Below are 56,670 nucleotides of genomic sequence, written 5' to 3'. Positions count from 1 at the left end.
AGCCTTATCTGACTTCAGAGCCTTTACAGGAAGTTATGAAGCTTTTAAGAAAGGATGTGCCTTTCTATGATCAGGATCGTTATTTCTCTCCAGATATTGAAAAGGCCGGGCAATTAATTACCAGTAGTCGTTTAAATGCATTTGTTTCTGATGGGTTGTTACCCAGTTTATAAAAAATAAAAACTTATAATGGGGAGAAAGGAAAGAGTCTGTTAAAGGCTCTTTCCTTATTTGAAAGCTATTAAATCAGCTTTCTTTTGCGATGGTTATGTCAGGTCGGGGGGATGATTTTTTATTCAGTGTGATTGAATTACTGTTCTTCTTTTTTAACAGTAATCGCCTGACCTTCATTGCCAGCATAAACAACAACGATCTCTGCAGGCTCGTCGGATTTGTTTTCTCCGTAATGCCACTCATCAACCATTTCGACCAGAGCATCGCCGGCTTTCATTTCCAGCTTTTTACCGTCGGATAGACGGACCACAGTTAACTCACCTTTAACCAGGTACCCAGCATTAATAACCGGGTGCTTGTGGATAGGCAGTCTGGAGTTGGGTGCGATAGCGATACGCAGTACGCGGACTTCAGGGTTTTCCAGGTTGACACCTTCCAGTGGGGTGCCGTCCCAACTGGTTGTGCTGTGTGCAAGAACCTCAGTAGAAGACTGTCCAGCAGAGAAAGCAAAAGGACTGCCAAGAGCCAGTAATAAAGCAGCACTTCTAAAAGCTGTTTTCATTATGATTTCACTCAGAGGGTGTTATTAACTTATTCATCAAAAGTGAATAGGCGTTGGCCTGATCAGGTGGGAAGGATGCTAGCAGTGAAGTGGAGGGAAATCTATAAGTAAATAATATACCTGACTTAAAAAATTATGAATCTCTTTGGCGGGATAACTTTAAGAATTAATAAATTTATTAATTAGAAATTCGTAGACATGAGCTATTTGATTTGCTTTTTTTGCTCTTTTTATTTAACGGGGCAGTGAATACATTAACTTTTTAAATCGTAAAAGCGGTTAATAACCTTTTAAAAAATATGGCTTTAATAAACCGGACGATGTATGATCGCCCGGCGATTTCAGGAGAGTGCCGCAAGCAGAGTTTCAGCTTTGCTGACTTCGAATGTTTTGGGTGGCTCAACATTCAGCAGGGTGATTTCACCATGATCAATAATCATGGCGTAGCGACTGGATCTCAGTCCGCCAAAATGCCCTGTTTCCATTTCCAGACCCAGAGCCTTGGTCAAAGCGCCATCACCATCAGCAATCATGGTAATGTCGTCAGCACCTTGATCCTTGTTCCAGGCCTGCATGACAAAAGCGTCATTGACCGAAAGGCAGGCAATGGTATCGATTCCACTGGCCTTAAAGTCTTTGGCCAGAGCAATATAGCCTGGTAAGTGGCTATTGGAGCATGTGGGTGTAAAGGCTCCGGGTACAGCAAAAAGCACTGCTTTTTTGTCGGCAAAAAATGCATCTGCAGCTAAGGTGGTCTTTTCGTTATTACTGACCACTGTAATGTCGACAGAGGGTAATCTGTCGCCTTGCTTAATCATCTTGCTCTCCTGAGTTCAAGGCATATATTCGTGAGTCACCCTGCAACAGGGGTCATGCACGCCAAAACTCAGGTAACTATACCCTATATTTTAAAATCATCGACTCTGGCTAAAAACCAACCTCAAGTGTTTGTCACTTACTTGACTCGCAGAGATCGTTGCCCATCGATTATCAATACCACCTGATCCTTTGATCATGTACCAACATGGCTTCTGATCAAGCTATCAGTTAGTGAGCTCGCTGACTTCTTCCAGTAGCTCTTTCAACTGCTCCATCTTATCCTGGCTCAATCCGTCGGTCAGACGGCTGTAGCTTTCTTCCACCATGGGAGCCATTTCATCCAGCAGCTTTTTAGCTTTGGGCGTCGCTTTTACCAGAATGCGGCGGTGGTCTTCTGATGATTTGCGTCGGCTGACATAGTCCTGTTGTTCCAGTCTTTGAATAATACCGGTCAGGCTTGGGCTAAGAATACAGCAGGCGTCTGCCAGCTGTTTGGTTTCCATTTCGTCGGCGTCGTTCAATACCCGCATCACTCTCCATTGCTGTTCAGTAATGGAGTGCTCCTGGAGCATGGGACGGAAGAAGCTCATGGCAGCCTCTCTGGCCTTCAATAACTTCAGAGGAAGAGAGTCTTCGTACTTGCGCATCGTGTTTAGTTTACAGCTAATAACTATGAATGGCGGATTGTGTGCATCTTGTTCTGGATAATCAAGACAATGATGCAATTAATCAGATGGTATTTATTCGTACTGGACAAAAAATCTTAAGTCGGTCGTTGTACCCCTAAAGGGGTATATTGAGGTAAAACGTGCTTTCCAGTGGGGTAGGGTTTGGATTACGCCAGTTGGATAAATACTGATTAGCACTTTCAGCACTGAGGCTTCGTCTATTATGTTTGTACAAAAAATAGACAGCAAAAGTGAGCCTTGTGGGAGCAAAAGAAGTAAAGAGTCATCCAAAAGCCCAATCATGCAGTCAGTTGCAGTCCTATCGACAGTCACATCAGGATGATGCTACTCAGGCCGATCTGATGTCTGAGCCTCTGATTCTGGTGGATCGCCAGGACAAAGTACTTGGTAGTGCCAGTAAACTGGCTGCTCATAGAGCTCCGGGGGCCTTGCACAGGGCGTTCAGTGTCTTGCTATTCAATCAGGCCGGTGAATTGCTGATTCAGCAAAGAGCTGGTAGCAAAATAACGTTTCCAGGCTGTTGGGCCAATACTTGTTGTTCTCATCCGCATTATCATAAGGGTGAGCTTGAGTCCCATAATGCCAGAGGCGTGAAACTCGCAGCCATTCGAAAGCTCCACCATGAACTGGGTATCTCCGAGTCTGTTTTGTCTGAAGATGATTTTATCCTGATGACAAAGGTCCTCTATCGGGCTGACTCAGAATGTGAATGGGTAGAGGAAGAACTGGACTATATTTTGATAGTTCGTGCAGATGTTGAACTGAGTATTAATGCCAACGAGGTATCGCAAACCCGGTGGGTAACCCCTGAGCAGTTATCACAATTGCTGGAAGTCTCTGATCGTAATAATCAACACAGGGTGGCTCCCTGGTTCAGACTGATTTCTGAACATTTTCTGTTTCGCTGGTGGCGGGTTCTGGATAATCCTGAAGCGCTTGAAAAAGAGTCCGATCGGGAGATTCACAGATTCATCAGTTGAAGTCTCAACCCCCTTCCAGCATATAATGGTATCTGCATCTGAACCACTATCGCAGAGCACACAGCCAAACAGATGGAAATGAAAAGATCAGTGATCCTGGTTGCTTTCTGTCTGAGAGCTATTTTATTCAATTTACTCTCTGTGTTGACCCGCTCTGTTTGATTGCCCTTGGCATTACAACAACAAACACCCAGGAGTGCAGATCATGGCCATTGTTGCGTTCATCGGTCTTGGAAATATGGGAGCTCCCATGGCGGCTAACCTGATCAAGGCTGGCCATCAGGTAAGCGTTTTCGACCTTGTGCCCGAGTCCGTATCGGCATTAGCTTCAAAAGGGGCAAAAGCGGCTGCCAGTGCTGAACAGGCCTGCTCTGGAGCCGAGTTCGTTATTTCCATGTTGCCGGCTGGCAAGCATGTAGAAAGTCTTTATCTGGATCAGGGGCTGTTGGATGCCGTGCCTGAGACAGCCATTCTTATCGACACCAGCACCATTGATACCGATACGGCCAGGAAATTGTCCGATGCTGCTGCCCAAAAGCAGCGGATGATGATTGATGCACCGGTATCCGGCGGTGTAGCCGGGGCTTCTGCAGGAACTTTGTCGTTTATGTGCGGTGCTGCCGATCAGCAGGCTTTTGAACAGGCCAAACCTTTGCTGCTGGATATGGGCAAAAATGTTTTTCTGGCCGGCGGTCCAGGAGCGGGTCAGGTAGCAAAAGCCTGTAACAATATGCTGTTATCTATCTTGATGATTGGTACTTCCGAAGCTCTGAATCTGGGAACAAAAAATGGCCTGGATCCGGCGGTGCTTTCAGACATTATGCTGGCCAGTTCAGGCAAGAACTGGGCGCTGGAAGTATACAACCCTTACCCTGGTCTGATGGAGAATGCCCCCGCATCCAAGGGTTATGAGCCTGGTTTTATGAGTGAGCTGATGTTGAAAGATCTGGGGCTGGCCATGGCGGCAGCGGGTGGCAGCAAGGCTGTCACTCCACTGGGAGGGCTGGCCTACGCTCTGTATAACCGCCATGTTGCTCAGGGGATGGGCAAGAAAGATTTTTCCAGTATTTATCAGGCGATTGAAAGCCTGGAGCCAGACCGAGAATAGAGCCTGAAGGCTGATTACTGATTACTGGTTACTGGTTACTGGTTACTTCGAATGCCTGAAGCTTCTATCTGAATAAGGCGCTGTTTGTACAAACCACCCAGCGCCATTTTAAAGGCCCGCTTGCTGGCACCAAAAATCCGTTTGATTTCAGCAGGATCGGATTTGTCATTAAAAGGCAAAAAGCCACCTTCTGCAGCCAGCATGTCCATGATTTTCTGGCTGAGTGTATCCATGGCATTTCGGTCAAAACCGGGCTTTTTCAGGCAAAGATCAATTTTGCCATCGGGCCTGATGCGTTTGATAAAACCTTGCAGTTTATCGCCTACTTTTACCGAGTCGTCTACTTCCTGTCTGAACAGTAATCCCTGATGCTTATTGTTAATTATGGCCATAAAGCCAAGATCGGTTTTGTCGTGTACCAACAGGGAAACTGGCTCACTTTGCTTGTAGGGGCCGGTAGAGGTGTCGATAAATTTATGCAGTCTTGATGATGCAACAATGCGTCTGCTTTCATCATCCTGATAAAGATAAACGACATACGAACCGCCTTCTCGCATGCGTGTTTTCTGCTCACGGAAGGGGCATAGAAGGTCTTTGGACAGATTCCAATCCAGAAAAGCACCGATCTGATTCACTTCCTTCACTTTCAGGCAGGCAAACTGTCCCACTGAAGCCAGTGGCTTTTCTGTGGTGGCGATCAGATGGTCGTCGGAGTCCAGGTAGACAAAAACATCCAGCTCATCACCTATTTCACACTCTTGTGGTACAAAGCGTTTGGGGAGCAGGATCTCATCAAACTGTTTGCCATCGAGAAAAACGCCGAAGCCAACCTTGTCGACCACCTTCAGGCGATTTTTTCGGCCTACTCTCACAAATTTATCGGTCATGGAGGGTTCTCTGCAGTGCTTTTCTGATCCACCCCGAGCTTCTGGAGGCAGGGGGTGTGAGGTTTGAGGTTAGAAAGGTGAGCGAGTATACCACCCTCTAGTCAGAAGCATAGAAATTCATAGGATCTTCTTTTCCCAGAACAGAGCCTGGCCATGCTCATCGTCCAGCTCGTAACCTGCAAAGCCCAGTTTTCGATAAGCAGACTGGGCTACAGGGTTCCCTTCCAGCACTTCCAGGGTGATTTTGCAGCAATCTTTTTCACGGCCAACCTGCTCGACTTTTTCAATCACTTTTTGGCTCAGACCCTGACCTCGGAACGACTGGTGAACCACCATGTCATGAATATTGATCAGAGGCTTGCAGGCAAAAGTAGAAAAGCCTTCCATGCAATTGGCCAGTGCAGCCGGTTTACCATCCACATGACAGAGTACTGAAAAAGCAAAAGGACGTTTGGCCAGCTCTTGAACAAGGTGTTCCCGGGTAAAACTGTTCAGCGGTTTTCCACCACCCATGGGGTCTCTGGAATAATGATCCAGCAGTTCAATGATGGATTGACCGTGCTCGGGGTTGGAGTAATCAGCAACAAAGATTTCTAACATGTAAGTGGTTCTGGTCGTTTGGATAAGGTGTGATGAAAGGGCTATTCTGGCACGGTTTGACAGGGTTGGACAGCTGTCTTAGACAGCTGCCTTCAGGTCATAAAGTTAGAAAGCCAGCTGGGTTCTGAAGCTGACCAGGTTTACTTTCTCATCGCCTTTTCGGCCATCTTCAACGTCGGCATGAATGTAGTTCAGCGTAAAACGCAGATTCAGGTTGTAGTAGAAACTCAAACCCAGAGTGTAGTTGGTTTCCTTGCCACCTTTGATGTTGGAGTCTTCAAGATCGGTCCATGAGCTTCTTGCCGCAATTTCCCAGCGCTGGTTTACATTGGAAGGCTTCCCGAAAACGCCTTTGGCCGGGTTGTAGGTGATATAAGTTTCACCATCCAGGAAATAACTGGCCTGGAGATAAGCACTCTTGAAGTAATAGGTGTTGGATAGGCTCTGATCTTTAAGGCGGGTTGTAAGATACTCGCCTCGCAGGGCCATTGGGCCGTTCACATAGCCACTCTCCAAACCTCCGACCTGTTGGCTTTCGGCCTTGATTTTGCCCGTGCTGATCAGTTTTGGAATGTCTTCATTCTTCACTTCCGGGTGGACCGCTAATTTAACGGTACGACGATCGTCTTCAAAATCAATCCACTGCAAAGAACCACCCAGATGCAGAGTCTCTGTGGGTTCCTGAATCGGGGCCCAGGTCAATCGGGTGCTGGCTCTGAGAGGTTGGTGGCTGTAACTGACTTCGTCATTGATGTTGGCTTTTTGAATAGCTGCCGTAAAGGTGCCTTCACCCACGGTGGGCTGCCACATGATGCCCACAAAACGTTGAGGCGCCAGGGTGGTTAACATGGCAGGCTCATTGAAGGTCCAGTAACGAGAGCTGTGTTGGTTTTCCAGCCCGACAGGTGACTTGAATTGACCCATTGTCAGGTGCCAGGGAGCGTATTGAAACCAGGCGTCTTTATGGGAAATGCTCTTGAAATCGTAATTGTATTTGAAGTTCCAGTCTTTCCCGATGCTGCCCGAAATAAACAGCCTTTGATCCCGCCAGTCATGGCCATTGGCGGGAATGTCTGTACGGTCGTCACGGGCGTTATACCAGTCGTACTGCAGAAGGGCTCCCAGTGTCAGTTTAAAGTCGCCCTGTTGAAACTGGATGCCTTTTTCACCATAGCTGAAAGCAGAATCACTTTCTGTAGCGTTATTGGCAGAGGCCGCGCTGGAAAGAAAGCATCCGAGAAGTAATGGAGTGAAGAAGCCCAGGAGAGGTTTTGCTTTGAACATAGGTTGGGATTGAACGCTTCTCGACGAAGGTTTGGTATTCATTGTTGAACAAGTCCTGTTTAGTGTGTGTGGTTGAAATTACGGGCAATCATTGCCGCCAGTTGAGTGTTGTGCTTTAGGAGGGTCAGATTGGCTTTTAGCAGTTGGTCACCATGGTGTTGATAGAGATGCTGAAGAAGGAAGGGGGTCAGTGCTTTACCGTGAATGCCCTGCTTTTTGGCATGAAAAACAGCGTCATCTATTTTCGGTGAGATCTCTTCCCAGGGCAGGGCTTGCTCTTCGGGAAGCGGGTTGCAGATCAGCAGGCCACCACTGTTGGGCAGTTCCAGCTGACACTCAATCAGCCTTGCAGCTTGTTCCGCTGAATTAATTCTGAAGTCTACGGGCAGGTCTGACTCCCTGCTGTAAAAGGCGGGCAGTGTGTCAGTGCCAAAACCAATGACGGGCACTCCCTGGGTTTCCAGGTATTCCAGGGTTTTTGGCAGATCCAGAATGGCTTTGGGGCCACCACAGACAACGGCTACCGGCGTGCGGCCCAGTTCCGTCAGGTCGGCTGAGATATCCAGAGTTTGTTCGCCGTGTTTATGCACACCGCCAATACCGCCAGTAGCCATGATTGGAATGTCGGCCATAGCCGCTATCATCATGGTGGCTGCTACCGTCGTACCACCTGACAACTCCTGACTGATTAATCCAGCCATATCCCTTCGGCTTACTTTGTGCAGAGGCTGTTCAGGGGAAGCCAGGAGTTCCAGCTCCTTTCTGGAAAGGCCTGCTTTCAATCGCCCGTTGATGATGCCTGTTGTAGCCGGCTGCACGCCCTCATCCAAAAGGATTTTTTCAAGTTGCAGAGCGGTTTCAATGTTGTCAGGGTAAGGTAGTCCATGAGAAATGACGGTGGACTCAAGTGCTACAACAGGGATGCCTGAACTTAGAGCCGTGTTAACATCGGGGTGGATATCCAGAAAGTTATTCACCATATAAGCCCTTTGGCAATCTTGAACAGGTCATTGTCCTGAGCGAAAGGAGAACCGCAGTTTTCCTGACAGAATTCAGGCAGTGATACGATTAAAATGAGTTGGCATGCCAGTTCCGGTATGGCAAACCCAGTGATTCGAATGAGTCACAGTTTAGACGGAGATATTGATGGCCTCGCTGTACTTCTATTTTTCTTCCATGGACTCGGGAAAGAGTACTTACCTGCTGCAGGCTGCCCATAACTACCAATCAGCGGGCAAACGGGTGCTTCTGCTCACGCCGGCCATTGATGACCGTTTTGGCAAAGGCATGATTACTTCAAGGATCGGTCTGCAGAAAGATGCTCTGGCCATCAGTCAGCAGGATAATCTTTTTGAGCAGATTGCCCGTGAGCATGGTGAACAGAGATTGTCCTGCGTCATGATTGATGAAGCCCAGTTTCTTACTGAGGAGCAGGTGTGGGAGCTGAGTGATGTGGTGGATAATCTCAAGTTACCGGTACTCTGTTTTGGCCTCAGAACCGATGCGTTTGGAAAGGCTTTTCCTGCCAGCGGTGTATTGTTGGCCATTGCTGATGAGCTCTGTGAACTGAAAAGCATCTGCAAGAAGTGCGAGAAAAAAGCCAGTATGCAGGTTCGTCTGGATGCCGAGGGTAATGTTGTCAGCAGTGGCAGTCAGGTTCAGATTGGTGGTAATGACAGCTATCTCTCCGTTTGCCGTAAGCATTACAAGGCTTTGCTGGGTAGGTAAAAGGATTAGGGGCTTGTCTGACATTAATTCCCTTGTTGGAATCGTCTCGAAATCCGTTCGGGCTGAGCCTGTCGAAGTCCAATGCCACCGCCCTTCGACAAGCTCAGGGTGAACGGAATCTGTGTAAATCGGGAAGTTATTTCGAGACGAAGTCTTGATAAGTAAAAGGAATTTGTCGTTTTCTTTTGCGATTTACCCTGATGGGTATAAATGACAGTGGATTCTACTCATAACAAACGGTTATATTTATATCCCCTTCCGATATAAATGATGTACCTTTGTTGTTATGGATCTGAGCCTGTACCAGTTGTTAATAGCAATGCTTGTTGTTTTTGCAGGCGCTTTGATCCAGGGCATGATTGGTTTTGGTATGGCGGTCGTAGCTGCGCCCATTCTTTATATCATTGCTCCCTCGCTGGTACCGGGCACATTGATCTGTATGGCGATGTTTCTGGCTTTGCTGACTGTTCGAAAGTATCGAGGCTCCATTGAGCTGGCTGATATGAAGTACGCAGTTTTTGGCAGGGTTCCGGGTTCATTATTGGGTGCTTACCTTCTGGCTGTCGCTTCCAGAGAGCAAATGAGTTTGTTCATGGGTGGGGCAGTGCTGCTTGCCGTTTTTGCCAGCTTGTTTTCCGTTAAGGTTCGAGCCACCAAATCCAGTCTTTTTGTGGCGGGTGTGGTTTCCGGAGTTACAGGTACTACGTCGTCCATTGGCGGACCTCCTGTTGCACTGGTCATGCAAAATGAGACCGGTGACAAGATCCGCGCGAGTATGTCCATTTACTTCGTATTCAGCAGTATCATTTCTCTGATCTTCCTGGCCGCTGCGGGCATGCTTGGCACCCATGATGTCAAATATGCACTGATGCTGGTTCCGCCTGTGTTGCTGGGCAGTAAAATAGCCTCCAGAATTTCTCATCGTATTGATCAAAAGATCATTCGTCATGCCTTGCTGGTGCTTTGCAGTCTTGCCGGTATCAGTGCCATTGCTTCTGCGATTCGATAATTTTTTCCTGTTTAAACCTCCCGTTTTTCAGACTTGTTCATGGCTCGTTTACTGAGTGGCAATAAGTCATTTAAGTCGATCGACGAATAGTACGTTTCTGCTAGTTATAAGTCGTATCAGGTTTGTGTATATCCCCAATGCTTCCGGATTTACAAATAGATTACGATATTAATCATTAAGTTATTAACTATTGTCGTTAAAGGGGGAGCCCATGAGCGCTCATGATGACCAGAAGGTCACGCTCGGAAGCTACGTGGCACTGGCTTTTGCTGTGGTCTTTTTTTCAGGATTGTTGAAATCCACAGAATGGTACGGTGTCTTTGATTTCACCACGCTCAATGGTGCTTTTGGCAAGCTCCTGAACGGCATTAGCACTGGCGCAGAGGGTGTAGTTGAATCCACTGCGACTACTTATCGAGGTACCGGCGGTAGCGGAGCACTGGATGGGTTTCTGTTTGCCCTGGGTCTGGTGCCCACCTGTATGTTTGCCCTGGGTATGATCAATGTTCTGGAGCACTATGGTGCTCTGCGTGCAGCACGCAAACTGCTGACTCCTCTGCTTCGTCCTTTGATGGGTGTACCAGGTACGGTCGGTCTGGCTCTGATTGGTAGTCTCCAGTCTACTGACGTAGGTGCGGGTATGACCAAGGACCTGGCTGATAATGATGAGTTGACCGACAAAGAGAAAAATACGTTCACTGCCTTCCAGTTCTCTGGTGGTGCGCTGATCGTAAACTTCTTCAGCTCTGGTGCCATTCTGTTCACATTGACGGATGCAGCAGGCCAGTCTGTACCGGGTTCTATCGGTCTTGCTGTGGCCATCATGTTTATCTTCAAGGTTGTAGGCGCCAACATCATGCGTTTCTACCTGAACTTTGCCAGCAAGAAAACTGAAACTGAAGCTGAGACCCGTCTGGAGGCCCGCAATGTCTAAGGCAGCTGCTACCGAACAGAAAAAGATGATCACCGATATCTTTGTTGAGGGTGCTCGTAAAGGTTGGGCTATTGGTACCAGCAGTACCATTCCCAATGTGATGATGGCTTTTATCATTATCAAGGCGCTGACCATCACTGGCGCACTGGATATGCTGTCCTCTGTATTTGGTCCTGTCATGGGCGTTGTAGGATTGCCTGGTGAAGGTGCCGCAGTCCTGATGAGTGCCATTATGTCCATGGGTGGTGCAGTTGGCGTGACTGTGGGTCTGCTCTCTGAAGGTCTGCTGCAGGCTCGTGATATTGCGATTCTTGCGCCTGCCATCTACCTGATGGGTTCAACCATTCAATATGCAGGTCGTATTCTGGGGGTTATCGGTACTGAAGCCCGTTACTACCCAGTACTGTTTGGCATCTGTATCCTGAATGCTTTCATGGCTATGTTTGTAATGAATATTCTGGTCTGAACTGACCAATGTCTGGAGCTTCTGCTTTCTGCAGAGGCTCTGGGCAATCTGAACCCCTGCCTTTTGCCCTTCGTCTACCCACTCCCCTTTTTAATCTCAGCCAAATCTCTCCTCCCTTTTGCATTAAACTTCATTGTCAGCAGAGCCCTAAGCTATATGCCAGACATTTAAATTTTTAATTCTGTAGTCAATTTGGACTAGTTCGTTGGTTGACTTGCCGTTTGGACTCGGGTAATGTCCGGCTAATGCGCTGATTTGTCTTGGCTTGCGGGCGCTATAGAAATACCGCTAAAAGAAGGGTTTGAACGAATTCATGAAAAACCACTCTGTTTAGCGCAGAGTGGTTTTTTTTTGTCCATAGAAAAGAGATCGCCCTGATGTTGCAAGAACCTGAAGGCGGTTATCCGGGTGGACAAGAAACCATTGCCTCCCATTGAAACCCAGACGAACGGATTGAAAAAACTGACTGAGTAAAACTCAGACAGCATGACCTGATTGTATCGGGATCAGGCAGGAGTAACGATGATAGAACTGAAAAACCTTACCAAGGTGTTCAAGGCAGGAGGAAAAGAGGTTAAAGCGCTTGATAGCATTAATCTCAGCGTGCCTGAAGGATCGATATATGGCGTGATCGGATCCAGTGGTGCAGGCAAGAGCACCCTGATTCGCTGCGTTAATTTGCTCGAACGTCCCAGTTCTGGGCAGGTCGTTGTGGATGGTCAAGACCTGACGACCCTCACGGAAAAAGGGCTGCGTCAGGCTCGCCACAATATCGGTATGATTTTTCAGCACTTCAATTTGTTGTCCAGTCGAACGGTCTATCAGAATATTGCCCTTCCTCTTGAACTGGCTGGCGCCAGCAAAGATGAAATCGAGACCGCAGTGTCGCCTCTGTTGGAGCTTACCGGGCTGCAGGACAAGCGTGACAGTTATCCTTCCCAGCTGTCAGGTGGTCAAAAACAGAGAGTGGCTATTGCCAGAGCTCTGGCCAGTAAACCCAAGGTTTTGCTGTGTGACGAGGCGACTTCTGCGCTAGATCCGCAAACCACGCGATCGATTCTTGCGCTGCTCAAGGATATTAACCGTGAGCTGAAGATTACGGTTTTGATCATCACTCATGAAATGGATGTGGTGAAAACCATTTGTGATCGTGTTGCCATCTTAAGCTATGGGCAATTGATTGAAGAGAATGAGGTGGAAGCGTTCTTCCTGAATCCCCAGACCGATCTGGCCAGAGAGTTTGTGCGCAGTGCTATTCACGAGAAGCCTGTTGCTGAAGTTGAGAGCCGTTACCAGCCAGAACCATCTGAAGGTTCAAGGCCGGTGGTTCGCATTACTTTTGTCGGTCAGGGAGTTGTAGATCCTCTGATCACCCGGGCAGCCAAACAATTTGGTACCGACTTCGTCATTCTGCAGGCCGATATAGAAACGGTGCAGGGCAAATCTATGGGGTTTCTTATGGTTGAGATCCTGGGAGAGGAGTCTGAAGTCGAGGCCTCCATGAAATTTCTCAAGGAAAACGTACAGTTGGAGGTAGTGGGTTATGTCAGCTGATTCCTGGCTTCTCCTGGGGAAGGCGCTCTGGGAAACCATTTATATGACTGCCGTGTCAGGTGGGTTGAGTTTCCTCTTTGGTATTCCTCTGGGTGTTCTGCTTTATATCACCAAGCCGGGGCGTATAAAGGAAAATCCGGCACTCAATTCGGTATTGGGTGCTATCGTTAACGCTACACGTTCTGTGCCGTTTATTATACTGCTGGTAGCGATTATTCCACTGACCCGTTTGCTGGTGGGGACATCCATTGGTACCACGGCAGCTATTGTGCCTCTGACGCTGGCGGCTATTCCCTTTGTGGCCCGTATTGCTGAAGGTGCGATCAATGAAGTGCCTTCTGGCCTGGTGGAGGCGGCTCAATCCATGGGTGCGACACCTTTGCAGATTGTCAGCAGGGTATTGTTGCCTGAAGCGCGTCCAGGATTGATCAATGGTATGACCATTACTCTGGTGACGCTGGTCAGTTACTCCGCTATGGCGGGTGCCATAGGTGGTGGCGGTCTGGGTGATCTGGGTATTCGTTATGGCTACCAGCGTTTTGATGGCGTCATCATGCTGGCTACGGTGGTGATCCTGATTGTGCTGGTGCAATTGATACAGTCTGCAGGCGACCGTTTGCAGAACTATTACGATAGAACTCGCTGAATAATGAATGAAAGAGACAGGTGGTATTGTGCTGTCTGTCACTGAATAACTGGCTGACTGGAGAAGTGAAGAATGTTTGCTGTTAATAAATTTAAAGCGCTTGCGGGTGCGGCTCTGGTGGCAGCGAGTGTGCTGTTGACGGGTTGCGGTTCTGAAAACAGTTCTGAAGGTCCATTAAAAGTGGGCGTTATGGCTGGCCCGGAAGCGGATGTGATGAAAGTGGCTGCCGACATCGCCAAAAAAGATCATGACGTTAATGTTGAGCTGGTTGAGTTTTCCGACTACGTGTCTCCTAACGTTGCTCTTGCTGACGGTTCTATTGATGCCAATGCCTTCCAGCATAAGCCTTATCTGGACAGTATGATTCGGGATCGTGGCTTTAAACTGGCTGCTGCTGGTAATACGTTTGTTTACCCGATTGGCGCTTACTCCAAGAAAATCAAGGATATCAGCGAGCTGAAAGACGGTGCTAAAGTGGCCATCCCTAACGATCCGAGTAACGAAGGTCGTACTCTGATCCTGTTGGATAAAAAGGGCTTCATCAAGCTGAAGGATATTAACAATCTGGAAGCTACTCCGGCTGATATTGTTGAAAATCCTAAGAATCTGAAGTTTATTGAGCTGGACGCTGCACAGTTGCCTCGTTCCCTGGATGATGTTGATCTGGCTTTCATTAATTCTACCTATTCAGTACCTGCTGGACTACTGCCTGCGCGTGATGCCTTGCTGGTAGAAGGCAAGGATTCTCCTTATGTGAATCTGATTGTGGCCCGTGAAGATAACAAGGATGACCCTCGCATCAAGGCGCTGGTTGAGTCTTACCATACTCAGGCGGTTGAAGATAAAGCCAAGGAACTGTTTAAAGGCAGTGCGGTGCCAGGCTGGAAATAAACCGTTACTTTTGATGAAAAACCCGCTTGATTCAGGCGGGTTTTTTTATATTCAGTGCATTTGCTGACTGATTTTTTCGGGTTTTTCAAGCAGTAAATGAACGAAAGTTTGCAAGCCACCTATTCCGCAGGGTGTAAAGTTTGCTAAGATAACCCGTTATTTTCTTGTGTCGGCCCGTTAGGTCAGCGTTACTCATCCGAATAGTGGATCGAATGAGTGGACTGATTCGTCGGGAGCTCATTTCCTTTGCATGAGGCGGGGGTACTTCATGGCTGTAGTTGCCAAAAAGTCATCCATGATTTTTTTCTCGGATCCATCTGACCACTACTGTCACAGGGTTCGTATTGTTCTGGCCGAAAAAGGGGTTGCGGTGGATATACAGGATGCCAGTCCTGAAAATCTGCCTCAGGAACTGTCTGATCTCAACCCGTACAATAGTCTTCCAACTTTGGTCGATCGCGAACTGGTGCTGTACGAGCCCAGCGTAATGATGGAATACCTGGATGAGCGTTTTCCTCATCCGCCACTGCTGCCTGTTTATCCAGTCAGCCGTGCCCAGAGCCGTCTGATGATGCATCGCATTCAGAAAGACTGGTGCAGTCTGGTGGACACCATTATGGATCCAAAAACCAAAGAAACACCGGCTGCCCGCGCTCGTAAAGAACTGCGTGAAAGCCTGCTGTCTGTGGCGCCCATTTTTGCTGAAAAGCCTTTCTTCATGAGTGAAGAGTTCACTCTGGTCGATTGCTGTGTAGCTCCTATCCTCTGGAGACTGCCGGCTATGGGAATTGAGCTGCCCAAGCAGGGACAGGCCATTCTGGATTATGCTGAACGTCTGTTCGAGCGTGAATCTTTCAAGGAAAGCCTGTCTGAAATTGAAAAAGAGATGCGTGACACTCTTTGATTTGAGACGGACCCTGACAGCCAGTCTGTCAGGGCTGAAGAATCTGGCTAAACAGCCATGAGCTAAGAAAGTGACTTTACACTGGGTGTGAAGTCATTTTTACGGTCGAGTACCTTAGCGAATGAGAAGTGTCTTCTCTCTTCCCTTGAGATGAATGGCTTCTTCTATAGTGGTTATTGATGGCTGAAAAGGATGAGTTGACTCAGGGTCAAACAGCCATCGGAAGTTAGCCTGGATGGAGACAGATTATGACGATGACCAGCAGTCGCCCTTACATTGCCAGAGCTCTGTATGACTGGATTCTTGAAAATGACTGCACCCCTTACATTCTGGTTGATGCCGCCCGGAATGGGGTTGAAGTACCCAGAGAATACGTTAAGGATGGCCAGATAGTCCTCAATATTTCCCCTGCTGCGGTGAGAGCCATGCATATGGGAAATGATGTGATTACCTTTGACGGTCGTTTTGGCGGTGAGGCTTTGACGATTGTAGTACCTGTCGAAGCGCTGATGGCGATCTATGCCCGCGAAAATGGTCAGGGCATGGTGTTTGAAGTTGAGCCTTTTGCAGAGGTCGAAGAAGAAGTGTCTCCACACTTTGAGCTGGAAGCCGTTTCTGATCCTGAGCCTCAGCCGCAGGAAGCACCAGCTGCAAAAGACGAAGAGACTGAGAAGCCTCCTCGCAAGCCTGGTGGCAGACCGCACCTGAAGGTGGTTAAGTAAGGTCGATTTGCCCTGCTTGTATCTGCTGCAAAAAAAACCGCCACCTTTGGCGGTTTTTTTTGCTCTGCTTTTATTGAAAGGTTCTTTCGGAAAATAATTGTTTTTTATGATAATACTGAAACTGTATTGGATTATGCTTTCAGAGGCTTATTCATAAGTTTTAGTGGCCTGTTTATCCTCAAATTGGGATGGGGAAGCTTCGCATCATTGCTGAGTCTTGGTTATCATCTCCCTGTCTTTCTACACACCAGAATTTTAATAAGAGGTCCTGATGAACCTGACAATTATCAGTGGAAGCCACCGAAAGGATTCCCAGAGTACTCGCATCAGTCATGTATTGAAGGAGCGTGCTGAGACTTTGGGTCTTTTCGATCAGGTCGATATTCTTGACCTGGCTGAGAATCCACTGCCTTTATGGGATGAGTCCATCTGGTCTGGTAATGAAGAATGGAAAACGCTTCTGGCTCCGTGGAGGGCTACATTGAATGCCAGTGATGCCATTGTTGTAGTGGCTCCGGAGTGGAATGGTATGGTTCCCTCAGGTCTGAAAAACTTTTTCCTGATTTTTGGTGCTGCCCAGCTGGGGCATAAGCCTGGTTTGATTACGGCTGTATCTGCAGGACAGGGCGGTTCTTATCCGGTCGTGGAGCTGCGTTCAAGCAGCTATAAGAATTGCAGGCTTTGTTATATTCCTGATCATTTGATTGTTCGCCAGGCGGCTTCTGTTATGACAGGTGAAGATGCCGAGGCGGATCAGCATATGCAGGAGCGCATGGATTACAGTCTTTCCGTTCTCAAGGAATATGCAGTGGGTCTGAAAGGTGCTCGGGAAAGTGGTGTGATTGATCACAAGACTTTCAGAAACGGTATGTAATCCTGTTTAAGAAGGCTGGCGATCTGATCTCCAGCCTGTTCCTTCCCCCTGCCAGCTCACTCCAATACATAAACTGAATTCGCGTTCCAGAAGGGAAAAATGCCTGTTTTTGGTTGCAGAGCGGAGATCCTTTTCTAAGCTGTGATGATGGTTGTACAGGAGTGTTTTATGAAGCGTATTAATCTGGTTCTGGCTCTCGCGGTTACGGTTCTCCTGATGGGGTGCTCCAGCCCTCACATTATCACCCTTAAAGATGGTCGTTCTATCACGACAAAAGATACCCCTCATATGAACAGTGACGGCTTTTATGAATATGAAACTCTGGATGGGTTTGAAGCCAGTGTGAATGGCGAAGAAGTGCTCGAAATTCATGAAAAATAAGACTGTTACAGTCTGCGGAGATTCGGATTCAGTTTTTCCAGATCCGGGTGTTGATTGTTGAATGTGACCATCAGGGGTGAAGCATCTGTCATGGAAAGCTCGATAGGGCTGGTCAGGCCTTCCTTTTTAAAATGGCGTTCGATCTGCTTGTTTCTAGCCGTATTCACGCTGTCTGCATGTGGTGATAAATATAAGCAAGAAGCTGTTCTGGAGCAGACCAGTATTGACCTGGCCAGGCAGGCGGATGAGTCCGGCTATGCATTGATATCCACGGGTGAACTGGCAGAAATGATCGACTCTAAAGAGCCGTTTTTGTTGGTGGATGTTCGTACTGCTCAAGATTATGCCAAAGGTCATATTCCGGGTGCGGTTAATTTCACCTTTCCCAAAGGTATTGTTATGAGTGACCGATGGGACCCCTCTCTTATGGAAGGACTAAAGGAAGAAGATTTTATTCGCCTGCTGGGTGATAACGAAGGCCGCGTTCTGGTCTTCACCTGTGGCAGAACCCGTTGCGAGAGGGGGCATAATGCCGCCATGTGGGCGGTTCGCCTTGGCTATCATAATGTATTTCGTCATCCGGGTGGTGTAGAGGCTTGGCAGGGTAAAGGATTGAAATTGGAAACGTCGAAATAGCGGAGTGAGGCAGCTGATGAATCACAGGTTTTGTAAGCTGCCTCTTCATTTTTATGAACTGAATCTATGGTTGTGTGTCTGCCCAGTTTATAAAGTTTGAAATAAGCTGATGGCCATTTTTGCCAGAAACTTCCGGATGGAACTGGACACCCAGCATGGGGCGATCGTCAATTTTAATCGCTTCAACCTCATAATATTCTGACCGGGCGATAACAGTCGTATTGCTGCCAGGTCTGATGCCTTCACAATGATCCTCGGCAAACTCGGATTCTTCACTGATCTGCTCAAACAGTGGGTGGTTTTTAAGGATCTGTATTTTGTCTTTCTCTCTTCTTTCATGATCCCGATAGACGTCTCCGCCAAAGGTCAGGGCGATGGCCTGATGACCCAGGCATATACCCAGAGTTGGAATGGCGAGGTTCTGTATAAACTGGAATTGTTGCATCAGGCTATTTTTCTTTTCCTGACTGTCTGTAAATAGGTGGGGTCCGCCAGAAATGATCATCGCGCTGTTTGAATCGAATGACTGTTGGTTGGCATCTTTCAAGGCAATGATGTCAGAATTGATACCGAGATCTGAGAGAACTCCCTGGATTTCAGGTGTTTTTTTGCTTGCGCAATCGATCACCGCAACCGTTTTCTCTTTATTTTGATCCATGCTTTTCTCTTAAAAAGATGTGTTCTTCTTTAAAAGTAAATCATGCAGTCATGAATGGCATCTTTTAGAACGGTATTGGAGGTTTTTCTGATTTGGAGGAGGGGGTTTTAATGGATTTTTGTTTCAATAGATGGAGGAAAACACGCGTCTTCCTCCCATTACGACACTTACATTTCGTTAGTGAAAGTACGTGTAATAACGTCGCGCTGCTGTTCTGGTGTCAGGGAGTTGAAGCGAACAGCATAACCGGATACACGAATCGTCAGTGAAGGGTACTTTTCAGGATTCGCTGCAGCTTCTTCCAGCTTTTCGCGGGACAGAACGTTTACGTTCAGGTGCTGACCGCCTTCGCGAATGGTTTTTTCCTCAAATGTCAGCTCAATGTCGCGGCTCTCGAAAGTGCCCAGTTTCTCAACCGGCATAACGGTGTCTTCTTCGAGTGTGTCGCCCTTGGCGCAGATCAGACGAGCTTCTTGAGTCGCGTCGTCGATCAGCCAGATGGAGTTGAGCAGAGCTTCGTTGTCGCTGGAGGTGATTTGGATGCCTTTCATAGTACTTCTTAACCTTTGATTCTGGTTTCTGGGAGGCTGCCTGCTTGCAGTCAGTCTCTTATGGTGCAGGTTATGGAGAAATTGATTTACATCATATCAATCTCAATCAGGCATATAAGTAAGCAATCTTACTTAACTTATTAAGGGTGTGGTTGTTTGTGCAGCGACGTAAAATTTTTTTAATTTAAATGGGATTTTACGTCGCTGGAGAAGGGGGGGTTAGCGGGTGTATTCAAAGACTTTTACTATTTTCTGAACACCCCCAGTGTTCTTTACGATGTCGACTGCAACTTGTGCCTGTCGAGGATTAGCCAGGCCCATCAGATAAACAGTGCCTTTCTCGGTGTTGATCTTGATACGATCCGCTGAAATTTCTTCGCTCTTGATCAGGTTGGCTTTCACTTTCGTGGTCAGCCAGGAGTCATTACTTTGCTCCAGAAGGCTGGCATTGCTGCCAATCGTTAACTCGTTATACACCTTGTGAACTTCGTCTACGTTTCTGGCGGTTTCCTCTGCAAGGCGTTTCAATTCAGGGCTGGAAACCTGACCAATCAGTAACACGGTGCCGTTAAAGCTGACAATCTTGACTCGACTGTCTTTGAAGCGGTCATCCGCTTTGTTGATGTTGACAGCTGCGACAGTTTCAATAGTCTGGTCGTCTATCCAGTTGCCCCAGGAGCGTTCTGTGGGGTCCATGCTGATCGGGTCTTCATTGACTGAGTCGACAATCGTTGCACAACCGCCCAGCAGAAGAAGTGTACTGGTTAAAATCAGAGCGGATAAATGCTTCACCTTGTTATCTCCCGGTCGGTGATAGGTCTAACGTCCATGAGTGAAGAGAATCGTCCGTCACCCCTGGTGAAAAATGGTTGTTGTTCAGCGTTCGGATTATTCGCCGGAAAACAGGAACTCGTCAATCAGATCACACAGACAATGAATAACCAGTGTATGAACTTCCTGAATACGGGGTGAGCTGTTATCCGGCACGCGAATTTCAATATCTTCAGGGTGCAGTAGTCGAGCCATATCGCCGCCCGTTTTGCCCGTCAATGCGATCACCTGGATATCCCGGTCATGGGCAGCCTGAATGGCCTGGACAATGTTGGGGCAGTTACCTGATGTGGATATGGCCAGCAAAATGTCACCCTGTTGCCCCAATGCCCGAATCTGTTTGGAAAACACTTCGTGGAAGCTGGTGTCGTTGGCGATCGAGCTCAAGGTCAGACTGTCTGCGCACAGCGACATGGCAGGCAGTGCAGGTCTTTCTCTTTCATAGCGGTTGAGCAGTTCGGAAACAAAATGCTGGGCGTCCCCTGCAGAGCCACCGTTACCACAAGCCAGGATTTTTCCTTCATTAAGAAGGGACTGCACCATTATTTCTGAAGCCTGGGCGATCAGGGGAGGCAGGCTGTCTGCAGCACGGATCTTGGCGTCAATGCTGTCTGAAAAATGTTGTGTGATGCGTTCATGCATGTCTCAAAATCCCGAATGGTTCGCCGCCATAGTGTTCTTTTGCTATGGACATTTCTTTCGCTATGGGCATTGTGAAAATTCTGAAAGCCTTTTGAATACAGGGGATGATAAGGCACTTAATAGAACTAATAGTTTACCGTGATTTTTTTTTCATTACTCCCTTTTCTTATCCCAATGGAACAAGAGGGCTAACAAAATTTATTCGCACTCAGTTGTCTATTGCTTTATCTCTTTGAAGTTACGGCTTTTGACATTAAAAAATGTTCTGCAGCCATTCTATAGGCTTTTCCGGGTTGGCGTCAGGTTGTCCGGATGAATTTTTAAACAAAAGGGCGTCAAAGCGGCAAAATCTTTGCTGGTGTTCCGGATGACTGACCAGAAAGTGCTGGGCAGCTTTTCTTAATTTGTGTTGTTTGGCAGGGGTAATTGAGTCTGCAGCAGAGCCAAACCGGGAGGAGGACCTGAGGCGTACTTCAATGAAAACCAGTACGTTTTTGTCGAGCATGATCAGATCTATTTCTCCTGCTTTGCAGGCATAGTTTCTATTGATCAGTTTCATGCCCCGGGCTTTGAAATAGTTCAAAGCCCGGTTTTCAGCAGTAGCACCGCTTTTATTGTGCAGCTTTAACTGCCAGAACATCGGGTTTGTCTTGTACGGGGATGGGGAGTGGTCTTAACCGGCCATTACGGAATACCTGCCAGGAGAGTTCCCGTTCAACATGGTGGGTACTGTTAATACTGAGGAGCCCTGTTAACCCTTCCAGTCGACTGCCTGGCAGGCTGGCTAACTGTTGCAGGCGTGGGTACAGCGTAAAAGCATCTGCCCCCATGGCGTAAAGGCTGCCATATTGGCCTCTGGCGCTGCTCCAGGTAGCGCGGATGTTGGACTCAAGGTGGCCTTTGTTGTCTGGCAGGTACCAGTTCATGACCGGGACTCTAAGGTTGTCCAGGTCCTGGTCTCTGCTGGGGCTGACTCTGCCTGAATAAGCGCTGGATGTCGCATAAACCGGGAGTTTGCCTGCAAACTGATAGGAGAGGGCAGGCTTGAGCTGGCGAGCCTCTTTCGGGTTAGAAGGCATGTAGATCATATCAACGTCATGTCTTCTGCGCGGCTCAAAGCCCAGCTTTTCTCTGAGAATTCGGTTTAATTCTTTGGCACGTTTCTGGCTTTCATCCACTAACAGAGCCTGGCCCGCCAGTTGGCTGAATTCGGTTTTGCTGTTGAACTCAGAAATGCCCGCTATCTCACCACCGAGACTTGTCCATTCGGAGACAAAGCTGTTAGTGGCTCTGTCTCCCCAGGAAGTTTCCGGGCGAAGAATCAGAACCCGTCGGTGGCCGTCGAGAATGCCTCGGCGAGCCACTGCTCTGGCTTCATCTTCGGTAGCCAGTCCATATTCGAAAAAGCTATCTTTCTGGGCGTTATGGCTGCTGCTGTCTTCAAGCGTATTCAATGCCAGAACGGTAACGCCTTCAGGTGTGTTTTCTTTCAGCAGGCTGACGTTGATTTTGTCCAGAGGCCCAATGATAAGCTCTGTCCCCTGGTTTTTGGCTTCATTGGCCAGTTCAATGACATTCTTTCCATTCGTGTCCATAACGGTCACTTCAGGAATGTTTTCGCCAGAGTCTGAAAGGTTCTGATAGTAGGCAGCAAGAAAACCGTCACGAATCGCTCTTCCGGCAGAGGCCAGGGGGCCGCTGACAGGTAGAAGAAGAGTGATCTTGTCGGGCTGGTTGGTGCTGGCGACCTGCAGGGCACTGATGTCCTTCGGCAAGTAGGTGATGGCCGGATGGTTTTGCCAGCGGTTGCGCCAGGCGCTCAAATCATTCAGCTGTTGATCCAGGGATTTACCGGGACGATAAACCAGAGCCAGTTCAAGCCAGCCTTTCATGGTTTCATTGCTGGTCTGGTTGCCCAAAGTGATCAGGCGCTCTTCCGGAGCGTTTAGCAGTGTTTCCCAAAAGGCATCTCTGTTTTCAGGTTGCTTGTCCAGTTCGCTGATATTCGAAAGCATGCTCCACTCATCCAGTGCAGTCACATACTCTCTATAGCGATTGTAGGCTCGAGCCTTCAGGGTATGGCTGGCATCCAGTAACTGAACATTACTGCTGTTGATCACGGATGCACGATCGAGCCAGAAGAAGATTTCCCAGTTTTGCCCGGCCTGTTCAGCGACTTTTGCTCTTGAAAGCGCCATTTCCGCTTTCAGATCGTCCGGTAGCTCTTCGTAGTTCAAACTGTCGAGAATGGTCTGTGCGCGAACCATCTGGCCACTAATCAGTTGATTGGCAGCCTGTATTTTTAATCTGGCGCTTTCTGGGAATGGACTGCGCTGGGCACGATCCAGTAGCTCGTCGGTACCTGCGGGAGCAAACTCTACAGCGGGTAGAGGCTGCTCGACAATTTTTCCGGGCTGTGATGAGCAACCCGCCAGCACTGCGCTAATCAGCAGGGTGGTTACTAGAGTGCGCTTGGAGATGCCCTGGCTTATAAAAAGGTTCTGGCTCATAAAATCGGAGTCAACGACCGAACTGTTTTTGATGGAAACATTCTACCTTAAGAGGCGCGGTGCGTCAGCCTGAGCAGGCATGCAATCACGATCATATTATTCAGGATTCTGTCAACAGTCCTGTGAAAAGAGTAAACTCGTGGCTGTTTGATTCTAATCCCCTCGGCTGCTGTGGTTCTCGCAGTCGATAGACTGGCTGGCAGGATATGTCTGAAAGTACGCTTTTTGTTGTTTCAACACCCATTGGTAATCTCGATGATATGACGCCGAGAGCTGTGCAGGTTTTGAAGCAGGTTTCTGTGATCGCTGCAGAAGATACCCGACACAGCTGGAAGCTTCTCAATCACTTCGGCATTGAGACCCCTATGATTCCCTGTCACGAACATAATGAGAGGCATCAGACTGAAGCGCTTGTGGCTCGTCTTGAGCAGGGAGAGTCCATCGCTTTGATCAGTGATGCCGGTACGCCCCTTATTTCTGATCCCGGTTTTATTCTGGTTCGGACGGTTCGGGAGCATGGTATTAAAGTTGTTCCGGTACCGGGTGCCTGTGCGCTGGTAGCTGCACTGTCAGTCAGTGGTTTGGCAACGGACCGTTTCTATTTTGAAGGCTTTTTGCCCGCTAAATCCTCGGGTAGAAAAAAGAAGCTGGAAACCCTGAGTGTAATGACCAATACCTGGGCTGTGTATGAGTCCACGCATCGTATTCTTGATAGTCTTGCCGATTTTCGGGAAGTGCTGGGTGAGGATCGTTATATCGTTCTTGCCAGAGAGATGACAAAGACCTTTGAAACAGTATTAGCTGGCAGTGTGGCGGAAGTCGAGACGATTCTTAAAGAAGATTCCAATCAGTGCCGTGGCGAGTTTGTGGTGCTGGTTGAAGGCGCCAAAGAGCAGGAGAGCGATGAGGTTGATCCTGATACGGTCAAGTTGCTGAAACGACTTTTGGAAGAGCTGCCCGCCAAAAAAGCTGCCGCCGTGATTGCTGATGTTTCCGGTTATCGTAAAAAGCAGCTCTATGAGTTGTCTTTGTCTATGAAATAAAGTGTCTTTCAGGCTCCCTTGGGGAGCCTGATTGCCTGGTTTCTAAGTCTTTCTATTCCCGTTGTCAGGGGTGTTGTCTTTGTGAGATTAACCTTTTGATTGCTTCATCGTACTGGCTTTGCTCCTTGATTCGATCCAGTTTTGCCAGTGTTCGGGCGGCCTTGCTGGCAGGGTTTTCTGACGCCTCCCTTCTTAGTTCCATATCAATGAATTCTGCTTCTTTCTGCAAGGCAGGTGATGCCGCCTCGCTGTATAGAAAGGGTTTATCATCTCTTTTGGCAACAAACTCTGTCGAGTTCGACTCTGTGGTTTCAATGGTCCACTTTTGGGTCAGGGTTTCAGCAATTCTGAAGTCGGGTGTCAGATTTTCACAAAAGGGGGAATGAATGGCTTTTAGCAGCACGGTTTTAGTTGCCGGTGGGAGCCATTGGTTGTCTTGTGCCGTGATACGGATGTTAATCCACTCTGCCTGAATAGAAGAGCAGCTCTGGGTGACGATTCGTGGAAAAGTTTTATCTGAGGTAGTGATCAGTTCTATATGGGATTCTTCAGGTAGCGTGAGAGTACCTCCCTGCAGAAGTATTTGCGAGTGTCTTCCCAGAAAAATCGATTCTTGTGCTATGAGGTTGGATTGTTCGGTGATCCATAGGGATGGGGGGGAGCATACTTCATATTGATCCGACAGGTACTCGGGCTTATAGCCGGATAGCGTGGCTGGGTTAAGAAAGTTCTCTGTAAAATGTGACAGGCCTTCGAGGTGGGAAGTGATCGGGCGGCACGTTTCAATCCCTAACTCAATTTTACTGGCGTGAACCAAGGAGTGATCTTTGAGTACTACCGTTGCTTCAAATTTCATTGAGGCAATGCGCCGTCCTGATGAAGTGGTGTCAGCAGGATTGTTGGCACCAAAAAGTACGGTTGAACTGATAAGGAGCGACAGAGATAGACATTTTTGCAGGTTCATTTTTAATTAACTTCGAAAGTTTAGTGGGGGAAGTCTAGCCATGATCAGAAATCCTGCTGGCTTGGGGTGTAATTATTCAGATGTTTGAGAAGCGTTTTTTATAACTTTGGGAAATGAACGAATTGCAGTGAACGATATCATTCGGTAGTATTCGCCGCCTCGAGTTGGCTGGGCAGTCGCTGTCGGATACTTTTGGGTATCTGGTGGAGGAAAGTCCGGGCTCCAAAGGGTGCGGCGCCAGGTAACGCCTGGGGGGCGAAAGCCTACGGAAAGTGCAGCAGAGAGCAGACCGCCTAAGTCACCAATCGGTGACCGGTAAGGGTGAAAGGGTGCGGTAAGAGCGCACCGCGTGACTGGCAACAGTTCACGGCATGGTAAACCCCGCCTGGAGCAAGACCAAATAGGAATCCTAGAGGTGTGACCCGCACTGGATTCGGGTAGGTTGCTTGAGGTGTCTGGTGACAGGCATCCCAGATGAATGATTGCCCAGACCTGTTTTACAGGTTGGACAGAACCCGGCTTACAGGCCAACTCGAACTTTCTTTTTTTCTGTTTTTTTATCGCGCCAAGCCAGAAGGTCTTTTAAAGAAATCTTCTGATGGTGTGATACTTCAATCTGCAATGGATTGAATGTTTTGGTTGTAAATTGAGCGATTGATTAAAATTTTTACAATTTTTTTAGATTGCTTTTCTGCTTCATGGCCTTAAACAGCTCTTCCTTCCAAGCTGCTCATTTTCATGCGCTTTTTTGATGCAAAGCACTCCCTTTGGGGGTCTCGTGCAGGTCAAAACTTTGACGCAGCATGCATATTCTGGCCTTGACGTGGGTTTTTGAGATTTCTATAGTGTGCTTCAGTGGCGTAAAGTGGATAAATGTGGAGTTGTATGGGCATGATGTGGGGAAGAGGGGTGAGAAATAGAACACTTTTCTCTTATCAGACTGCGGTCTGTCATCCTGTCTGAGTCGACCAGGGAGAACCGGTTTGTTTCGTGGGGTCAATGCCATCAACCTCGATGCCAAGGGGCGTCTTGCAATACCTACCCGTTATCGGCAGGTGTTGAAGGATCGCTGTGACGGCAGTCTGGTGGCCACTATTGATACCGACGAGCCCTGTCTATTGATTTATCCACAGGATGAATGGGAGGCCATACAGGCTAAAATTGAGGCCTTACCCAGCTTTCATCCCATGACGCGTCGTATTCAAAGACTTCTTATCGGACATGCTACCGACATCGACATGGATGGCAGTGGCCGAGTTTTAGTACCTCCCTTGCTCAGGGATTATGCAGGGCTTGATAAGCGCTGCATTTTGCTGGGACAGGGCAAAAAGTTTGAACTGTGGGATGAAGCCTGCTGGAACCAGCGGCGAGACGATTATCTTCAGGAAGCCAGTGAATCCGGCGAAGTGCCGGCTGAGCTCCAGTCTTTATCCCTTTAATGGGTGTGAACCCGGGCATGATAGATGTCATTGCAAGAACAATCTGATCAGCACATCACTGTGCTGCTAAACGAAGCGGTTGAAGCTCTGGTTACAGATCCTGATGGGATTTATGTAGACGGAACATTTGGTCGTGGTGGTCACAGTCGAGCGGTCTTGGACAAGCTCTCTGATACGGGACGGCTTTTGGGTATCGATAAAGACCCCAGGGCTATAGCCGTAGCCGACCAGTTGGCCGAAAGTGACAGCCGCTTTTCTATTTACCACGGATCCTTTGCTGAGCTTGAAGAGGCGCTGAAGGGTCAAAAAGTGGATGGTGTTTTGCTGGACTTGGGGGTTTCATCGCCCCAGCTGGATAACGCCGAGCGTGGCTTTAGTTTCATGCAGGATGGTCCTCTGGATATGCGTATGAACACGACCTGTGGCGAAAGCGCTGCTGATTGGATTAACCGTGCTGAAGAGCAGGAAATCAGCAAGGTGATCTGGGAATTGGGTGAGGATCGCTTTTCTCGCAGAATTGCCAGAGCCATTGTCAGAGAAAGGGAAGAAGAGCCTATTACAACAACGAAGCGCCTGGCCGGGATTATTGCATCAGCCAGCCCCTCCAGAGAGAAGGGCAAGCATCCGGCTACCAGAGCGTTTCAGGCAATCCGAATTCATATAAATCGAGAGCTGGACGATCTGGTGGATTGTCTGGATGTTGCTCTGGAAGTACTTAAGCCGGGTGGGCGTCTGGTGGTTATCAGTTTCCACTCACTGGAAGATAGGATTGCCAAAAGGTTTATTCGAAAGCAGGTCAAAGGGGATGAGTTACCCCGCTGGATGCCTGTAACGGAAGACCAGCTGAATAAACGCATGCGAGCCATTGGTAAGGCCATCAAGCCGAGTGATCAAGAGGTAAAGGCTAACCCAAGAGCAAGAAGTGCTGTCATGCGTATTGCTGAGAAGCTGAACTGACAAGGCCATAAAAATGGATAGAGAACCGCTGCGTGCGTTGTTTCAAAAATCCAATTTAGTCAGTGTGTTATTGCTGGCCAGTGTCCTTGTGTCCGGTATAGCGGTGAGTTATGTCGGTCATGAAAACAGACGGCTTCATAATGAGCTTCAACAGGAGTTGGAGCAAAGAAACAAGGCCCAGGTGGAGTGGGGGAAGTTGCTGCTGGAACAGAGTTCGCTGACTGCCCCGGGGCGTGTGGAAAAGATTGCAAGGGAAGAGTTGGACATGGAAGTGCCTGACGCCGGACGTATAAAAATGGTGGCACCATGACAGCAAGTGCCAACAAGAAAAAAAGCCCGATTGGCAAAAATCAGACTCTCAAAAAAGAGTCCATGCCATACCGCTGGAGAATCAAACTCCTGCAGTTGCTGTTTATCTCCGCAGGCCTGGTGATCTGCTATCGTCTTGTGGACCTTCAGGTGCTGGACCGTACTTTTCTTCAGAGTGAAGGGGATAAGCGGTCGATCCGGCATGAGTCCATACCTGCTCACCGAGGAGTTGTTTTTGACAGAAACGGAAAGATCCTCGCTGTAAGTGCTCCTGTTATGACGGTTTGGGCTGATCCACAGGAACTGATTAAAGCGCCTGAGCGTTGGAATGAGCTGGCATACAGTCTGAAAGTCGATAAAAGCTGGCTGGCGGCCAGAGTAAAGAAAAATGCCAGCAAAGAGTTTATTTATCTCAAGCGTCAGATGACACCTGAGCAGGGTGACAAAGTTAAAGCGCTGAAAGTGCCTGGTGTCCATATTCTTGATGAGCAGAGACGCTATTACCCAATGGGTGAAGTGACTGCCCATCTCGTGGGGATCACGGGTATTGATGATAAAGGGCAGGAAGGGCTTGAACTCGGTTATGACCACTGGCTGACCGGTACTGAAGGAACCCGGAGGCTTTTGAAAGACAGGCGTGGGCGCCTTGCTAAAGAGGCTGAGCTGGTTGAGAGTGCTCAGCCCGGAAAGGAGCTGATGCTCAGTATTGATTCCCGGTTGCAGTATATGGCTTACCGGGAACTTAAAAATGCTGTAGAAAAAGCCAAGGCTTCAGCGGGTTCTCTGGTCATGATGGATGTTCAGACCGGAGAAGTGCTGGCTATGGTCAACCAGCCCTCCTACAACCCGAATAATAGAACCGGTCTGGAACCTTACAGAATGAGAAATCGGGTCATGACTGATCTGGTGGAGCCTGGTTCAACCTTGAAACCTTTTACTGTGGCGGCAGCCATGGAAACCGGAAAATACGATCGCTATACCCAGATTAAAACCGGTGTGGGTTACCTGCGGGTAGGTCGCAATGCTGTCCGGGATGTCAGAGGCTACGGAACCATTGATGTTGAAACCGTGCTTAAAAAGTCCAGCAATATCGGTGTAACCAAAATGGCGCTCGATATTGGTGTCGACCAGGTGGTGGATATGTTACGTCGGGTTGGATTTGGGCAAAGTCCGGGTACCGGGTTTCCTGGAGAAAGGGCTGGCTTTCTTCCCTACAAAGATCGTTGGAGCGATATTGAAGTAGCAACTTTGTCTTTCGGATATGGATTGACGGTAACGCCGCTTCAATTGGCTCAGGCCTATACCGTTCTGGGATCAGGCGGCTTGCTTAGGCCAGCATCTCTGATCAAGCGTGATGTGGCTCCGGATGGTGTCAGGGTTATGGATGAAAATGTGGCCCATGACATCATGGCCATGCTGGGTAAAGTCGTTGGCAAGGGTGGAACAGGCTGGAGAGGCGCAGTTAAGTCCTACAATGTAGGGGGCAAAACCGGAACGGTTAAGAAAGTCGGTGGCAGCGGCTACCTTGAAGATCGTTATGTAGGTTTGTTTGCCGGAGTGGCTCCGGTAGAAAATCCCCGAATTGCCACTGTTGTGATCATCGATGACCCTTCTGGCAATGAATATTACGGCGGTGTGATCGCTGGCCCGGTCTTTTCCCGGGTGAATGGTCAGGCTTTACGGATGCTGGGTGTCAGGCCCAGTGAGGATAAAGTGCTGACCGCTGAAAGACCTGACCTGGATAAGGTCGGAGTGATGAATCTGAAACAGGATGGAACATGACCTCGTGTCAAATGACGTCTTTAAATGAAGTGCTGGCGGAATTGAATCAATCACCGCTGGCTAAAGACATAACACTGACAGGACTGGCCCTCGACAGCCGCACGCTGATCGGGGGCGAGCTGTTTCTGGCTGTGCCGGGTTTATGTTCTGATGGACGTGATTATATTGAAGCGGCAATTGCTGCCGGAGCTGCTGCCGTTCTTGCAGAATCTGGCGGGCAAGTTGTTGAGGCCCCAGAGACACCTGTTATTTTTATTGATGATCTGAAAAGCCATATTAGCTTTCTTGCCAATCGTTTTTATCGGCAACCTTCTACAAAGTTGAAACTGACCGGTGTCACCGGTACCAATGGTAAGACTTCAACCTGCTGGTTTGTTGCCCAGCTTCTTTCCCTTCTTGGTCAGCCTTGTGCCGTTATGGGTACTCTGGGTAAAGGGGTCCCTCCCGAGCTGGAGTCTTGTCTCAATACCACTTCTGATCCTGTCTCAACTCAGGCATTTATGGCGGAGCTGGTTGAGAAAGAAGTAACGGCTATGGCTATGGAAGTTTCATCTCATGGCCTTCATCAAGGCAGGGTGGATCAACTGCAGTTTGAGGTAGGCGTTTTCACAAATATCAGTCGCGACCATCTTGACTATCATCAGACAATGGACGCTTATGCGGAAGCCAAGTCGCTGCTTTTTGCTGAAAGCAGAGTTCGCAAAGCCGTTATCAATCTTGATGATCAGTACAGTGACCTGATGCTGTCTCGCTGTGACGATTCTACCGAAGTATTTACCTTTTCCTCATCCAGAAAAGAAGCCGATATTTCAGCCCGTGATATTGTCCTTGATGCTCAGGGTCTGAAGGCTGAATTGGTGACCCCATGGGGTGAAGGGGTGTTGCGAACGCCTCAATTGGGACGGTTCAGTCTGGAAAACCTTTTGGCTGTGATTGGTGCAGTCTGTTGTCAGGGGTACCCGTTAAATAAGGTGCTTGAACTGATTCCCCTTCTCAGTACTGTGCCGGGCAGAATGCAAAGACTGGGTGGAGAGCAAAAGCCAGTAGTTGTGGTCGATTATGCACACACTCCGGACGCCTTGGTCAGCGTTCTGAAAGCCCTGCGTGAGCATGGGGCAAAAAAACTCATTTGTGTCTTTGGTTGTGGGGGTGACAGAGATCGTGGCAAGCGCCCATTGATGACCTGCGCCGCAATTGAAGGTGCGGATGAAGTGGTTGTGACCAGTGATAATCCCAGAAGCGAAGAGCCTGCAGTCATTATCCAGGATGCTTTAAAGGGGGTTGATCTATCAGGTGTTCCAGTGACGTCTATAGTTGATCGCTCTGAAGCCATTCAGTGGACCGTAGATCAGGCATCTGCCGACGATATTATTGTCATTGCCGGCAAGGGTCACGAGGATTATCAGGAAGTGAAGGGTGTTCGACATCATTTTGATGACTCGGAAGAAGCAATAAAAGCTCTGGATGCCTGGAAGCCTCTTACTGATTCTGTGAGGGAGCAAGCATAATGATTCGCTCATACGCTTTGTCTGAACTGGCAGAAGTTTTGAAAGGTTCTCTCACTGGCATTGATGCCACTATTTCAGGCATTAGTATCGATACCAGAACGCTTGCTCGCGGTGATCTGTTTATTGCAATCAAAGGCCCAAAGTTTGATGGCCATGCCTATGTAACTCAGGCTCAGGCAGCCGGTGCTTCAGCTGTTGTAGTGCAGCAGCCTGTGGAGGTTGGAATTCCTCAAATTCTGGTTGAAGACACAACGCAGGCTTTAGGTCGTCTTGGGCAATTTAATCGCGAAGGTTTCTCTGCTCCGGTGTTGGCTGTTACCGGCACTTGCGGCAAAACTTCCGTAAAAGAAATGCTGGCGGCAGTGCTTGAAGAAACGGGCGATACGCTTGCAACACTGGGGAATCTGAATAATGCTTTTGGTGTGCCTTTGACGCTATTCAGGCTCGAGGGACATCAGAAACATGCAGTAGTTGAGTTGGGAACCAGCTCTCCCGGTGAGATTGATTACATTACCCGCCTGACTGAGCCTGATGTCTCCATTATTACCAATGCGGCTGAGAATCATCTCAAGGATTTGCATTCCCTTGAGGGGGTTATCCATGAAAAAGGTTTTATTCTTGAAGGCTTGAAGAAAGATGGTGCAGCAGTACTGAGTCTGGATGACCCCAGCTTTCAGCGTTGGAAAAACAGAGCGATGGCTGAGTCCAGCCGCTCTGTTCTTTCATTCAGTCTTGATAAGCCGCAGGCCAATGCTTTTGCTTCAGAGATACTTTCAACATTGGAAGGTATGACCTTCAATCTCCATATCAGGCGAGAGGATGTTGAACAAAAGTCCAGAGTCAGGCTGGCTTTTTGGGGTAAACATCAAGTACAGAATGCCTGTTGTGCTGCAGCAGCAGCATTGGCTGTGGGTCTGGAGCTGGACATTATTGTTCGGGGGCTGGAAAATGCCCGGCCCTATCAAAGAAGAGGAACCCGTTATCCTCTCTCTGATGATGTATTGGTCATTGACGAAAGTTATAACGCCAGTCCAATTGCTACTCTGGCAGCCATTGATCAGCTTGCTGATTGTGAAGGCGAGACCATTTTGGCGCTCGGAGATATGCTGGATCTCGGTGATGTATCTGAAGCCCGGCATATTGATGTGGGTGAGTACGCAAACACCAGAGGAATCAGCTGTTTTGCTGCTTATGGTGATGCTTCTGTTGCTGCCATCAAGGCATACGGAAGCGGTAGTGGACAACACTTTAATGATAAAGAGGCTCTCTCGAACTGGGTCAGATCGAAAATCAAAGCATTCCGTGCAGAGAATACTGATCGCCCGGTGACTGTTTTAGTTAAAGGTTCGAGAGGAATGGAAATGTTGGATGTAGTCCGATCCCTGGTGGGATCTGAATATAAGGGAGAGCGCTGATAATGCTGCTCTGGCTTGCGGATTTTCTGTCGCAATACTATCACGGCTTTGCTGTTTTTAAATACCTGACGCTCAGAGCGATTCTGGGGGTTCTTACCGCACTGGGGATGGGGCTCTGGCTGGGGCCTCATATGATTCGCCGGCTGAGCTATCACCAGATTGGCCAGTCCGTGCGTGATGATGGTCCAAAGTCTCATCTCAGCAAGGCGGGTACACCCACAATGGGTGGTGCACTGATTCTTGTTTGTATCGCTGTTAGTACATTGTTATGGGCCAATCTCAGTAATCGTTACATCTGGGTGGTTCTTCTGGTGACGGGCGTCTTCGGCATTGTTGGCTGGGTGGATGATTATCGTAAGGTGGTTGAGAAAAACTCAAGGGGTCTGCCCGCGCGCTGGAAGTTCTTCTGGCAATCGGTGGGAGGTCTGGGAGCTGCCATCTTCTTATATACGACAGCAAGTACACCGGTGGAAACCAGTCTGATTGTACCCTTCTTCAAGAATGTGGTGATCGACCTGGGGCCTTTCTTTATTGTGCTGGCTTATCTGACCATTGTCGGCTGCAGTAATGCCGTTAACCTGACCGATGGTCTCGATGGTCTTGCCATTATGCCTACTGTGCTGGTTGCAGCAGCACTGGCTATTTTTGCTTATGCCAGTGGTCATGCCAATTTTGCCCAATATCTGTTAATTCCTTTTGTGCCTGGTTCCGGTGAACTGGTGGTGTTCTGTGCAGCCATTGGCGGTGCCGGGTTGGCGTTCTTATGGTTTAACACTTATCCCGCTCAGGTCTTTATGGGGGATGTGGGTGCTCTGGCACTGGGTGCAGCGCTGGGTGTGCTGGCTGTTATTGTTCGCCAGGAAATTGTTTTGATAATTATGGGTGGTGTTTTTGTCATGGAGACCGTTTCGGTCATTCTGCAGGTGGCTTCATTCAAGCTCACCGGGCGCAGAATTTTCAGGATGGCTCCTCTGCACCATCATTTTGAACTCAAGGGGTGGCCAGAGCCCCGGGTCATTGTCCGTTTCTGGATCATTACCTTGATTCTGGTTTTGATTGGTCTTGCTTCTCTGAAGATTCGTTAATGCAGCCATGAGCAAAGAAAGTGATTTCGTACCTGCGGGATGAAATCACTTTCACGGTAAACAGTCATGAATAATGAAAGTATCTTTGTCAGGAAATAACGCGTGTCAGCACTGATTGGTTCAAATCGTACAAGAGTGATTGTCGGCCTGGGTAAAACCGGGCTGTCCTGTGTACGATTTCTTGCTGAAAAACAGCGCTCCTTTAAGGTTATGGATACTAGAGAGAGTCCTCCTGGTATTGATGAGCTCAGAAAGTCTTTTCCTGATGTGCCTGTCCACCTGGGGAGTTTGAATAAAGAGTGGCTGCTGGAAGCTGATGAACTGATTGTCAGTCCGGGGATTGCTTTGGCGACACCTGAAATCGCTGAGGCGATCGAGAAAGGTGCTGAAGTGGCAGGCGATGTCGAATTATTCTGTCGTGAAGTGGATAAGCCTGTCATAGCGATTACCGGCTCAAACGGCAAAAGCACAGTCACTACATTGTTGGGTGAGATGGCTGTTGAAGCCGGTTTGAATGTCGCCGTGGGTGGGAATATCGGCACTCCAGCGCTGGAGCTCCTTAAAAAGAAGGATGTAGATCTCTATATTCTCGAGCTGTCCAGCTTCCAGCTGGAAACGATTGAGTCTTTACGAGCCGCTGCCGCAACTGTATTGAATGTCAGCCCTGATCATATGGATCGCTATGAATCCATGGTCGAATACCATAAGGCGAAGCAGAGAATTTATCGGGGTTGCAAGCATGCTGTTTATAACAAGCAGGATGCATTGACCGTGCCGCTGCTTCCTCAGGCAACGCCTGCCACTGCGTTCACATCCGGAAAGCCGGATTTGAACGACTATGGGCTTATTGATGATGAAGAGGGCACATGGCTTTGCAAAGGTGTGCAGCGACTACTTAATACTACTTCGATGAAACTACCGGGTCGCCATAATCAGGTCAATGCACTATCGGCTCTGGCTCTTGGAGAGTCAGCGGGTATTCCGATGGAGCCGATGTTAAAAGCGTTGCAACGTTTTACTGGTCTTACTCATCGTTGCCAGTGGGTGGCCAAGAAAGACGGTGTGGTCTGGATCAATGACTCCAAAGCGACCAATGTCGGTGCTTCTGTTGCAGCTATTGAAGGATTGGGTGAAACCCTGACAGGTAAAATTGTTTTGATTGCGGGTGGTGACGGCAAAGGGGCTGATTTTCAACAGCTCAGGCAGCCTCTTCAAAAATATGGCAGAGAAGTGGTTCTGATCGGACGTGATGCACCCAATATTGAAAAAGCTGTGAGTGAGGTTGTGCCTGTAAATCATTCTTCAGACCTTGCTGCTGCAATTGCACGCGCGCATGAGATCAGTCAGAGTGGGGATGCAGTCCTGCTGGCCCCTGCCTGCGCTAGCTTTGACATGTTCCAAAGCTTTGAGCAGAGAGGTGAACTCTTTACGAGTATGGTCAGGGAGCGGCTTGCATGACATTACATCAGAAGCTCCTCAACGAAATTACTTCACCTTTTTCAAGTAAAAGCAGTGCTTTGGATTTTTCACTGCTGGGTGCGGTATTGGGGCTACTGGTTATAGGGCTGATCATGGTCAGTTCGGCTTCAATGGAGGTGGCGGGTAGCATGTACGCCAATCCATTTTATATTCTGATCAAGCAATGTGTATTTGTTTTTGCCGGATTGGTATTGATGGGCGGTATGTTGATGGTGCCTGTCAAGACTGTTGAAAAATACAGTTGGGTTTCTCTGTTCGGTGGCATGGGGCTACTGCTTCTGGTTCTGGTGGTTGGTAGGGAAATCAACGGCAGTGTGCGCTGGATTCCTTTAGGCTTTTTTAATCTCCAGGCCTCTGAAGCTGCAAAGCTGATGATTGTCGTTTATCTGGCGGCCTACCTGGTGCGTCGGCTGGATGAAGTCAGAACGAAATGGACCGGCTTTCTCAAACCTATGGCCATCCTGTCAGTCTCTTCGGTTCTTCTGCTGATGGAACCTGACTTTGGTGCCCTGGTGGTATTAATGGGGGCATCAATGGGTATGATATTTCTGGCTGGTGCAAGGCTCTGGCAGTTTATCATTCTCATCCTTTTGCTGGTTGGCTTTATTGTTCTTCTGATTGTTTTTGAGCCTTATCGAATGGCTCGTCTGGCTTCCTATATGGATCCCTGGGCCAATGCTTTTGGCAGTGGCTACCAGTTAACCCAATCGCTGATCGCCTTCGGCCGCGGTGAATGGTTTGGGGAAGGGCTGGGGAACAGTCTGCAAAAACTGTTTTATTTACCTGAAGCCCACACGGACTTTGTGTTTGCCGTACTGGCTGAAGAGTTTGGCGTGCTAGGGGCGGCTTCAGTGTTGACCCTGATTCTCTTTATTGCCTGGAGAGCCATGCAGATTGGTTTTAGGGCAGAAGCGAAAAAATTACTGTTTCATGGCTATGTGGCTTATGGCATTGGCTTGTTATTTGGCAGTCAGGCCTTGATCAATATTGGTGTGAATACCGGATTGCTGCCAACCAAGGGTTTGGCATTACCCCTGATCAGTTATGGGGGGAGTAGTCTTTTGATCAATTGTCTGGCTTTTGGATTGTTGCTGCGAATTGATTATGAACGACGGCAGTTTAATGTCGAAAAAGAGAAGAAAAGCAGGGGGGCGTCATGAATAATGCTGGCAAACCTACTGTATTGATAATGGCGGGTGGTACGGGAGGTCATATCTTCCCTGCATTGGCCACAGCCAGAGAGCTTGAGAAGCGAGGCTATGCCATACACTGGCTGGGTACCCCCAACAGCATGGAAGCCGAGCTGGTGCCCCGTCACGGTTTTGATATCAGTTTTATTCCAGTGACCGGTTTGCGGGGAAAAGGGTTGAGCTTTTTGCTTAAGGCGCCCTGGAAGCTGGCCGTGTCCCTCAGTCGTGCTCTAAAGGTTATACGAGATTGTAAGCCTGTTTGTGTATTGGGTATGGGCGGGTTTGTCACCGGTCCAGGTGGAGTAGCTGCACGTCTGGCAGGTGTGCCACTGGTGATTCATGAGCAGAACGCAGTGGCTGGCTTTACAAACAAAGTACTTTCAAGAGTTGCCAGGAAAGTATTGTTGGCATTTCCTGATGCATTTGGAGCAATGAATGGCTCCGGAAAATTTATTTTGACCGGTAATCCGGTTCGAACCGACATTGCTGATCTGGAAGTGCCTTCAGGTTTGCCTGGTCGAACTTTAAAACTGCTGGTTGTGGGTGGCAGCCGTGGTGCTGTAGCTATCAATGAGCTGGTGCCAAAAGTCCTGGCTCAGTTCAAAGGGAAGATTGAAGTCTGGCATCAGACTGGCAAAAACAACCTGGAAGCTACCCGTGAGCTCTACAGTGAGTATGGCGTTGAAGGTCGGGTCGAGCCTTTTATTGATGATATGGCATCGGCTTATCAATGGGCTGATCTGGTTCTGTGCAGATCGGGAGCCTTGACGGTTTCTGAACTGGCCATGGCTCAGAGAGCCGCAGTGTTGATTCCTTACCCCTATGCTGTTGATGATCATCAGACAGTTAATGGGCAGTATCTGGTCAATCAGGGGGCAGCCCTGATGGTCCAGCAAAAAGATTTGAGCGAGAGCTGTCTGACCGACATGTTAGAAAATATTGTGGGCAATCCTGAGCAGCTGGTCACTATGGCCAGGGCTGCGGGCAGTGTTGCCAAGCCTTTGGCTGCTGAAGAAGTCGCTGATCATTGTCTGGAGGTGGCTCATGCCCGCTAATAAACCTATTTTTCCTGTTGCTCCTATACCTGAAATGCGTCGTATAAAGCGTATTCACTTTGTCGGTATTGGTGGCTCGGGTATGTGTGGCATTGCTGAAGTTCTGAAAAATCAGGGCTATCAGATCTCTGGTTCGGACATTAAGCGCTCACCTGTGACCAAGCGCCTTGAAGATCAGGGCATTACCGTCTTTATTGGTCATGAGGCTGATAACGTAAAAGGTGCTGACGTAGTGGTAACGTCTACTGCGGTGGCTTCTGAAAACCCGGAAGTGGTTGAGGCCAGAGAGCGTCGTGTACCGGTTGTGCCCAGGGCAGAAATGCTGGCTGAGTTGATGCGTTACCGTCATGGTATTGCAGTGGCAGGCACTCATGGTAAGACAACCACGACCAGCCTGCTGGCTTCTGTGCTGGGTTACGGTGGTCTGGATCCTACTTTTGTTATTGGTGGTCGTCTGAATTCAGCCGGCACTAATGCTAAGTTGGGCGGGAGCCGCTATCTTGTTGCAGAAGCGGATGAGTCGGACGCTTCTTTCCTTCATTTGCAACCAATGGTCTCCATCGTAACCAATATTGATGCGGATCATATGGCGACATATGAAGGAGATTTTGGCAAGCTAAAGAAAACCTTTGTGGATTTTCTTCACAACCTGCCATTTTATGGTCTGGCAGTGGTATGTATAAACTGTCCTGTCGTTCAAGAACTGTTACCATTAATTAAACGACAAGTAATCACTTACGGTGAAAGTGAAGGGGCAGACTTCCGGGCCGTTAATATTCAGCAGAATGGCATGAAAACCCGTTTTGAACTGGAACGTAAATTAAACGACAATAAAAAGGTAAAAGTTGAGCTGAATATTCCGGGTCGACACAATGTTCTGAACGCACTGGCTACTTTCATAGTTGCATCAGATGAAGGGATGCCTGATGAAGTGATTTGTGAAGGTCTCAAGCAGTTTCAGGGCGTTGGCAGAAGGTTCCAGATCCAGGGACACTTCCAGTGTGAATCTGCTGAGGTTATGCTCGTAGATGATTATGGTCATCACCCTACGGAAGTGGCTGCAACCATTCAGGCGATTCGAGCCGGTTGGCCAGACAAAAGGCTGGTCATGGTTTATCAGCCTCACCGCTACTCGAGAACCCGGGATCTGTACGAAGATTTTGTAGAAGTTTTATCCCAGGTCGATGTGCTGCTTTTGATGGAGGTCTATCCCGCAGGAGAAGATCCGATTCCCGGTGCAGACAGTCGCAGTCTCTGTCGGAGTATTCGCCAGAGAGGTCAGTTGGAGCCTATCTTTATCTCCAGTCCTGATGAAGTGAACACTGTTTTGAAAGGTGTGGTAGAAGACCAGGATCTGGTACTCACACAGGGTGCCGGTGATATTGGTGCGCTGGCGGTGAGGCTGGCAGGTGAAATTGGAGAAAAGCTGGAAGAGTCCACTCAGGATGGAAGGGTAGCTTGATGATGTATAGCCAGGAGCAAGGCCTTGAGGCCGTGAATCCAAAAGCATTCGGCAAAGTGGCTGTATTGCTGGGCGGTTGCTCAGCCGAGAGAGAAGTCAGTTTGGCTTCAGGCAGTCGGGTTTTTGAAGCACTGCAACGAAGTGGTGTGGATTGCTGTCTGATTGACCCGGTTGAAGGTCTCGTGAGTCAACTGGCGGAACAAAAACCTGATCGTGTTCTGATCGCTTTGCATGGGCCTCGTGGTGAAGATGGTACCGTTCAGGGCTTGCTGGACCAAATGGATATTCCCTATGCCGGCAGTGACATTATGTCTTCAGCTCTGGCAATGGATAAGTACAGAAGCAAGTTGCTTTGGCAGGCTGTAGGTCTGCCAACTCCCGACTTTATGCTGATTGAACATGAAGCAAGCCTCGAATGCTGTGCGGAAATTCTGCCTGCTTTCGTAAAGCCCAGTCTGGAAGGTTCCAGTGTCGGAGTAACACGTGTCGATCGTGAGCAGGATTTGTTCCCTGCATGGGAACAGGCTTCTGAATATGGTGGCTCAGTTCTGGTCGAGAAGTTTGTGGAAGGGCCTGAGTTTACCGTTGCGATTCTCAACGGGCAGCCGCTTCCGGCTATAAGAATTGAGTCAGCTGAATCGTTCTATGACTACGACGCAAAATATGTGACCGGGAATACGCAGTACCACCTGCCTTGTGGGCTTTCCCAGAGCAAGGAGCAGGAATTACAGGCTCTGGCCCTGACAGCTTTTGAAACACTGGGCTGCTCAGGTTGGGGTCGTGTAGATTTCATGCAGGACGAAAGGGGACGTTTCTGGTTGCTGGAGGCTAATACTGTACCCGGCATGACTGAAACCAGCCTTGTGCCTATGGCGGCTAAGGCGGTTGGGCTGGATTTTGAAGCACTGGTTCTGGAAATTCTGAAATCTTCCCTTTCTCCGGCACGCCAGAAAGGGGCTGCGCTAAAGGGAAGTAAAGAGCTTGTTCAAGAAGAATCAGAAGCCCACTGAAGAATCGGGCAGGCGAAGTCGGGGAGCGAGTCGGGAGAAAGGTGGAGCAAAAGCTCGATCTTTTCCCTGGAAAAGCCTGTTGAGTCTCTCACTGGTTGTGATTCTGGCAGGAGGGCTGCTTTACTCCTGGCCTGTATTGATGAAGTGGGTTAATCAGCCGATAGCACGAGTGGAAGTGCGCTCAACGTTCAATTATCTGGAACGTGGTGAGGTAGAGAAACAGCTGGCTCCCTGGCTGGTCAACCGGTTCTTTTATCTCGATCTTGAAGAGATGCGGGAAGCGGTTTTGAGTATGCCCTGGGTCAGGGAAGCGAGCTTGCGAAGGGAGTGGCCAGATACTCTGGTGGTTCGTCTTGAAGAGCGCAAGCCCATAGCCCGCTGGCAGGAAGATGGTTTGATTGATGTGGACGGCGAGGTGTTTTTGCCGGGGTCGATGGAGGCATTTAACAAGTTGCCGAAACTGGCCGGGCCGGAAGATCGTTCACAGGATGTAATGCAGCAATACCTGGCTTTCAGTCAGGTGATCAGGCCACTGGGTGTTGCAGTCAGAGAATTGAAACTGAGCAGTACCGATTCCTGGTGGTTGAAAGTGGATCATGTCGGAGTCAATTTGGGGCGTGATCGCAGAATGGAAAGGTTGCAGCGATTCATCAGGTTGTATCATTCAAGACTTGATGAGAGCTGGCCGGATGTAAGGCGCGTTGACTTGCGTTATTTGAATGGGGCTTCAGTGGCCTGGAAACAACCGTGAATACCTGAGTTTTGGGTTTCACTGGTACTACTGGAGTAATGGGTTCGGCGCACTGACTATTACAGTTTGAGTGGTTTGGGAAGATAGATGCCATGACAACGGCAGATAACGGAAATTTAATCGTCGGACTCGACATTGGTACTTCCAAGGTCGTGGCGATCGTAGGTGAAATCACCGCGGATGGCCAGCTGGAAGTGATCGGGATCGGCTCGCATACCTCGCGAGGTCTCAAGCGTGGGGTGGTGGTCAATATTGACTCTACTGTCCATGCGATCAAAAGAGCGGTAGAAGAAGCTGAGTTGATGGCCGGTTGTCAGATCCACTCCGTCTATGCCGGTATAGCCGGCAATCATATTCGCAGTCTGAACTCTCACGGTATCGTGGCGATCAGGGAGAGGGAAGTCACTGGTGCGGATATTGATCGAGTGATTGATGCTGCTCAGGCTGTAGCGATTCCTGCTGATCAAAGGATTCTTCATATCCTGCCCCAGGAATATGTAATTGACACTCAGGAAGGTGTGAAAGAGCCACTGGGAATGTCTGGGGTGAGACTGGAAGCCAAGGTGCATCTCGTGACCTGTGCCGTGAATGCAGCACAAAATATTGAGAACTGTATCAAGCGATGTGGTCTGGAAGTAGATGACATAATTCTGGAGCAGCTGGCTTCCAGCTATTCCGTCCTTTCAGAAGATGAAAAAGAGCTGGGTGTATGTATGGTGGATATTGGTGGGGGAACCACTGATATCGCCATCTTCACTGAAGGGGCCATACGACATACCGCCGTTATCCCAATAGCGGGTGATCAGGTGACTAATGACATCGCTATGGCGCTGAGGACCCCGACGCAGCACGCAGAAGAGCTTAAGATTAAATACGCCTGTGCTTTGACTCAGCTGGCGGGTGCTGAAGATATGATCAAGGTTCCCAGTGTCGGTGACAGACCTGCCCGGGAGTTGTCCAGACAAGCACTGGCAGAAGTGGTAGAGCCCCGGTACGATGAGCTGTTTACCCTGATTCAGGCAGAACTGCGTCGCAGTGGCTTTGAAGATCTGATTCCTGCCGGTATTGTGCTGACAGGTGGCACCTCGAAAATGGAAGGTGCAGTTGATCTGGCGGAAGAGATTTTTCATATGCCAGTGAGGTTGGGTGTGCCTCAGGCTATACAGGGCTTGACAGATGTCGTATGCAATCCCATCTATGCGACAGGGGTTGGGCTGTTGCATTATGGGCTGAAGGCTCAGCAGGAAGGGCGCAGAGAATCTTCCGGATACAACAGGCAGGAAGAAAGCCTGCTCAATCGGCTGAAAAAATGGTTTCAAGGTAACTTCTGATTGAGGGGCTGATGCCATCAACAGAAGTTTTCGCTTACAAAAGACAGTGATCAGCATTGTCTTCGGCGAAAGAGGAATGCCCTGCAAGTGAAGTGAGATTATGCATTTTGCAGGGTGTTTTAAGGGAAAGTAAGCGAAGTGTTGTGGCAATGATTATTCAGAAAATATCCTGTTTACGGTGATAGAAAGGAGAGGGCCATGTTTGAACTGGTGGATAATGTACCGCAGGAAGCGGTGATAAAAGTCGTAGGCGTCGGTGGTGGTGGCGGTAACGCCGTATGCCACATGCTAAACAGTCAGCTTGAGGGTGTTGAGTTTGTCTGTGCCAATACAGATTCGCAGGCACTGAAAAAACAGCACCTTCAAGCTCACACTCATTTGCAGCTGGGTGCCAATATCACTCGTGGTTTGGGCGCTGGAGCGAACCCTGAAGTGGGTCGAGAGGCGGCAATGGAAGACAGAGACCGGATCGCGGAAGTGCTGACCGGCTCTGATATGGTTTTCATCACTGCCGGTATGGGTGGTGGAACAGGAACGGGGGCCGCTCCGGTAGTGGCTGAAATCGCCAGAGAAATGGGCGCTCTTACCGTTGCTGTTGTGACTAAACCTTTCTCATTTGAAGGTCGTCGCAGAATGTCAGTGGCTGAAGAGGGTTTGAATCAGCTGAAAGAGAGCGTAGACTCCCTGATCTGCATTCCAAACGAAAACCTGTTGCCCGTTTTGGGGCGTGATGTCAGTCTGCTGAATGCATTTGGTGCAGCCAATGATGTATTGCTTGGTGCTGTTCAGGGTATTTCAGAATTGATTACTCGTGACGGTCTGATTAACGTAGACTTTGCTGACGTGCGTACAGTTATGTCCGAAATGGGCATGGCTATGATGGGTACTGGCTCTGCTACAGGCAGTAACAGAGCGATTGAAGCAGCAGAACGTGCGATTCGCAGTCCTCTCCTGGAAGACGTTAATCTTCAGGGGGCTCGTGGCGTACTGGTCAATATTACTGCTGGTCTTGATCTTTCTGTGGGCGAATTCCACGAAGTAGGTGATACTGTACGTGAATTTGCTTCAGATAATGCCACCACAGTAGTTGGCACGGTTATTGATCCTGAAATGACCGATGAATTGAGAGTAACTGTTGTTGCAACCGGCCTTGGAGAAGGCGGCGAAAAGCAGGAGCAGGCACTTAAGGTGGTTGATGGGACCAAGTCCAAAGCGACACGTCCTGACGGTACCCTGAATCTCAAGGAGCTCGATATTCCTCCTCATGTTCGCAATAAAGCTGCTGAACAGCCTGAGGTTGAGGAAGTTGAAAAGCCCCGCAGGCAGGCACCATCAACTGACAATGTAGATTACCTGGATATACCGGCGTTTTTGCGTCGCCAGGCAGATTGAATGAATGACCGGTTGTGTCATATGTAACTTTTGTTACAATAGGTCGTTGCATTCAAATAACAGGGGCCTTTGAGGTCGCGGAATAGCGTTATCATGATCAGACAGCGTACCCTGAAAAATATTATTCGAGCTACGGGAGTGGGGTTACATTCCGGCGAGAAGGTCTATCTGACCCTGAAGCCGGCTCCCGTCGATACTGGCATCATTTTCTGCCGTACGGATCTCGATCCGGTGGTGGAAATCCCTGCGCGAGCAGAATATGTCGGACAAACTACCCTGTGTACCTCTTTGCAGAAAGACGGCACTCGGGTTGATACCGTTGAGCACCTGCTTTCGGCGATGGCAGGCCTGGGCATCGATAATGCCTATGTTGAAGTCAGCGCCCATGAAGTGCCAATTATGGACGGTAGTGCAGGTCCTTTTGTTTTCCTGATCCAGTCTGCTGGTATCCAGGAGCAGGAGGCTGCCAAGAAATTTATTCGCATCAAGAAAGAAGTCACTGTCACTGACGGTGAAAAGACGGCCACTTTCAAGCCTTATGACGGCTTCAAGGTCAGCTTTACCATCTATTTTGATCACCCGGTATTCAAAGGTCGTTCACAGACCTCTGAAATTGATTTTTCCAGCACTTCCTTCGTGAAGGAAGTGAGCCGTGCCCGTACTTTCGGATTCATGCGTGACGTTGAGTATCTGCGTTCACAGAATCTGGCTCTGGGTGGCAGCGTAGACAACGTGGTGGTGGTTGATGACTACCGCATTCTGAATGAAGACGGTCTGCGTTATCACGATGAGCTGGTTAAGCACAAGATTCTGGATGCTATCGGTGACCTGTATCTTCTGGGTAACAGTCTGATTGGCCAGTTTGTTGGCTACAAATCAGGCCATGAGCTGAATAACAAACTGGTTCGTTCTCTGCTTGAGAATGAAAGTGCCTGGGAAGTGGTGACCTTCGAGAATGCTGAAGTAGCACCGATTTCCTACCTCAAGCCGGTTGCGGTTAGCGCCTGATCGATATGAGGATGCGCTGATCGTCTTTCAAAAAAGGTCGCAACTGCGACCTTTTTTGGAATTCTGGACAGTGTTAAAAATCATGGCTTCGGGTTAGCTGAATGGGACTAAGTTTCCATGACAGAATAAAAGCATTTCGGCGGCCATGAGTGAGAAGTGCAGCTCATCTCAACTTATGGAAATGGCTACAAAGTCAGGAATTGTGGCATTTTGGTGCTGATGAGTAGATAAGAATAAGGAAATTGGAGAGCGACAGCAAAGTGACTTTTTTCATCGGGGTCCTGTAGTTTGCTTAAATATGTCAATTCTCCATATCTGAAAAGTGCTGTCCTTCCTCAGGACAGGTTATGGATATGACGCTCTATCGTCTTTTGCATTGAAGCCCAGGTGATAGTCAGCGAATTCCATAATAATAAAGTCAATACAGGTTGTTGGTTTGAGTCGACAATTGAATGTTCCGGATCTGGGTAGGGATTTGACAGGTCGGAGACTATAAAACCATTGGGAGTACAGGGCTTCCTTAAATGAAAGTCATTGTTGTAAAGCAAGATCACTCTCGAACGCAATCGTTCAGGGTCACAGGTCGCCGGTTGATGCTGGCTGCTATCTCCGCTGTTTCGCTCTGTATGATGCTGGGCGGAGGGGTTACCTATCTCTTTTTGAATTCTGAGTCGGGTGTGGTGCTGACCGAAGAGGGCTTGCAGCAGTGGCAGGAAACACTGAGTGGTCAGAAGAAAGAAGTTGAGAATGTTCGTTTGGCCGCTGAGCGTCAGATTGATGCCCTGACTATTCGTCTGGCCGAGTTGCAAGGTCGTATAACTCGCCTGGATGCGCTGGGTGAACGCTTAACGGTTTCAGCCAAGCTGGATGACGGTGAGTTCTCCTTTGATGAAGTTCCTGCCATTGGTGGGCCTGAAGAGCTGCCGGGCAGCGAATCTCTCTATGCAAAACCTTCCCTGATTGATGCCATTGATCAACTCTCCGATCAGATAGACAGTCGTGAACAACAGTTTGATATTCTCATCAGTCTGGTGGCCAACAGGGCGATCAGTGATGATGCCTTTGTTGCGGGTCTTCCTGTTAAGAAGGGTTGGCTTTCTTCGCGCTTTGGTCAGAGAACCGATCCTTTTACGGGTAAAAGAGCCTGGCACGCCGGTATTGATATGGCTGGTAAAAGAGGTTCGGACATTGTCGCTGTTGCGGCTGGCGTTGTCACCTGGTCTGGAGATCGCTTTGGTTATGGTCTGCTGGTTGAAATTAACCATGGTAATGGTTATGTCACCCGTTATGCCCACGCTCAAGCCAGTAAAGTGAAAGTTGGGGATATTGTGACTCGTGGTCAGACCATTGCAGAAATGGGAAGTTCTGGTCGCTCAACCGGCCCTCATGTCCATTTTGAGGTGATTCGTAATGGCAAACATGTGGATCCGCAGCGCTATATCTATCGGGCCAGCAAGTAAGTGTTTTCTTTAAGTAAGCTTGTTGCAAAGCCCACCCTGAACCATTGTCGGTAGTCCATCTTTTGTTAAACTAAGCAGGAAAACTGATCGTCTGAACTGACGATGAAAAAAAACGCCTGTTTACCCTTGAAACTCCTCCCTCTTGTCCTCATATCTTTTGCTGGCAGGTATAAATGCTTATGAGTCGCCAGAATATCTGCGATTTGTCGGTCTTGCCGTTAGCGTCGACCGTTGACGTCAGTCAATAAAACGCCATCTTGAGCTTTATGTTTATGGCTTGTGAAGCAATAAGGGCCAGATTTATAGCTAATATGGATGAGACTTTTGTGTGATTGTCATAGAATATTCGGCTGTAATTTAGCTTGTCTGCCCCACTCGGGATTGTCGACAAGAAAGGCAGCCCCGGAATCAGAGTGAGACTGTAACCAATCTATGTTAGCTTCGTTAGTCAAAAAAATTATCGGCAGCCGGAATGATCGCCAGCTGAAACGCATGGGCAAGCTGGTCAAACAGATCAATGCTCTGGAAGACCAACTGTCTGGTCTCAGTGATGAAGAACTCAGGGGTAAAACCCAGGCGTTCAGGGATCGCTATGAGCAAGGTGAAAGCCTTGACGCTCTATTGCCAGAAGCCTTTGCCGTAGTGCGTGAAGGCAGTAAGCGCAGCATGGGTATGAGGCATTTCGATGTCCAGCTGATCGGTGGTATCACTCTGCATGAAGGTCGCATTGCGGAAATGAGGACCGGTGAAGGTAAGACGTTGATGGCAACTCTGCCTGTCTACCTGAACGCAATTACCGGTAAGGGTGTCCATGTTGTTACCGTCAACGACTATCTGGCCAGTCGTGATGCCCAGTGGATGAGCACTCTTTATGAGTTCCTGGGGCTGACGGTCGGTGTTGTTGTCCCTCAGCAGTCTCCGGAAGAGAAGAAGGCGGCTTATCAGGCTGACATTACTTACGGTACCAACAACGAATTCGGTTTCGACTACCTGCGTGACAACATGGCCTTCCGTAAGGAAGACAAGTTCCAGCGTGAACTCCACTTCTCAGTGGTCGATGAGGTCGACTCCATCCTGATTGACGAAGCCCGTACTCCGCTTATCATCTCGGGTCCTGCTGAAGATTCTTCTGAACTGTACAAACAGATGAACAGGCTGGCTCCTCAGCTCAAGAAGCAGGAAGGTGAGCTGGAAGAAGGTGAAGAACCCACCGGTCATTATCTGGTGGATGAAAAGACCCGTCAGGTTGAGTTGACTGAAGTAGGTCACCTGTTTATTGAAGAACAGTTGCAGAAACTGGGTCTGCTGCCTGAAGGTGAAAGCCTTTACTCTGCCCATAACCTTAATATGCTGCACCATGTGAATGCGGCGCTGAAAGCTCATGTTCTGTTTACACGCAATGTAGAGTACATCGTTGCTGAAGGTGAAGTGCTGCTGGTTGATGAGCACACAGGCCGAACCATGCCGGGCCGTCGTCTGTCTGAAGGTTTACATCAGGCTCTGGAAGCAAAAGAAGGCCTGAGCATTCAGGCTGAGAGCCAAACGCTGGCTTCCACTACCTTCCAGAACTACTTCCGTCTCTATGAAAAACTGTCAGGAATGACAGGTACTGCGGATACTGAAGCCTTCGAATTACGCCAGATTTACGGTCTGGACGTTATTGTTATTCCGACCCATAAACCTATGGTTCGTAAAGATGGCAACGATCTGGTGTATCTGACCATCGGAGAGAAGTACGACGCCATCATCGCGGATATCAAGGAAACCGTGAAGGAAGAGCGTCCGGTTCTGGTGGGTACGGCTTCCATTGATTCTTCTGAACTGCTTTCCAATGCCTTGAACAAGGCAAAGATTCCGCACAATGTCCTGAACGCCAAGTTCCACGAGAAGGAAGCGGAAATCATTGCCCAGGCCGGTCGTCCCGGAGCCATTACCATTGCTACCAACATGGCGGGTCGTGGTACGGATATCATCCTCGGTGGTAGTTGGGAGGCTGAACTGGCTGCTCTGGATAATCCAACCCAGGAGCAGGAAGACCAGATCAAGTCCGACTGGCAGAAGCGACACAAAGGCGTGCTGGAAGCAGGCGGTCTTCATATCATTGGTACTGAGCGTCATGAGTCCCGTCGTATTGATAACCAGCTCCGTGGTCGTGCTGGTCGTCAGGGTGACCCGGGTTCTTCACGCTTCTACCTGTCTCTGGAAGACAGCTTGATGCGTATCTTTGCCTCTGACCGGGTCAAGAACTTCATGAAAGCTCTGGGCATGGAAAAAGGTGAAGCTATTGAGCACCGCATGGTGACCAATGCTATCGAAAAGGCTCAGCGAAAAGTCGAAGGTCGCAACTTTGATATTCGTAAGCAGCTGCTTGAGTATGATGATGTGGCGAATGACCAGCGTAAGGTGGTCTACAAACAGCGTGATGAGCTGCTGAATTCAGAGAATGTACAATCCAGCATTGAAAGTATGCGGGATGAAGTGGTTAACGACACTATTTCTCAGCATATCCCACCTGAGAGTCTTGAAGAGCAGTGGGACGTTAAAGGTCTGGAGCAAAAGCTGGGTGCCGAGCTGGCTATTCAGCTGCCAATCCAGAAATGGCTGGATGAAGACGACAAGCTTGAAGAAGAAGGTCTGAGGCAGAAAATTCTGGATGAGGTGGTCACCAGCTACCAGCAGAAGGAAGAGATGGCCGGTGAAGAGCCTCTGAGAAACTTCGAGAAGCATATTCTCATGCGTGTTCTGGATGACAAGTGGAAAGAGCATCTGGCCACTATGGACCACCTGCGTCAGGGTATTCATCTGAGGGGATATGCCCAGAAGAATCCCAAGCAGGAATACAAGCGTGAAGCCTTTGAGCTGTTCCAGTCCATGCTGGAAGAGATCAAAACTGATACTATTCGTATTCTTTCCCATGTTCAGGTCCAGCAGGACGACAAAACTGAAGAAATGGAAGAGCAGCGTCGTCAGGAGCTGGTTCGCCGCATGCAATTCCAGCATGATCAGGCTCAAGGCCTGGCTGAAGAGTCGGAAGAAGAAGGTGAGCTGCCAGAAGGTGTCAGTGAACCCTTTGTTCGTGAGAGCCGTAAGGTAGGTCGTAATGAGCCTTGCCCATGTGGTTCAGGTAAAAAATACAAGCAGTGCCATGGTAAAATTGTTTAAACCTGACAGCTGACTTTTATTGAGAAACAGGCCGCTTTTGTGGCCTGTTTCTTTTTGCTGAGGAAGTTTTTTATCTCTCGTGAATGGTCAGAAAATTTAAGGGGCTCATTGCTGTTTTATACTCTGTTTTACATCAGCTGATTTATTGATGTATTAGGGTATAATCGTTGCTCCATATCATTCAGCCAGATAAGAAATCCAATGGAGCAACTTGTATTAAAGCCCATCTCCCGTGTGCAGGGAGAAGTCTCTATTCCTGGCTCAAAAAGCCTGTCCAATCGTATTCTGTTGCTTGCAGCTCTAGCTGAAGGCACCACAACGATTACCAATCTGCTGGACAGTGATGATGTCCGCCATATGCTCAAAGCCCTGAAAGATCTGGGTGTTCACTATCAACTTTCTGAAAATAATACGGTTTGCAAAATTACCGGTTTGGCAGGTCCTCTGGGGGCGGGTCAAACGCTTAGTATGTTCCTGGGAAATGCCGGAACAGCAATGAGGCCTCTGACCGCCGCCTTATGTCTGGGGAGTGGTGAATATACCCTGACCGGAGAGCCCCGGATGTATGAGCGCCCGATCGGCGACCTGGTGTCCTGCCTCAGGGAAGCGGGTGCAGAGATTGAGTATCTGGGTGAAGAAAATTATCCCCCGCTGAAGATTTCAGGCACAGGTTTGAAAGGCGGTGACGTCAGCATCAGGGGGGATATCTCCAGTCAGTTCCTGACAGCGATGTTGATGGCTGCTCCCATGGCAGAAAACAAAACTGTTATTACAATTGAGGGAGAGCTTGTCTCCAAACCCTACATCGACATTACGCTCTCGGTTATGAAGCGCTTTGGTATTGAAGTTGAGAATAATCAATACCAGAGTTTTGTCGTAGAAGGTGGGCAGACTTATTGTTCACCGGGTGAAATTATGGTGGAAGGGGATGCTTCTTCTGCTTCCTACTTCCTGGCTGCTGCAGCCATCGGTGGCAAACTCAGAGTGCATGGAACCGGTAATGCCAGTGTTCAGGGTGATGCAAGGTTTGCTGAAGTTCTGGAACAAATGGGCGCCAAGGTCACTTGGAGTGACTACTGGATTGAAGTGGAAAAAGGTCAGCTAAAAGGGGTTGATGTTGATCTGAACCATATCCCTGACGCGGCTATGACCATCGCGACCACCGCTTTGTTTGCAGAAGGTCAGACGGCTATCCGTAATATCTATAACTGGAGAGTGAAAGAGACTGATCGTCTTTCTGCTATGGCAACTGAACTACGCAAAGTGGGGGCTGAAGTAGAAGAGGGGGAAGATTACATCGTGATTAACCCTCCTGAACAGGTCACCTCGGCAGCCATCGACACCTATGATGACCACCGAATGGCCATGTGTTTCTCTCTGGCGGCATTCGGTGGCACACCTATTACGATCAATGATCCGGGTTGCACCTCAAAAACCTTCCCAACCTATTTTCAGATATTTGAAGAAATTTGTGAATAAATAGTTACAATTATCGAATAATTAACTATAACTGTGTGTCGAAATGCCAGTGAGCCAAAACTCACTGGCCAGATTTTTTCAGTGGAAAAAAGACAGGAGATGGAAAAGCCATGGCAGTAGGACCAGAGAGCTGGCCAGAAATGCTTCCGGTGAATGGATTTCGTCTGGGGACAGCTAAAGCAGGTATTAAGAAGCCGAATCGTCGTGACCTTGTCGTCATGAACTGGGATCAGGGCTCATCCGTTGCCGGTGTATTTACCCTGAATCGCTTTTGTGCTGCACCTGTCCATCTTGCCAAAGCTCGTTTGACGGGTGTTCCTGAATACTTTGTCATCAATACCGGCAATGCCAATGCCGGTACAGGTGAGCAAGGTATGAAAGATGCAGTTGAGGTCTGTCAAAGTCTGGCTGAAATAGCCGGTGTCTCAGAAGAAAAAGTTCTGCCTTTTTCAACGGGTGTTATAGGTGAACCTTTACCCGTCGATCGAATTCACTCTGGCCTGCCGACGGCTTTTTCTGAATTAGCTGAAGACGGCTGGAGGGATGCTGGCGAAGGTATTCTGACAACAGATACACGCCCCAAGGGTGCGAGCTGTCAATTCGAACTGGATGGTGAAACTTTCACAGTTACAGGCATCAGTAAAGGCTCAGGCATGATTAAGCCGAATATGGCTACCATGCTGGCTTTTATTGCGACTGATGCCTCTGTGGATCAGACGGTTCTTCAAAAGCTCTTGAATGATGCGGTAAATCTGTCGTTTAACAGGATTTCAGTGGACGGTGATACCTCCACTAACGATTGCTGTATGTTGGTGGCAACAGGTAAAGCAGGTAATGAGCCGTTGATTGATTCGGAAGGGGCTCTATATCACAGTTTGAAAAATGCGATAGAACAAGTAGCAGTCACTCTGGCACAAGCCATCGTCAAGGATGGAGAAGGGGCGACCAAGTTTGTAACCATTCAGGTGGAGCAGGCCGGGAGTGTCGCTGATGCTCTTGAAGTGGCTTATACCATTGCCCACTCGCCTTTGGTGAAAACTGCGTTGTTTGCCAGTGACCCTAACTGGGGGCGCATTCTGGCGGCTGTTGGAAGAGCTGAGATCAGTGAGTTGAATATTGATAGAGTGGCCATCTGGTTAAACGACGTTTGTATTGTTGAAAACGGCGGTGTAGCCAGCACTTACACTGAAGAACAAGGTGAGAAGGTCATGAGTCAGGAAGAGATAATGATCCGGGTTCAACTTGGAGCAGGCTCTGTCAATGAGACTCTCTGGACAACAGACCTTTCTCATGAATACGTTCGTATTAACGCAGAGTACCGAACCTGAGAACGTTTCTGGCAACCTGTATTGAGCGGGTTGTCAGAATTCTTAATCACGGCATAACCATCTCGATTCTATTTGTATCTACCAATCCTGGTAGCTCTTAGACTTTTTAGCTACCAGTACCTGAGTTTTCTATTGGTAAAAAAAGCCTGTCCTGTTGATACTGATAGGGTTTGGTGATTTATGAAGCGTTGCGCTGACAATGACGTGTGTATTGTTCTTCAAAAAACGCTTGATAAGATAATGCGGCCAATATCAATCTTTCGTGCATACTCACTTATTCACGGCGGACTCAACTCTATTACAGGCAATTGCTTATGTCTTCAGAAAATCAGACTGGTGCCAGGAAGGTGGTGCATGTCGCTGTGGCTGTCATTCGAGGGGAAGACGGCAGAATTCTCATTGCCCGTCGTCCAGATGATAAACACATGGGAGGCTATTGGGAGTTTCCCGGAGGCAAGGTCGAAGAAGGAGAGTCCATTACTTCGGCCTTGAATCGTGAGCTTAAGGAAGAACTGGATATTGAAGCAGGACACTTTCAGAAGCTGATATCTATTCGACATGATTATCCTGACAAGTCGGTATTCCTGGATACCTGGTGGGCGGAAGATATTAATGGTGAGCCCAGGGGTAATGAAGGGCAGGAGATTCGCTGGGTAGAGCTCAAGGAGTTAACTGAGCTGGAATTTCCTCCTGCCAACGGGCCGATTATTACTGCAGCACTATTGCCAAACCGATACATGGTTACGGGTCAATTTGATTCGGCGGCAGAACTGCTGGAAAAGGTCAGTTGTCAGATTGAGCAGGGTGTGGAACTGATCCAGTTTCGAGCGCCCTGGCTGGATGAGTCGACCTATTCGCATTTAGCCAGAGAGTTGCACCATCTTTGTCGGGAAACCGGGGCCAGACTGCTTCTCAAGGGAGGGCCAGAGGTTCTTGCTGAATCATGGTGTGATGGGGTGCATTTGATGTCAAAGCAGTTGGAAAATGGTCTTGCGTGGCGTGATGCCTGCAAGCCAGAGCAGTGGCTGGCAGCTTCCTGTCACAATAGAGATCAGATAGAGCAGGCGGTTGCTGCAGGTGTCGATTTTATAACATTGTCCCCAGTGAAACCCACGAAGACCCATCCTGAGGGTGAACCCATTGGCTATGCAAATGCCAGAGAACTCACAGAAGGCTGCCCTGTGCCTGTCTATTGGTTGGGTGGTCTTGAGCTGGAGGATGAACAGGAAGTGATTGACTCTGGTGCTCAGGGGATAGCCGCCATTGGTGCGTTCTGGGCTCAGTCATGAAGGGCTAATTAATTGTTTTAACGATACGAGCCACCTACTCTTAATAGAGATGAAAGACTTGCAGGGAAGCAAATGTCTCACCCACGCATCGAGCCTGGCAATAGTACTTCAACTACAGGCCTGCCCAAAGATTTAACATCTCAAACCTCTCCATCCTCATCCCATGATTCTCTGGGAAGATCTATTGACTCATTGGCAAACACGCCAACCACTGAAGGGTTGCATGATGAGTCAACGGCTCATGATCAGCGGCAGTTACACGAGAGAGGCATTACCTATTATCAGCAGACTGGACAAGATAGGGCGAATATTCTTCCTTCAATTAATGACCGGCCGTTCCAGGAGTATTGGGAAAAGGCTCCCGGAAAGGTTCAACCTGGCGTTGTTGACCATAAGTTAATGCGAGTTAAGAAAGAGGCTGCTGAAACTGAAAAAGATGCAGAGCTGCGCAAGGCTGGAGTTAAAGAAGATGTCTGGCATGTCAAAACGCCAGGGCATGAGAGTCGGGCGGAAAAGTTTAAACGACTGTTGCAAAAGGTCATCTTCCTGATCACTGGAAAGTCCTACAAGGCTCATTTTTACGACGATAGAAAGGTTCTGGCTCAAAGAGAGTGTCTGGCAGCGGAAGCTTATAAGAAAGCCATGGGGTATGGTCAGGAGTATATCTATCGATACAGTCTGGATGAAGCTCGCCAGGATCACTGTGTCGCGTCCAAGGATTTGGAAGGATATTATCCAGGTAATACTTTTTTTCATCAGACATTATTTCCCTCGATCTGTCAGTTTACCGATGATCATAATCCTGCCACCAACCTTGTGATGCGACGCTTTCTGTTAGGTGATCAGGATTATCTGAAGCTCGATAACTACCTCTTCAAACAAGCTGAGGGTGAGGAGCTGGCTAACGTTGAAGAGGGAGAGGAGCTGCTGACAGGTAAGCTGGTGAGTATAGATTTTGGTATGTCTTTTTATAATCGTTTTTCCCTTCCCAAAGATTGCACATTGGATCAGTTCGCTCAAAAGCTCATGCGGCCTTCAAGGCTACACAGGATGCAATACAGGGGGCAGAAAACCCTTCTGACTATGGTTGGGCAAATGCCGAAAGAGCAAGTGGACCGATCTATACGGCTGGCTTTACAAAGAGTGGCCAGTCTGACGGATCAACAGCTGGGTGAGCTGGCTCAACATATGCATCAACCAGAAGTTCGTGAAGCCATGTATGATGTTTTGAAGTTCAAGCGCGCTCAGGCAAAAGCTCTGCTGGAGCAAGAGCCTTGGCCTATAGAACTGGGGGCAGGAAGAGGTTTCTCAGTGCTTTAGATCGTCGATATCGCTCGACATCAGGTCATCAAAGGTTGGGCTACCAGGAATTGAACGTTCTTCGTTGGCCCAGGCTCCCAGATCGATCAATTTGCAGCGTTCAGAGCAAAAGGGTCGAAACTTGTTTTCTTTCTTCCATTCCACATCTTTGCCGCATTTCGGGCACTTCACTGTTGTAGGCATTGGCTTGATACACCGGGAAAAAGGTGGCTTCCAGCAGGAAGCCACGGGGAATTACTGTTCGTCTTGGGCAGGAGGCTCAGGGGCTTTCGGGGTCTGCATTTTCTGCTTTTCAATGCCAGAGTCACCCAGCAGGCCAAAGGTCACGGTGTAAAGCAGTGATGGGTCTACGTCTCCAAAAGACTGGTAGCCAATGAATTCACCCTGCTCATTAAGCAGTTTGGAATTCGGGAAGTTCAGCTTCAGAACTTCAAGGGTTTCATTGGCAGGTTCGATCAGACCCAGTCGCTGATAACCTTCCACCATTACGCCCAGGGCTGGTTCAACTGCAGGGGTTTTCTGCATGTTCTCAACCACATACTTTCCGCGGTTAACCGCAGCAACATAAGCTTTACGCTTCATGTAGTAATTGGCTGCGTGAATTTCATACTCGGCCAGACGATTTCTGAGAGCAACCATACGTTGGCGGGCATCCGGAGCGTATTTACTGTCTGGATAGCGTGTCAGCAGTTCACGGAATTCGTTAAAGGACTGACGTGCCTGACCTGGGTCACGCTTGGTGTTATCCAGAGGCAGGTAGCGCTCAATCAGACCCATGGCGGCCGTGTTGGAAGCCAGGCCCTTCATGTAATAGGCATAATCTGCATTGGGATGCTGAGGGTGCAGACGCAGAAAACGGTCTGCAGCAGCACGGGAAGCCTCAGGCTCCACATTCATGAAGTAGGCGTAAATCAGATCCAGCTGAGCCTGCTCAGCAAAAGAGCCGAAGGGGTAGCGAGACTCAAGAGTACGCAGTCGCTCTATGGACTGTGAGTAATTCTTGTTATTCAGGGACTGGTTGGCCATCTGGTACAGTTCGGCCTCAGTCAGGGATTCCGGGAGTTTCTCTTTCTCGGGGGTTGATGAGCATCCTGCCAGAACCACCGCAGCAAGGAACAGACAAATCAGGCGCGAATATGTGGTTTTGAGTATTGTCATGATGTTTACAGTTTCCGTACTCCGGCATGATTGTGAGGGGAACCACTGTGGCAAGTCTCCCCTGATCGTTTGGCAGGGAAGCAGGTTTTATAAAGTTTTGAGCATAGCTCAGCCTGCTTCCTTCGGTGTGATAAACTACCTGCCTTTATCCAAACTAATTTAAACACAGTCCGCTGTAAAACGAAAAGAAACTGGGTCTTTTAATGTCATTCTTTCATTTTCTGACAGACCCTGCTTTTTCATAACCCTGTTCATACAAAGAATATGGGGAAGGGGGGTGAGACCCTGATTTCGTTTATTGGCGATAAAACTTGAGTAGTGCTTAATGAGTGAGCAGATCAATCAGCAGGTGGTGGTACCTGATGAGCTGGGGAGTAAAAGACTGGATCAGATTGCTGCCAGCTGTTTTCCGGACTTTTCCAGAGCTCGTCTTCAGGAGTGGATCAAAAACGGCGATCTGCTGGTGAATGGCCAGAAGAAAAAGCCTAAAGACAAGCTGGTGGGCGGTGAGGAGTTGATACTCAGCGTTGAGGTGGAAGACGAAGAGCGCTGGGAACCAGAGAATATTCCCCTGGATATTGTTTTTGAAGATGATGCCATTCTGGTGATCAACAAGCCTGTGGGGCTGGTGGTGCATCCTGCAGCAGGTAACTATTCAGGCACTTTGCTCAACGGTCTGCTCTATCATTATCCGGATATTGCTTCGGTACCAAGAGCTGGCATTGTTCATCGTCTGGACAAAGACACCTCCGGATTAATGGTGGTCGCAAAAACACTGGCCGCTCATACGGATCTGGTGGGCCAGCTTCAGGATCGTACTGTTAGCCGAGAGTACGAAGCTGTCACTCAGGGGGTGATGACTGCTGGGGGAACAGTGGATGAGCCTATTGCCCGTCACCCGACTCATCGTCTTCGTATGGCGGTTGTAGCCAGCGGCAAACCTTCTGTGACCCACTATCGGGTGCTGGAGAAGTTTGCGGCCCATACCCATGTGCGTTGCAAACTGGAAACCGGTCGTACTCATCAGATTCGTGTCCATATGAGCCATATCCGCTTTCCACTGGTAGGCGATGATCTGTATGCTGGACGACTGCGAATTCCCAAGGGCTGCACTGCTGTTCTGGAGGAGGCGCTGAGAGGCTTCAGACATCAGGCACTGCATGCCAGAAGGCTGGGTCTGATGCATCCGGTCACTGACGAGTACATGGAATGGGAAGCCCCGTTGCCGGAAGACTTTGCGGACCTTTTGAAAGT

At 48.8% G+C, this 56,670-nt stretch carries 55 protein-coding genes and 1 other RNA gene (1 of these 56 only partly in view); 40 read left to right on the top strand and 16 right to left on the bottom strand.

What is annotated here, in order from left to right:
- A protein-coding gene (gene hutH / locus WG89_RS19555) for a histidine ammonia-lyase (protein WP_062268972.1) crosses the window boundary here: on the top strand, nucleotides 1-173 show its end. 1,348 nt of this gene lie to the left of the window's left edge; the window shows 173 of its 1,521 coding nt (coding positions 1,349-1,521); its start codon lies beyond the left edge, outside the window; the stop codon is at nucleotides 171-173.
- Between the two features lie 137 nt (nucleotides 174-310).
- On the opposite strand, the gene WG89_RS19550 is transcribed toward hutH, so the two are convergent.
- From WG89_RS19550 to hpaR, 3 genes are all read right to left on the bottom strand, one after another.
- Nucleotides 311-736 (bottom strand): cupin domain-containing protein, encoded by a 426-nt coding sequence (locus WG89_RS19550; protein WP_062268970.1) that lies wholly within the window; start codon nucleotides 734-736, stop codon nucleotides 311-313.
- A 341-nt stretch (nucleotides 737-1,077) separates the two neighbouring features.
- The gene (locus tag WG89_RS19545; RefSeq protein ID WP_062268968.1) at nucleotides 1,078-1,554 is read right to left on the bottom strand and encodes a peroxiredoxin; all 477 of its coding nucleotides are present in this window, start codon (nucleotides 1,552-1,554) and stop codon (nucleotides 1,078-1,080) included.
- Nucleotides 1,555-1,779: 225 nt separating this feature from the next.
- Nucleotides 1,780-2,202 carry a homoprotocatechuate degradation operon regulator HpaR gene (gene hpaR, locus WG89_RS19540; protein ID WP_062268966.1) on the bottom strand — a complete coding sequence of 141 codons (423 nt, stop codon included), beginning with the start codon at nucleotides 2,200-2,202 and terminating at the stop codon, nucleotides 1,780-1,782.
- 272 nt (nucleotides 2,203-2,474) lie between these two features.
- On the opposite strand from hpaR, the gene idi reads away from it, so the two are divergent.
- Both idi and mmsB read left to right on the top strand, forming a co-directional pair.
- Nucleotides 2,475-3,224, top strand: a complete 750-nt coding sequence (gene idi / locus WG89_RS19535) for an isopentenyl-diphosphate delta-isomerase (RefSeq protein WP_216638519.1) — start codon at nucleotides 2,475-2,477, stop codon at nucleotides 3,222-3,224.
- 205 nt (nucleotides 3,225-3,429) lie between these two features.
- A complete protein-coding gene (gene mmsB / locus WG89_RS19530) occupies nucleotides 3,430-4,332 on the top strand; it encodes a 3-hydroxyisobutyrate dehydrogenase (RefSeq protein WP_062268962.1) in 903 nt (300 codons plus the stop codon).
- A 35-nt stretch (nucleotides 4,333-4,367) separates the two neighbouring features.
- On the opposite strand, the gene WG89_RS19525 is transcribed toward mmsB, so the two are convergent.
- From WG89_RS19525 to WG89_RS19510, 4 genes are all read right to left on the bottom strand, one after another.
- Nucleotides 4,368-5,219 (bottom strand): CvfB family protein, encoded by an 852-nt coding sequence (locus WG89_RS19525; RefSeq protein ID WP_062268959.1) that lies wholly within the window; start codon nucleotides 5,217-5,219, stop codon nucleotides 4,368-4,370.
- 117 nt (nucleotides 5,220-5,336) lie between these two features.
- Nucleotides 5,337-5,819: a GNAT family N-acetyltransferase gene (locus WG89_RS19520; protein WP_062268957.1), complete on the bottom strand. Its 483-nt coding sequence runs from the start codon at nucleotides 5,817-5,819 to the stop codon at nucleotides 5,337-5,339.
- A gap of 105 nt (nucleotides 5,820-5,924) precedes the next feature.
- Nucleotides 5,925-7,145, bottom strand: coding sequence for an OprO/OprP family phosphate-selective porin (locus WG89_RS19515; RefSeq protein WP_062268955.1), 1,221 nt, complete (start codon nucleotides 7,143-7,145; stop codon nucleotides 5,925-5,927).
- 17 nt (nucleotides 7,146-7,162) lie between these two features.
- Entirely contained in the window at nucleotides 7,163-8,083 is a 921-nt protein-coding gene (locus tag WG89_RS19510) for a pseudouridine-5'-phosphate glycosidase (RefSeq protein ID WP_062268954.1), read from the bottom strand.
- 166 nt (nucleotides 8,084-8,249) lie between these two features.
- Here WG89_RS19510 and WG89_RS19505 point away from each other — a divergent pair, with 166 nt between their 5' ends.
- From WG89_RS19505 to WG89_RS19450, 12 genes are all read left to right on the top strand, one after another.
- The gene (locus WG89_RS19505) at nucleotides 8,250-8,831 is read left to right on the top strand and encodes a thymidine kinase (protein ID WP_062268951.1); all 582 of its coding nucleotides are present in this window, start codon (nucleotides 8,250-8,252) and stop codon (nucleotides 8,829-8,831) included.
- A 319-nt stretch (nucleotides 8,832-9,150) separates the two neighbouring features.
- On the top strand, nucleotides 9,151-9,840 hold the full coding sequence (locus WG89_RS19500; protein ID WP_062268949.1) for a sulfite exporter TauE/SafE family protein: 690 nt from the start codon (nucleotides 9,151-9,153) through the stop codon (nucleotides 9,838-9,840).
- A gap of 211 nt (nucleotides 9,841-10,051) precedes the next feature.
- The gene (locus WG89_RS19495) at nucleotides 10,052-10,774 is read left to right on the top strand and encodes a nucleoside recognition domain-containing protein (RefSeq protein ID WP_062268947.1); all 723 of its coding nucleotides are present in this window, start codon (nucleotides 10,052-10,054) and stop codon (nucleotides 10,772-10,774) included.
- Nucleotides 10,767-11,240, top strand: coding sequence for a YjiG family protein (locus WG89_RS19490; RefSeq protein WP_034831770.1), 474 nt, complete (start codon nucleotides 10,767-10,769; stop codon nucleotides 11,238-11,240). The genes WG89_RS19495 and WG89_RS19490 overlap by 8 nt, the downstream gene beginning before the upstream one ends.
- Nucleotides 11,241-11,762: 522 nt before the next feature.
- Entirely contained in the window at nucleotides 11,763-12,794 is a 1,032-nt protein-coding gene (locus WG89_RS19485; protein WP_062268945.1) for a methionine ABC transporter ATP-binding protein, read from the top strand.
- On the top strand, nucleotides 12,784-13,440 hold the full coding sequence (locus tag WG89_RS19480; RefSeq protein ID WP_062268944.1) for a methionine ABC transporter permease: 657 nt from the start codon (nucleotides 12,784-12,786) through the stop codon (nucleotides 13,438-13,440). The genes WG89_RS19485 and WG89_RS19480 overlap by 11 nt, the downstream gene beginning before the upstream one ends.
- Nucleotides 13,441-13,512: 72 nt before the next feature.
- Complete coding sequence (locus tag WG89_RS19475; protein ID WP_062268942.1) at nucleotides 13,513-14,331, top strand: MetQ/NlpA family ABC transporter substrate-binding protein; 819 nt, start codon at nucleotides 13,513-13,515, stop codon at nucleotides 14,329-14,331.
- 268 nt (nucleotides 14,332-14,599) lie between these two features.
- Nucleotides 14,600-15,235, top strand: a complete 636-nt coding sequence (locus WG89_RS19470; RefSeq protein WP_062268940.1) for a glutathione S-transferase N-terminal domain-containing protein — start codon at nucleotides 14,600-14,602, stop codon at nucleotides 15,233-15,235.
- Between the two features lie 248 nt (nucleotides 15,236-15,483).
- Nucleotides 15,484-15,957 (top strand): ClpXP protease specificity-enhancing factor, encoded by a 474-nt coding sequence (locus tag WG89_RS19465; protein WP_342669268.1) that lies wholly within the window; start codon nucleotides 15,484-15,486, stop codon nucleotides 15,955-15,957.
- A 271-nt stretch (nucleotides 15,958-16,228) separates the two neighbouring features.
- A complete protein-coding gene (locus WG89_RS19460) occupies nucleotides 16,229-16,831 on the top strand; it encodes an NADPH-dependent FMN reductase (protein ID WP_062268938.1) in 603 nt (200 codons plus the stop codon).
- Nucleotides 16,832-16,999: 168 nt separating this feature from the next.
- A complete protein-coding gene (locus tag WG89_RS19455; protein WP_062268936.1) occupies nucleotides 17,000-17,212 on the top strand; it encodes a YgdI/YgdR family lipoprotein in 213 nt (70 codons plus the stop codon).
- A 90-nt stretch (nucleotides 17,213-17,302) separates the two neighbouring features.
- Complete coding sequence (locus tag WG89_RS19450; protein WP_062268933.1) at nucleotides 17,303-17,848, top strand: rhodanese-like domain-containing protein; 546 nt, start codon at nucleotides 17,303-17,305, stop codon at nucleotides 17,846-17,848.
- 64 nt (nucleotides 17,849-17,912) lie between these two features.
- Here the strand turns inward: WG89_RS19450 and WG89_RS19445 are convergent, their stop codons facing one another.
- The 6 genes from WG89_RS19445 to WG89_RS19420 form a co-directional block, all read right to left on the bottom strand.
- Entirely contained in the window at nucleotides 17,913-18,506 is a 594-nt protein-coding gene (locus WG89_RS19445; RefSeq protein WP_062268932.1) for a glutamine amidotransferase-related protein, read from the bottom strand.
- A 167-nt stretch (nucleotides 18,507-18,673) separates the two neighbouring features.
- Entirely contained in the window at nucleotides 18,674-19,057 is a 384-nt protein-coding gene (grcA, locus tag WG89_RS19440; protein ID WP_062268930.1) for an autonomous glycyl radical cofactor GrcA, read from the bottom strand.
- A 219-nt stretch (nucleotides 19,058-19,276) separates the two neighbouring features.
- The gene (locus tag WG89_RS19435; protein ID WP_062268929.1) at nucleotides 19,277-19,849 is read right to left on the bottom strand and encodes a BON domain-containing protein; all 573 of its coding nucleotides are present in this window, start codon (nucleotides 19,847-19,849) and stop codon (nucleotides 19,277-19,279) included.
- Between the two features lie 96 nt (nucleotides 19,850-19,945).
- Entirely contained in the window at nucleotides 19,946-20,530 is a 585-nt protein-coding gene (locus WG89_RS19430) for a phosphoheptose isomerase (RefSeq protein WP_062268927.1), read from the bottom strand.
- Between the two features lie 253 nt (nucleotides 20,531-20,783).
- Entirely contained in the window at nucleotides 20,784-21,170 is a 387-nt protein-coding gene (locus WG89_RS19425) for a YraN family protein (RefSeq protein WP_079253935.1), read from the bottom strand.
- Nucleotides 21,142-23,040 carry a penicillin-binding protein activator gene (locus WG89_RS19420; RefSeq protein ID WP_062268924.1) on the bottom strand — a complete coding sequence of 633 codons (1,899 nt, stop codon included), beginning with the start codon at nucleotides 23,038-23,040 and terminating at the stop codon, nucleotides 21,142-21,144. Before WG89_RS19420 ends, WG89_RS19425 begins: the two co-directional genes overlap by 29 nt.
- A 206-nt stretch (nucleotides 23,041-23,246) precedes the next feature.
- Here WG89_RS19420 and rsmI point away from each other — a divergent pair, with 206 nt between their 5' ends.
- Nucleotides 23,247-24,083 carry a 16S rRNA (cytidine(1402)-2'-O)-methyltransferase gene (rsmI, locus tag WG89_RS19415; protein WP_062268922.1) on the top strand — a complete coding sequence of 279 codons (837 nt, stop codon included), beginning with the start codon at nucleotides 23,247-23,249 and terminating at the stop codon, nucleotides 24,081-24,083.
- A 64-nt stretch (nucleotides 24,084-24,147) separates the two neighbouring features.
- Here the strand turns inward: rsmI and WG89_RS19410 are convergent, their stop codons facing one another.
- Complete coding sequence (locus tag WG89_RS19410; protein WP_153301700.1) at nucleotides 24,148-25,047, bottom strand: hypothetical protein; 900 nt, start codon at nucleotides 25,045-25,047, stop codon at nucleotides 24,148-24,150.
- Nucleotides 25,048-25,207: 160 nt separating this feature from the next.
- Here WG89_RS19410 and rnpB point away from each other — a divergent pair.
- The 23 genes from rnpB to WG89_RS19295 all read left to right on the top strand — a co-directional run bounded on the left by rnpB (nucleotide 25,208) and on the right by WG89_RS19295 (nucleotide 54,258).
- Nucleotides 25,208-25,586: RNase P RNA component class A (gene rnpB, locus WG89_RS19405), an RNA gene on the top strand.
- A 444-nt stretch (nucleotides 25,587-26,030) separates the two neighbouring features.
- Nucleotides 26,031-26,486: a division/cell wall cluster transcriptional repressor MraZ gene (gene mraZ, locus WG89_RS19400; RefSeq protein WP_062268918.1), complete on the top strand. Its 456-nt coding sequence runs from the start codon at nucleotides 26,031-26,033 to the stop codon at nucleotides 26,484-26,486.
- Between the two features lie 24 nt (nucleotides 26,487-26,510).
- Nucleotides 26,511-27,443, top strand: coding sequence for a 16S rRNA (cytosine(1402)-N(4))-methyltransferase RsmH (gene rsmH, locus WG89_RS19395; protein ID WP_062268916.1), 933 nt, complete (start codon nucleotides 26,511-26,513; stop codon nucleotides 27,441-27,443).
- 13 nt (nucleotides 27,444-27,456) lie between these two features.
- Entirely contained in the window at nucleotides 27,457-27,753 is a 297-nt protein-coding gene (gene ftsL / locus WG89_RS19390) for a cell division protein FtsL (RefSeq protein WP_062268914.1), read from the top strand.
- A complete protein-coding gene (locus tag WG89_RS19385; protein WP_153301699.1) occupies nucleotides 27,750-29,534 on the top strand; it encodes a peptidoglycan D,D-transpeptidase FtsI family protein in 1,785 nt (594 codons plus the stop codon). The genes ftsL and WG89_RS19385 overlap by 4 nt, the downstream gene beginning before the upstream one ends.
- Entirely contained in the window at nucleotides 29,531-31,042 is a 1,512-nt protein-coding gene (locus WG89_RS19380) for a UDP-N-acetylmuramoyl-L-alanyl-D-glutamate--2,6-diaminopimelate ligase (RefSeq protein WP_216638518.1), read from the top strand. The genes WG89_RS19385 and WG89_RS19380 overlap by 4 nt, the downstream gene beginning before the upstream one ends.
- Nucleotides 31,042-32,457: a UDP-N-acetylmuramoyl-tripeptide--D-alanyl-D-alanine ligase gene (locus tag WG89_RS19375; RefSeq protein WP_062268911.1), complete on the top strand. Its 1,416-nt coding sequence runs from the start codon at nucleotides 31,042-31,044 to the stop codon at nucleotides 32,455-32,457. The genes WG89_RS19380 and WG89_RS19375 overlap by 1 nt, the downstream gene beginning before the upstream one ends.
- Before the next feature lie 2 nt (nucleotides 32,458-32,459).
- Nucleotides 32,460-33,542, top strand: a complete 1,083-nt coding sequence (mraY, locus tag WG89_RS19370) for a phospho-N-acetylmuramoyl-pentapeptide-transferase (RefSeq protein WP_062268909.1) — start codon at nucleotides 32,460-32,462, stop codon at nucleotides 33,540-33,542.
- A gap of 102 nt (nucleotides 33,543-33,644) precedes the next feature.
- Nucleotides 33,645-35,000 (top strand): UDP-N-acetylmuramoyl-L-alanine--D-glutamate ligase, encoded by a 1,356-nt coding sequence (murD, locus tag WG89_RS19365; protein ID WP_062268907.1) that lies wholly within the window; start codon nucleotides 33,645-33,647, stop codon nucleotides 34,998-35,000.
- Nucleotides 34,997-36,181: a putative lipid II flippase FtsW gene (ftsW, locus tag WG89_RS19360; protein ID WP_062268905.1), complete on the top strand. Its 1,185-nt coding sequence runs from the start codon at nucleotides 34,997-34,999 to the stop codon at nucleotides 36,179-36,181. The genes murD and ftsW overlap by 4 nt, the downstream gene beginning before the upstream one ends.
- Nucleotides 36,178-37,266, top strand: coding sequence for an undecaprenyldiphospho-muramoylpentapeptide beta-N-acetylglucosaminyltransferase (gene murG / locus WG89_RS19355; RefSeq protein WP_062268903.1), 1,089 nt, complete (start codon nucleotides 36,178-36,180; stop codon nucleotides 37,264-37,266). The genes ftsW and murG overlap by 4 nt, the downstream gene beginning before the upstream one ends.
- Nucleotides 37,256-38,728, top strand: coding sequence for a UDP-N-acetylmuramate--L-alanine ligase (gene murC, locus WG89_RS19350; RefSeq protein ID WP_062268902.1), 1,473 nt, complete (start codon nucleotides 37,256-37,258; stop codon nucleotides 38,726-38,728). Before murG ends, murC begins: the two co-directional genes overlap by 11 nt.
- The gene (locus tag WG89_RS19345) at nucleotides 38,728-39,738 is read left to right on the top strand and encodes a D-alanine--D-alanine ligase (protein WP_079253934.1); all 1,011 of its coding nucleotides are present in this window, start codon (nucleotides 38,728-38,730) and stop codon (nucleotides 39,736-39,738) included. Before murC ends, WG89_RS19345 begins: the two co-directional genes overlap by 1 nt.
- Nucleotides 39,710-40,489, top strand: a complete 780-nt coding sequence (locus tag WG89_RS19340) for a cell division protein FtsQ/DivIB (protein WP_062268900.1) — start codon at nucleotides 39,710-39,712, stop codon at nucleotides 40,487-40,489. Before WG89_RS19345 ends, WG89_RS19340 begins: the two co-directional genes overlap by 29 nt.
- Nucleotides 40,490-40,581: 92 nt before the next feature.
- Complete coding sequence (gene ftsA / locus WG89_RS19335) at nucleotides 40,582-41,820, top strand: cell division protein FtsA (RefSeq protein WP_062268898.1); 1,239 nt, start codon at nucleotides 40,582-40,584, stop codon at nucleotides 41,818-41,820.
- 198 nt (nucleotides 41,821-42,018) lie between these two features.
- Entirely contained in the window at nucleotides 42,019-43,212 is a 1,194-nt protein-coding gene (gene ftsZ, locus WG89_RS19330; RefSeq protein WP_062268896.1) for a cell division protein FtsZ, read from the top strand.
- A 93-nt stretch (nucleotides 43,213-43,305) separates the two neighbouring features.
- Nucleotides 43,306-44,220 (top strand): UDP-3-O-acyl-N-acetylglucosamine deacetylase, encoded by a 915-nt coding sequence (lpxC, locus tag WG89_RS19325; protein ID WP_062268894.1) that lies wholly within the window; start codon nucleotides 43,306-43,308, stop codon nucleotides 44,218-44,220.
- Between the two features lie 524 nt (nucleotides 44,221-44,744).
- Nucleotides 44,745-45,680, top strand: coding sequence for a M23 family metallopeptidase (locus WG89_RS19320; RefSeq protein WP_062268892.1), 936 nt, complete (start codon nucleotides 44,745-44,747; stop codon nucleotides 45,678-45,680).
- Between the two features lie 432 nt (nucleotides 45,681-46,112).
- On the top strand, nucleotides 46,113-48,842 hold the full coding sequence (secA, locus tag WG89_RS19315) for a preprotein translocase subunit SecA (RefSeq protein WP_062268890.1): 2,730 nt from the start codon (nucleotides 46,113-46,115) through the stop codon (nucleotides 48,840-48,842).
- 201 nt (nucleotides 48,843-49,043) lie between these two features.
- Nucleotides 49,044-50,321 carry a 3-phosphoshikimate 1-carboxyvinyltransferase gene (gene aroA, locus WG89_RS19310; protein ID WP_062268889.1) on the top strand — a complete coding sequence of 426 codons (1,278 nt, stop codon included), beginning with the start codon at nucleotides 49,044-49,046 and terminating at the stop codon, nucleotides 50,319-50,321.
- Nucleotides 50,322-50,431: 110 nt separating this feature from the next.
- The gene (gene argJ / locus WG89_RS19305) at nucleotides 50,432-51,649 is read left to right on the top strand and encodes a bifunctional glutamate N-acetyltransferase/amino-acid acetyltransferase ArgJ (RefSeq protein WP_062268887.1); all 1,218 of its coding nucleotides are present in this window, start codon (nucleotides 50,432-50,434) and stop codon (nucleotides 51,647-51,649) included.
- A gap of 314 nt (nucleotides 51,650-51,963) precedes the next feature.
- Complete coding sequence (locus WG89_RS19300) at nucleotides 51,964-52,938, top strand: Nudix family hydrolase (protein ID WP_062268885.1); 975 nt, start codon at nucleotides 51,964-51,966, stop codon at nucleotides 52,936-52,938.
- Between the two features lie 72 nt (nucleotides 52,939-53,010).
- The gene (locus tag WG89_RS19295; protein WP_062268883.1) at nucleotides 53,011-54,258 is read left to right on the top strand and encodes a hypothetical protein; all 1,248 of its coding nucleotides are present in this window, start codon (nucleotides 53,011-53,013) and stop codon (nucleotides 54,256-54,258) included.
- Here the strand turns inward: WG89_RS19295 and yacG are convergent.
- A complete protein-coding gene (gene yacG, locus WG89_RS19290) occupies nucleotides 54,247-54,441 on the bottom strand; it encodes a DNA gyrase inhibitor YacG (RefSeq protein ID WP_062268881.1) in 195 nt (64 codons plus the stop codon). The genes WG89_RS19295 and yacG overlap by 12 nt on opposite strands.
- A 51-nt stretch (nucleotides 54,442-54,492) precedes the next feature.
- Complete coding sequence (locus tag WG89_RS19285) at nucleotides 54,493-55,416, bottom strand: outer membrane protein assembly factor BamD (RefSeq protein WP_062268879.1); 924 nt, start codon at nucleotides 55,414-55,416, stop codon at nucleotides 54,493-54,495.
- Between the two features lie 325 nt (nucleotides 55,417-55,741).
- Between WG89_RS19285 and rluD the strand changes: the two genes are divergently transcribed.
- Nucleotides 55,742-56,670, top strand: a 929-nt coding sequence (gene rluD, locus WG89_RS19280; RefSeq protein ID WP_062268877.1) for a 23S rRNA pseudouridine(1911/1915/1917) synthase RluD, incomplete at its 3' end; no start/stop codon positions are given.

The organism is Endozoicomonas arenosclerae, assembly GCF_001562015.1.
Lineage (GTDB): Bacteria > Pseudomonadota > Gammaproteobacteria > Pseudomonadales > Endozoicomonadaceae > Endozoicomonas_A > Endozoicomonas_A arenosclerae.
This window is presented reverse-complemented; position numbering and strand designations above follow the sequence as displayed.

What these genes read in the sequence shown, in the direction of transcription:
- WG89_RS19385 (WP_153301699.1), top strand. Translation starts at nt 27,750, where the DNA reads ATGACAGCAAGTGCCAACAAGAAAAAAAGCCCGATTGGCAAAAATCAG.
- argJ (WP_062268887.1), top strand. Translation starts at nt 50,432, where the DNA reads ATGGCAGTAGGACCAGAGAGCTGGCCAGAAATGCTTCCGGTGAATGGA.
- mmsB (WP_062268962.1), top strand. Translation starts at nt 3,430, where the DNA reads ATGGCCATTGTTGCGTTCATCGGTCTTGGAAATATGGGAGCTCCCATG.
- WG89_RS19520 (WP_062268957.1), bottom strand. Translation starts at nt 5,819, where the DNA reads ATGTTAGAAATCTTTGTTGCTGATTACTCCAACCCCGAGCACGGTCAA.
- WG89_RS19545 (WP_062268968.1), bottom strand. Translation starts at nt 1,554, where the DNA reads ATGATTAAGCAAGGCGACAGATTACCCTCTGTCGACATTACAGTGGTC.
- ftsA (WP_062268898.1), top strand. Translation starts at nt 40,582, where the DNA reads ATGACAACGGCAGATAACGGAAATTTAATCGTCGGACTCGACATTGGT.
- WG89_RS19345 (WP_079253934.1), top strand. Translation starts at nt 38,728, where the DNA reads ATGATGTATAGCCAGGAGCAAGGCCTTGAGGCCGTGAATCCAAAAGCA.
- WG89_RS19425 (WP_079253935.1), bottom strand. Translation starts at nt 21,170, where the DNA reads ATGTTCTGGCAGTTAAAGCTGCACAATAAAAGCGGTGCTACTGCTGAA.
- rsmH (WP_062268916.1), top strand. Translation starts at nt 26,511, where the DNA reads ATGTCATTGCAAGAACAATCTGATCAGCACATCACTGTGCTGCTAAAC.
- mraY (WP_062268909.1), top strand. Translation starts at nt 32,460, where the DNA reads ATGCTGCTCTGGCTTGCGGATTTTCTGTCGCAATACTATCACGGCTTT.
- WG89_RS19505 (WP_062268951.1), top strand. Translation starts at nt 8,250, where the DNA reads ATGGCCTCGCTGTACTTCTATTTTTCTTCCATGGACTCGGGAAAGAGT.
- WG89_RS19455 (WP_062268936.1), top strand. Translation starts at nt 17,000, where the DNA reads ATGAAGCGTATTAATCTGGTTCTGGCTCTCGCGGTTACGGTTCTCCTG.
- WG89_RS19375 (WP_062268911.1), top strand. Translation starts at nt 31,042, where the DNA reads ATGATTCGCTCATACGCTTTGTCTGAACTGGCAGAAGTTTTGAAAGGT.
- WG89_RS19460 (WP_062268938.1), top strand. Translation starts at nt 16,229, where the DNA reads ATGAACCTGACAATTATCAGTGGAAGCCACCGAAAGGATTCCCAGAGT.
- WG89_RS19515 (WP_062268955.1), bottom strand. Translation starts at nt 7,145, where the DNA reads ATGAATACCAAACCTTCGTCGAGAAGCGTTCAATCCCAACCTATGTTC.
- WG89_RS19465 (WP_342669268.1), top strand. Translation starts at nt 15,484, where the DNA reads ATGACGATGACCAGCAGTCGCCCTTACATTGCCAGAGCTCTGTATGAC.
- WG89_RS19500 (WP_062268949.1), top strand. Translation starts at nt 9,151, where the DNA reads ATGCTTGTTGTTTTTGCAGGCGCTTTGATCCAGGGCATGATTGGTTTT.
- WG89_RS19470 (WP_062268940.1), top strand. Translation starts at nt 14,600, where the DNA reads ATGGCTGTAGTTGCCAAAAAGTCATCCATGATTTTTTTCTCGGATCCA.
- WG89_RS19480 (WP_062268944.1), top strand. Translation starts at nt 12,784, where the DNA reads ATGTCAGCTGATTCCTGGCTTCTCCTGGGGAAGGCGCTCTGGGAAACC.
- WG89_RS19445 (WP_062268932.1), bottom strand. Translation starts at nt 18,506, where the DNA reads ATGGATCAAAATAAAGAGAAAACGGTTGCGGTGATCGATTGCGCAAGC.
- WG89_RS19490 (WP_034831770.1), top strand. Translation starts at nt 10,767, where the DNA reads ATGTCTAAGGCAGCTGCTACCGAACAGAAAAAGATGATCACCGATATC.
- ftsW (WP_062268905.1), top strand. Translation starts at nt 34,997, where the DNA reads ATGACATTACATCAGAAGCTCCTCAACGAAATTACTTCACCTTTTTCA.
- WG89_RS19475 (WP_062268942.1), top strand. Translation starts at nt 13,513, where the DNA reads ATGTTTGCTGTTAATAAATTTAAAGCGCTTGCGGGTGCGGCTCTGGTG.
- WG89_RS19380 (WP_216638518.1), top strand. Translation starts at nt 29,531, where the DNA reads ATGACCTCGTGTCAAATGACGTCTTTAAATGAAGTGCTGGCGGAATTG.
- grcA (WP_062268930.1), bottom strand. Translation starts at nt 19,057, where the DNA reads ATGAAAGGCATCCAAATCACCTCCAGCGACAACGAAGCTCTGCTCAAC.
- WG89_RS19450 (WP_062268933.1), top strand. Translation starts at nt 17,303, where the DNA reads ATGGAAAGCTCGATAGGGCTGGTCAGGCCTTCCTTTTTAAAATGGCGT.
- hpaR (WP_062268966.1), bottom strand. Translation starts at nt 2,202, where the DNA reads ATGCGCAAGTACGAAGACTCTCTTCCTCTGAAGTTATTGAAGGCCAGA.
- WG89_RS19525 (WP_062268959.1), bottom strand. Translation starts at nt 5,219, where the DNA reads ATGACCGATAAATTTGTGAGAGTAGGCCGAAAAAATCGCCTGAAGGTG.
- WG89_RS19495 (WP_062268947.1), top strand. Translation starts at nt 10,052, where the DNA reads ATGAGCGCTCATGATGACCAGAAGGTCACGCTCGGAAGCTACGTGGCA.
- WG89_RS19295 (WP_062268883.1), top strand. Translation starts at nt 53,011, where the DNA reads ATGTCTCACCCACGCATCGAGCCTGGCAATAGTACTTCAACTACAGGC.
- ftsZ (WP_062268896.1), top strand. Translation starts at nt 42,019, where the DNA reads ATGTTTGAACTGGTGGATAATGTACCGCAGGAAGCGGTGATAAAAGTC.
- WG89_RS19430 (WP_062268927.1), bottom strand. Translation starts at nt 20,530, where the DNA reads ATGCATGAACGCATCACACAACATTTTTCAGACAGCATTGACGCCAAG.
- WG89_RS19300 (WP_062268885.1), top strand. Translation starts at nt 51,964, where the DNA reads ATGTCTTCAGAAAATCAGACTGGTGCCAGGAAGGTGGTGCATGTCGCT.
- WG89_RS19420 (WP_062268924.1), bottom strand. Translation starts at nt 23,040, where the DNA reads ATGAGCCAGAACCTTTTTATAAGCCAGGGCATCTCCAAGCGCACTCTA.
- lpxC (WP_062268894.1), top strand. Translation starts at nt 43,306, where the DNA reads ATGATCAGACAGCGTACCCTGAAAAATATTATTCGAGCTACGGGAGTG.
- ftsL (WP_062268914.1), top strand. Translation starts at nt 27,457, where the DNA reads ATGGATAGAGAACCGCTGCGTGCGTTGTTTCAAAAATCCAATTTAGTC.
- murG (WP_062268903.1), top strand. Translation starts at nt 36,178, where the DNA reads ATGAATAATGCTGGCAAACCTACTGTATTGATAATGGCGGGTGGTACG.
- WG89_RS19320 (WP_062268892.1), top strand. Translation starts at nt 44,745, where the DNA reads ATGAAAGTCATTGTTGTAAAGCAAGATCACTCTCGAACGCAATCGTTC.
- aroA (WP_062268889.1), top strand. Translation starts at nt 49,044, where the DNA reads ATGGAGCAACTTGTATTAAAGCCCATCTCCCGTGTGCAGGGAGAAGTC.
- WG89_RS19485 (WP_062268945.1), top strand. Translation starts at nt 11,763, where the DNA reads ATGATAGAACTGAAAAACCTTACCAAGGTGTTCAAGGCAGGAGGAAAA.
- rsmI (WP_062268922.1), top strand. Translation starts at nt 23,247, where the DNA reads ATGTCTGAAAGTACGCTTTTTGTTGTTTCAACACCCATTGGTAATCTC.
- murC (WP_062268902.1), top strand. Translation starts at nt 37,256, where the DNA reads ATGCCCGCTAATAAACCTATTTTTCCTGTTGCTCCTATACCTGAAATG.
- WG89_RS19285 (WP_062268879.1), bottom strand. Translation starts at nt 55,416, where the DNA reads ATGACAATACTCAAAACCACATATTCGCGCCTGATTTGTCTGTTCCTT.
- secA (WP_062268890.1), top strand. Translation starts at nt 46,113, where the DNA reads ATGTTAGCTTCGTTAGTCAAAAAAATTATCGGCAGCCGGAATGATCGC.
- WG89_RS19510 (WP_062268954.1), bottom strand. Translation starts at nt 8,083, where the DNA reads ATGGTGAATAACTTTCTGGATATCCACCCCGATGTTAACACGGCTCTA.
- WG89_RS19550 (WP_062268970.1), bottom strand. Translation starts at nt 736, where the DNA reads ATGAAAACAGCTTTTAGAAGTGCTGCTTTATTACTGGCTCTTGGCAGT.
- yacG (WP_062268881.1), bottom strand. Translation starts at nt 54,441, where the DNA reads ATGCCTACAACAGTGAAGTGCCCGAAATGCGGCAAAGATGTGGAATGG.
- WG89_RS19410 (WP_153301700.1), bottom strand. Translation starts at nt 25,047, where the DNA reads ATGAACCTGCAAAAATGTCTATCTCTGTCGCTCCTTATCAGTTCAACC.